The organism is Nonomuraea sp. MG754425 (assembly GCF_021699195.1).
In the GTDB taxonomy this organism is placed as follows: domain Bacteria; phylum Actinomycetota; class Actinomycetes; order Streptosporangiales; family Streptosporangiaceae; genus Nonomuraea.
Window position 1 is genome coordinate 1 of the sequence record NZ_SSXE01000129.1, and the last position, 49636, is coordinate 49636.

Consider the following 49636-nt stretch of genomic DNA (forward strand, 5'->3'; position numbering starts at 1 on the left):
GGCGCGTACCCACACCCGCAGCGTCTCGCGGCTGACCCCCAGATCCCGCGCGATCGACGTGATCGTCCGATCCGGCCTCGACAGCACCAGCGCCACCGCGTCGGCCTTGAACTCGGGCGGGTAGTTCTTCATCACCATCAGGGACATCTCTTCCCCTGGACCTCAAGATCCAGTCTCCAAGGTGTCTACGTTCAAGGGGAAAGACCCGATTCCATTGATCGGCAGTCCGGCCGGGCCGCAAGCCCGTGCAGCTCGGCATTGAGCACGGCGGCCAGGCGTGCGCCGAACTGCACCTGCGCCTGCTTCAGCTCGCGCGGCCGGGAGCCGGGCGGGCCACTTCGGCGTCTTACTCGGCCGGGCAGGCCGCCCCATCCCGTGCTGCATCTGCGGTGAGGGGATCCGGCCATAGACAGGTCCGGGCACCGTGACGATTACGCGGTGCCCGGCCGTCTCCCTTCCGGACCCGGGACGTTGACGGCGGCTTTCGACGCCCGCCACAACGGCCCCCGCGGCACCAGATCGCTCGGCCTGCACTACGTGGATGATCCGGCCTCGGGGGCGGACCACCCGTAGGGCGTCGGCGGTGGTGTTCATGCCGGCGAAGTCGATGACCACGTCCAGTTCGTGACGGGCGAAGCTGTCGAGGGTGGACGCGCAGGCGGCGACTCCTTGGGCGGCGGCGATCGGGTTGAGCTGCTGCTTGGGTTCGGCGGCGTAGACGGCGGCGCCGGTCGAGGCGGCCAGGACGAACGCTGTTTCATCGGAGATCGCCGCGGGTGCGAAGCGAAGGCAGGGCAGCGAGAGATGACAGGTTGTTTCCGCAAGGCTGCGTTGCGTAGCTGATACTTGGTGGGTGAGCACAGCAGAGAGCGCCTCCCTCGCTGCGGCGATCGGGGCTGCGGAGGAGGTCGGCTCCACCACCGAGCTGGGCATGGTGATCTTGCGGTGGATAGGGCGTGTGATACCGCACGAGGGATACATGCTCGCCGCGGTGGACCCGGTCACCGGCGCTGGCTGCTTCCTGGCAAGGCAGCACGGCTACAGCCGAGCAGCCGCCCGCCGGCTGACTCTGGGCGACCACCTGGATGGCGATCACCCCTTCGCCTTCGAGCAGTTGGTCGAGGGTCCAGGGCGGGTGGGTGTCCTCAACACCGACGCTCCCGGCCCGCGCCGCAACGCCGCGATGCGCGCGGTGATGGCCGGCCAGGGTGTCGGTAGCGAGCTGCGTGTCGCGGCCACCGCCAGCTCAACGCAGCGCTCTATCGCGTGGTCATCGTCCGCATGCGCTTCCACCAGCCCACCATCGACTATGTCGCTCGGCGCACCGCCGACGGCAAGACCAAACAAGAGATCATCCGCTGCCTCAAACGCTACCTGGCCCGCGAGATCTTCCAGGCCGTCAAGGCCCGTCCACGCCCAACTACGACGACTTGACGAACTATAGGAGCGTCAACGCGATGGCCGAGTCGTTCTTCTCCGCGCTCAAGAACGAATGGCTGCACCGCTTCGTCTTCACCACCCGAGCCAAGGCGAAACGGCAATCATCCGCTACATCGAAGGGTTCTCCAACCACCGGCGCCTGCACTCAGCGCTCGGCTACCGACCACTCCTGGAAGTACTCAACGAGTCCCTTTCAACCCAAACAGCCGCATAGGCTACGCCCACAAGACGGCTGTCCGGAATCACCGTGGCACCTCATTTCGAGCGGGACACGGCCTGCGCGGCGCTCTCGGCCGTCTCCTCCTCCTGGGCCCGTTCCCAGGCGAACAGACGGACCAGGTCGCGCAGCCCGTACCACGGCTGGCTCCCTGCGTCCTGGTCGAGCGGCTGAACGAGCTGCGCGTCCACCAACTGTTCGCACACCCGTGCTGCGGCCGGAAGCGGGGTGTCGGTCAGGGCGGCCACCGTCCAGGCGTCGAACCCGGCGGGCAGATCGAGCAGCCCCAGGCGGCGGAAGGCCAGCTTCGCCGACGGGGAGAGGCCACGGTAACTCAGGGCGAAGGTGCCGCGCACTCCCACCTCGTCCTGGGTCAGCTCGTCCAGCCGGCCCTGCTCACTCTCCAGCCGGCCGGCCATGCGCTCAACGGTCCAGGTGCTTCTCGACATCAGTTTGGCCGCCACGATACGCAGCGGCAGCGGCATCCTGTCGCACAGCGCGCCGATCCGGCGGGCGGCGAGTCGTTCCCGCTCGATGCGCTCGTGCCCCACCATGCACGCCAGCAGTTCCTCCGCCTCGGTAGTGCTGAGGACGCCCACGGCCATGGATGAGGCGCCGTCCAGCGCGACCAGCCCGCCGAGCGGTGAGCGGGAGGTCACTACGACACAGCACGAGCGCGCGCCGGGTAGCAGCGGACGTACCTGTGCCGTCGAGGCCGCGTTGTCCAGGACGATGAGCACGCGGCGGTCCTGAAGAAGGCTCCTGAACAGTGCCGTGCGCTCGTCGAGCCCTGGCGGGACCTGTTCGCCCGGCGCCCCCAGCGCTCTGAGGAACCTGGCCAGCACCGCCTCGGGACGCAACGGCGGAGCCTGCCCGTCGTGCCCCCGCAGGTTGACGAAGAGCTGCCCGTCGGGGAAACGGTGCGCTACCTGGTGCGCCCACCACACGGCCAGGCCGGACTTGCCAACTCCGGCTGTTCCATACAGGACGCACATCGGCACCTGCCGGTCCGCGTCGTCGCGGTCCAGCAGCGCGTCGAGCAGCTTCAGCTCCGCGCGCCGTCCGACGAATGAGGAGACCGGTGGAGGGAGCTGGGCCGGCCGGGTCCTTACGCCGGCCTGCCGCACCGTGGCATCGTCGCGCAGGATCGCGCGGTGCGTCTCGCGCAGCGCCTGTCCTGGCTCCAGGCCCAGTTCTTCCACCAGTACGGCCCGGCCCTGCTCATAGACCTCCAGTGCCGCCGCCTGCCGGCCCGACCGGTGCAGTGCCACCATGAAGAGCGCGCGGGCGCGCTCGCGCAGCGGGTGCTCCTCCACCAGCGGGCCCAGCTCTCTGGCCGCGTCCTGGTGCCTGCCGAGCTGGAGCTCGTTGTCGGCCCAGTCCTCCAGTGTCGTCAGCCGCAGTTCCTCCCAGTGCTCGGCGGCGGCCCGCAGCCCGGGGCCGTCGATGCCGGCCAGCACGCGGCCGCGCCACAGATCGAGCGCGCCGCGCATCAACGCGGCCGCCTGCTGAGGTGGTGCCTGGCGAGCCAGCGCCAGATCGGCCTCCACCTGCCGTGCGTCCAGGTGCGGCGCCCGCAACCGGTAACCGGCTCCGACCGTCTCGATGAGCCCGGGTTCGGCGCCCGCTGCGTGCAGCGCCCGGCGCAGCACCGACACCGCGATTATCACCTGGTTACGCACGGACGGCGGCGGATCCTGGCCCCACACCTGGTCCACGAGCCGCTCGGCCGGCACGATACGGCTCTCGGCCAGCAGTAGCGCCGCCAGCGTCCCGCGCGCCCGCGGACCGCCGAGATGTATCACGCGCCCGCCGACCGTCACCTCCAGTGGCCCCAGGATGCTGAAGCACACCTCTTGCGGTCCCGCCTGCCCGTGCGTGTCGTTCCCCGATGTCGTGCTCACCCGGACCACTTTCGGGACCGGGCAATTGTCTGCCAAGCCCGTTCCGCCCCTGCTGACAAATCGAGCAACCCAGTATCAGACAGGTACGATCTCTGCTCAGTCCTCGTGCACGCGCGGGTCGCCCTGGTCAGGAGGCCGGGCAGAAGTCAGGGAGCGGGATGGGACGGCGCGAACGACCGCTGGATCCGACGGCGGGACCTGTGGCGCGCTTCGCCCAGGAACTGCGCAAGCTACGCCAGGCGGCCGGCAGCCCCACCTACCGCGTCATGGCCGTACAGGCCCGCTACTCCGCCGCGACACTCGCGCAAGCCGCCGCCGGAGATCGGTTGCCCTCGCTGGCCGTCACCGTGGCCTACGTCCAGGCGTGCGGCGGCGATCTCGAGCGCTGGCGGCGCCGCTGGGACGAGATCAGTCGCGAGGCCCTTGAGCTCGCGGCCGCCGGCCGCGATGACGGTCAGGCCCCGTACCTGGGGTTGGCGCGCTTCGAGGAAGGCGACCATGACCGCTTCTTCGGCCGTGACGCGTTGGCCGGTCGGCTGGCCGCGCTTGTCCGCGCGCACCGCCTGGTCCTGCTGGCCGGTCCCTCGGGCAGCGGAAAATCCTCCCTGGTGCGCGCGGGTTTGATCCCCCGGTTGCGAACGCTGGAGGATCGGCCGGCCCGGTCGATCCGGGTGGTGACTCCGGGCGCGGAGCCGAACCGCGTCCGCCTCGATCCGGCCGACGATGTGATCATCATCGATCAGTTCGAGGAGCTGTTCACCCTGTGCGCCGATACGGCGGAGCGAGGTGCCTTCATCGAGGCGCTCCTGGCCGTTGCGCGGAGCGATGGCGGCACCCGGGTGGTGATCGCCGTGCGGGCCGACTTCTTCGGCCACTGCGCCGGGCACCGCGCTCTGGCCGAGGCCGTGCAGGAATCGACGCTGCTGGTCGGGCCGATGAGCGCGGCTGAACTACGCGAGGCGATCGTCAAACCCGCGGCCACCGCGGGTCTGATCGTCGAACGCGCGCTGACCGCTCGCATCATCGACGAGGTCGACGGCGAGCCCGGCGGATTGCCGCTGATGTCCCACGCACTGCTGGAGACGTGGCGCCGCCGCAGCGGCAAGGCCCTGACCATCGCGGCGTACGAGTCGACCGGCGGCATCCACGCCGCCATCGCCCGCACCTGCGAAGCCTGCTACGCCGAACTCACCCCGCAACAACGGGAGCAACTGCCCCACCTGCTGTTACGCCTGGTCGAGCCCGGCCATGACACGCCCGACACCCGCCGCCCGGTCGGCCGCACCGAACTGCCGGGCGATGGCGATACCCGGTTCCTGCTGGAAGGGCTGGCCGCAGCCAGACTGATCACTCTCGAAGAGGACACGGTCGAACTGGCCCACGAGGCGCTGCTCACCGCCTGGCCCCGGTTGCGCGACTGGATCGAGGCGGGCCGCGAGCGGATCCGGCTGCAGCGCCGCCTGACCGAGGCGGCCTCCGCCTGGCGGGACCACAACCGCGACCCGGGCGGCCTCTATCGCGGGGTGCGCCTCTCGGCTGCCTCGGAGCAGTTCGAGGTCCCGGACGAGCCCTCGAAGGGCTGGGGCCGGCTTTCCCGCGAGCAGCCGCGGACGCTTTCGACCGAGCTCAGCGCGCTGGAACGCGAATTCCTCGCCGCCAGCGTCGCCGCCAGGGAGGGGGAGCGGCGCTCCCGCACGCGACGGACGGCCGCGATCTCGGGGCTGCTGGTCCTGACGCTGGTGGCGGCTCTCCTGGCCTGGCAGCAGAACCTGACCGGCCAGACCCGCCAGCGCGAGGCCGATGCCCGCCGCGCCGCCGCTATCGCCGACAACCTGCGCGATACGGACCCGGTCACGGCGATGCGCCTCAGCCTGGCCGCCTGGCAGGTGGCCGACCTGCCCGAGACCCGCTCGGCCCTGCTCGCGGCCGGCGCACAGCGTCCCCAGGACGTCTTCACCGACCCTGACGGCGACCCCACGACCATGCGTTACCTCAGCACCGACGGCCGCACCATGGTCAGTGTCGGCGCGGGCCAGGTCTCTGCCTGGGACCTGGACACCCACCGCAGGACGGCGCTCCTTCCGGGCCTGGGCGCCGACCATAAAGAGGTGGGAGTGAGAAAGGGCGACGCGTGGACACTCCCCATGCTCACACAGGACGGAGCGGTGGCGTCGTGGGATCTGGCCGCCGGCCGCCGGGACGAGAGGGAGCTGGGCCGTGCGAACAGCGGGTTCGAGATGGGGATGAGCGGCCGCAGCGTCATCGGCTACAACGCCGACGACTCCACGTACCGGATCCTGGTGTGGGACCTCGCCCGGCGGCGCAAGCTCTATGAGGCGAGCATCCGCCGCAAGGCCCCCTCGGGGCCGTTGCAGGCGACGTGGGAGGCCGGGCCCGGCATGGTGCGCAGCAATGCCGACAGACGGGTGTTCAACGATCCGGGTTTTCCTGATGCGACGCTCAGTCCGGACGACCGGTACCTGGCGCTGTGCGTTCCAGGGCAGCGACCGCAGGTGTGGGACGTGCGGGCGGGCCGAAGACTGGACACCTCCTGGGCACCGGTCGTGACCCGGCGGCAGTGCCAGTACGAGTTGGTGCGCTTCACGCCCGACAGCCGGCGCCTGGCGATCGTCACCGACGAGGCGATCCGCTTGTGGGACCTCACCTCCGGAGCGGAGGTGGCCACCATTCCCCATGAGAACGTCAAAGAGATCGGGTTCAGCGCGGACGGGACCTTCCTGGCCGCCTCCGACGGGATCGACCTCCTGATGTGGCGGGTCTCATGGTCTGACGAGCCCGTGTTCCGCCATTCCCTCATGGGCGAGCAGGTCTCCGACCTCCGCGTCGATCCGCGGGGGAACCGGATCCGCTATCTGGGCGGCTCCGGCCGTACCTGGCCGGCCACCGTACGCACCCTCGATCTGGGTTCCGTCGTCGCCTCCGCGTGGCAGGACGCCGTCGTGCACAGGGCCGTGTTCAGTCCTGACGGTGCGATGCTGGCGCTCGCATACCCACAGCGGGACCCGGGGAACGTACTGTTCCGTCTGCACCGGCCACTGTCCGGCGGGCCGCCCGCTGACCTGCCGAAGGTTGCCTGCCCGCACCGCTCGGACGTGCCGAGCTGTTCAGTCCTGCTCGCCTTCGCCTCCGACGGTGGGACGCTGGCCTTCGGCAGCTCACAGGACCAACGGGAGGGGCCGACCCAGGTATCCCTGTGGGACGTGGCCGCCGGGCGCACGACAGACACGCTTCGGCTGAAAACGTGGCCGCAGGCCGGGGCGATCGCGTTCGCGCCGGATGACACGTCGTTGCTGGTCGCCCCGATCCCCGAGATCGGGACGGCCGAGGTATGGGATCTGCGCAGGCATGCCATCACCAAGACGCTGGCCGACGTCACCGGGCACCGAATCTCCGTCCATCCCGGCCGGCCGGTCGTGGTCACGTCGATGGGCGACGTGGTGGATCTGCGATCGGCCGCGAAGAACCCGTCCTCGACCGGTCCTGGCCCCACCCAGGCGGATGCCTTCAGCTCCGGCGGCGGCTATTTCGCCACGGGCGACAGCTCGGGTAAGACCGTCCTGTGGGACGGTGCCGTGCGGCGCCGCATCGGTGAGCTCGGCACCTTCGCCACGGGCGGCTTGAATCTGCGCAGGGCCGTCAGCGCGCTGGCGTTCTCCCGTGACGAGTCCGTGCTGGCGGTCGGCACCGCCGGCGGCGTACTCCAACTGTGGGACGTCGCCTCCCGCCAGCCGATCGGAGGGCCCCTGCCAACCCCCGGCGACGGCATCATCGCCCTGTCCTTCAGCGCCGACGGCAACACCCTGTACGCCGCCGGTCAGCACGTGCCCGTCCAGCGCTACGACCTCGCCCCGGCCACCACAGCGGCGACCGTGTGCCGTCGCGCCGGCGGCGCTCTGCCGGAGGCGGCGTGGCAGACCTACTTTCCGCGGCTTCCGTACCAGCAGACGTGCGGGCCGGGTTCCGGGCCCGCGTCGCGGTGAGAGCGCCCAAGAGCCGGGTGAGGAGTCAGGGCCGAGGGCGCCTCACCCGGCGCGGCGCCACATAGCCGTCTCATATCGAGGTCATAGAGCGGCTTCGTACTGTCCTTCCACGCGGCACGGCGGTTCGAGAGCCGTGCGGAGTTCGGAAGGCGGAACACCATGTTCGACGTGACGGTTTGGGATCTCTCAGTCGACGACCTCGATGAGGACGTCTTCTTCAGCCCGATGGCACATGCCGACCCCCCTGGGGGCGGCGGCGGTTACTGCGGCTCTGCCAGCGACAGTTGCTCCCACAGCTGCTGTTGAGGGTTATCCACTCATGACGGCCCCGGCGGGGTTGGAGATCGAATGACCAGGAATTCCATCAGCAGTCTCGTCTCACCCGCCGGGATTGTCTCGTCCATACAGAGCCGTCGGCACCCGAGGTGGCCGGAACGGCTGCAGGCGTCCATCGCCTCGGCCGGCATCCACCTGCCGGGGGCCGCGCACCCTCGCAACCAGGTCGTCACCAGCGGTGGAGCAGCGTGGGACGACGTGGCACACACCCATCTCCTGGCCACCGCCGAAGGCGCGGAACGTTACGCCGCGGCGGACCTCTTGGGCGAGGAGCGCATCTGGGCGACCGCACGCGAACTGGAGGGCGCGTGCCTTGAGCCCGAACGCTACCCGCGATGCTCCGCGAGAGAGTACGCGAGGCCGGAATGCCCTGTGGTGCCGTTTGATCCCGAAGCGAGGATCCGATGGGCGCGGGGCCTCGATCTCGTGTCACAGGAGGAGATCTGGCTGCCTGCCGTCATGGCCTGCTACGGCTTGGCCGACGTGCGACCGGAGGAGAGGTTCGTCTACCGGATCTCCACCGGGTTCGCGGTGCACACCGACCCCGTGGAGGCGACCGTCCGGGGCATCTTCGAGGTCATCGAACGGGACATGATCGCCACGACGTGGCTGCAGCAACTGCCGCTTCCGCTGCTGGACCCCGGCCTGCTCTCAGATGAGGACCGCCAGCTCATCGCATGGTGCCGGGACAGATTCATCGGTACACACCTGTTCGACGCGACCTCGGATCTCGGCGTGCCGACGGTGTACTGCCTGCTGACCGCCGACCACGACATGTCAGGCTGCCGCTCGCTGGGTGCGTCCACCGGTCGCACGCTCGGGCAGGCGGCCCAGGGCGCTCTGCTCGAAGGGTTCCTGGCGAAGGACATGCTTCGCTACGCGAAGAACGTGCCCGAGATCACCCGGTTCTCGGAGGTGACGGACGGAACGCGCTACATGGCGGTCGCCGAACGGGCACGCGCGTTCGACTTCCTGCTGGAGCGGCCCCGTACCGCTACCGCCCTGCACTCCTCGTTGCCGCAGGATCCCAGCCAGGCCCTCGCTCACCTGACAGGGATACTCGCCACCGCCGGTGCGCGCCCCGTCGTGGTCGATCGAACCCCTTCCGAACTGGCCGATGTCGGACTGTACGCAGTGAATGTCGTGATCCCCGATCTACAGCCGATGAGCTTGCAGCCGTTCGCCCAGTTCAAGGGCCATCCACGCCTCTACGAGGCGCCGCAGCGGATGGGATATCGAGTGCTCAGTGAAAGGGAACTGAATCCGTGGCCACAACCGTTCGGCTGATCCGGCCGGCCAGCGTCGGGGTCGGGCCCTTCGGAGAGCGCGTCGCCGACATCCTGTCGTCGCAGTTCGAGCACGGCCGCATGGCGCGGGACGTGGCAAGCGCCTTCTCCTCCAACGTGGACGCCGTGGTGCTGAGCCTCTGGCGGCCCTGGCCCGCCTTGTGTGAGACGGCAGACCGGAGCGCGTACGAGAGGGGGATCCCCTGGCTGCCCGTAGTGGTGGAGCATCCGTACGCGATCATCGGCCCGTGGATCGCCCCGCCTGCGGGGCCCTGTTTTGCGTGCTACAGCAGGCGTCGCGACCAGCACGACGAGGACTGGCAGGCCACCAGGGCGATGCGTGCCGCTTATGACGAGGATCCGGAGTGCGGACCCGCCGGATTCCTGCCGCAGCACGCGCGGCTGGTGGCGGGGATAGCCGCGCGCTCCGTCAGCCGGAAGCAGGCAGGCGTGGTGACCGCGATCTCCCTGCGCACGCACGTCATGACCACGTACCCCATCGTGCCCATTCACGGCTGTCCTCGTTGCGGGCGGGAGACCCGCCGGCCAGGCCTGCGGCAGTTGCTACGACTGGATGAGAAGGAGCGCGCCGATGCAGGCTGAGCACCCGCGGCTGTGTCAGGGGCTCGTGCTGGTTCCGGCCCCCGGCGGCTTTCTGATCGCCGGAGGGCCGCGGCGACATTTCTTCCGGGGTGAGGTGGCGGCGAAGGTGCTGCCCCGCTTGCTGTCGTCGCTGAACGGCACGCGCGATGAGGCGAGCATCGCCCGCGAGCTCGGCCTCGACCAGCGCCGCGTGGCGCAGGTCGTGGCGCTGCTGAGGGCCCGGGGGCTGCTGGAATCCGGCACTCCGGCGGCCTCGCAGAGCGAGCAGGTGGCACTCTACTCATCGCGGAACACTGGCGCCCACGCCTTGGCCACAGCTTCGGTCCATGTCGTGGGCGACGAGCCCGTAGCCCGACGAGTGGTAGAGGATTTGCGCACATGTGGCGTGGGTTCGGTCGCGACCAGCCGAGCAGCGCCAGAAGGCGCTGACGCGGACCGCCTGCTTCTGGCTGATCGCTCGCTGGTCGTCGTGCTGGACAGCGTGACGGACCCGGGATCGCTGGACAAGGTCGTCGGCTGGTGTTCCGCACGCGGCGTCACCGCTCTCCGCCTGGCCCTGACCAGCGGGCACATCGAGGTCGGGCCCTGCTTCCAGCCTTACGCGCTGGCTTGCGTGGATTGCCTTCGGCGCGGGCTGGAGGACGCGGCCTGGGATGCCGCGCCCGCCACAGGTGAAGACCAGGTGGAGATGCTGGCGGGACTCGCGGCAGCCGAGGCGTTCGCCATCGTCGCCGGGCTTCCTGACATGCGGGCGGCCCACCTACTGACGCGTATCGCGATCGACGGCTGGAGCGTCGAGGACGTTCTGGTGGCCCCGTACCCGGACTGTCCGGCCTGCTGGCCCGGGCAGGCCCCGCTGGATGAGGACACCTTCATGGCCGAGATCTACGAGTGGAGCGAGCGCCCTGGCCGGCTGTGGGAGGGGGTGGAAGGCCGGGCTCTGGAGGAGAAGAGGCTGGAGGAGCTGAAGGTGGCGCGATCCGACTTCTCCTCGCACCCTCGCGTACGACTCGCCAGCGTGACGGCTGTGGAGGGGCTCGGCACCCTGGCGGCCGTCGCGCGCCAGGTGGCGGGGCTGCGCGCAGACCCGGATGCGCTGGCCATGCAGCGGTGGGCTCCCACCGGGGGGAACCTGGCCTCGGTCGAGCTCTACCTGATCACCGAGGCCGGGATGCCCGGCCTGCCAGGTACGATCTTCTGGTACGCCGACCTCCAGGACGAGTTCGTCGCCGTCAGACCGGACCCTTATCCGTTGTCCGGACTGCTGGCCGGAACCGATCTGGACACCGACCGGCTGACCGCCGCCTTCGTACTCGTCGGGGCCGTGGGCCGCATCGCGGGGAAGTATCGGACCTTCAGTCTCCGCGTAAGCCATCTCGACGCGGGCTGCGCCACGACCCAGCTCACCACCGTGGCCCGCAGTCTGGGCCTTTCCGTCACGTTCGCGTCCACCTGGGACGCGAGCCTGCCCGAACTGCTGGGGCTGACCGAAGACGATGCCATGGTGACCGCTGTCGCCGGGATCACCCTGGCTGAGGGAGGTGCATGATGCCCCTGCTGCCCCTCAAGGGGCCGAGCAGCGCCGTCGCGGCCATGTCTCGACGTCGCGAGCCGCCGCGCGGAACGACTTCCACCGAACGGGCCGAGGGCCTGGCGGAGCAGTACCCGAGTGCCGTCCTGGCGGGCAGGCGTTCTGTGCGGCACTTCAGCGGCCGGGCAGTACCGGTGGAAGAGCTGGCCCGGGTGCTGGCCACGGCGCACGCGGCGCAGCACCGCCAGTGGCCGGCCGCCGACCACGGCGATCCCGGGCTCGCCCTCGTCGTGGCCGCACACCAGGTCGACGAACTGTCCAGCGCCCTCCAGCTCTGGCGCCCGGAGACGGCGGCATTCGATTCGTGCGGCACTCCCAAGTGGCTGTGGCGGATGCCCGCCTGGTACGCAGCCGCGCCGGCGCTGATCCTGATCTGCGGGTCGATCGGCCGCACCGATGGCATCTCCTACAGCCAACTCCTGGTCCAGGCCGGCGCCCTTGGACACGAGATCTGGTTGGCAGCCAGGTCACGTGGCCTGGAATGCTCCGTCTACGGTCAGGCGGTACACGAGCTGTCGGACGTCCTGACGCCCGGCAGCCGCCACCTCTTCACTGTCGCGCTGGGCTATGCGGTCGAAGGATGAGACAGGCCGCTCACCGCTCGATGGATACGTGGGCCACCATCCGGGTGATGACGCCGTACTTCCGGCCCTACCGGAAGCACGTCGTCTGCTCGCTGATGCTGGTCCTCCTCGAATGCGGCTTCGGGGTGGCCAACCCGCTGATCCTGCAGCGGATCATCGACCAGGCGCTGCCGACGCGGGACTTCGACTCCCTCGTGATCCTCTGCGGGTCGATGGTCATCATCGGGCTGGTCGGGAGCGCCATCGCCGTCGGGGAGGCGGCGCTGACCAACTGGATCGGCCAGCGCGTCGTCACCGACATGCGGGTGCAGGTGTACGACCGGGCACGAGCGCAGCCGCTGCCGTTCTATACCGAGCAGGGAGCCGCGGAAATCCAGACGCGGCTGGTCAGCGACATCGACGGTGTGGACCGGCTGCTCACCAATACAGCGCAGAGTGTCCTCGCCTCGATCGCGAGCCTCGCCGTCGCCGTTACGGCGATGCTGATCATCAGCTGGCCGCTGGCCCTCTCCTCGTTCGCCATCGCCTTGGCGCTGTCCTCGCTGAACAGGCGATTCGCGACGCAACGCAGGGCGCTGGCCAAGATGCGCCAGCAACACGTCACTACCTTGATGCGCCACGTCGGCGAGGACCTATCGCTGGCCGGGATCGTGTTGGGCCGTACGCTGGGACGTACGGGAAAGCAGCTCGAGCGATTCACCGCCATCAGCGAGCGCTTGCGGGACGTCACCGTCGAACAGCGGGTGGCGGGGGCGACCGCCAGGACATTCATCTTCGCCGCCTATGCCTGTGTGCCGCCGATCATCTACTTCCTGGCCGGGACCGTCATCCCTGGTCTGTCCGTCGGTGCGGTGGTGGTCCTGGTGATCCTGCAGATGCGGCTCGCCGGACCGGTCCAGAGCCTGTTGCTGCTCAGCGGCACCTTGCAGGCATCGGTCGCCATGTTCGAGAGAATCACGGACTACTTGGGGCTGGACAAGGAAGCCATCGAGTCCACTCCGGTCACGACCGAGGCAATGCCGCGGATTCACCTGCGCGGACTCTCCTACAGCTATCCCGGATCGAAATCGCCGGCACTGGCCGGGGTCGATCTGGACCTACCTGCCAGGTCCGTCACGGTCATGGTAGGAAGCAGCGGCTCGGGCAAGAGCACCCTGGGTCTCGTCCTCGCGGGCCTGCTCCGGCCGGATGATGGGACGATTCGTCTCTCGGGACGTAACGCCGACCCCGCCGAGTTGCGCGACGCCGTCACCCTCGTGCCGCAGCACACGCTCATGCTGCACGGCACCGTCGGCGACAATCTGCGGTTCGCCAGTGAGGACATCACGGACGAGCAGATGGAGCGGGCGCTTACCGCAGTGCACCTCGGCCACCTGGCAGCCCGGGTACGGCTTGGGCTTGACACGACCATTGGCGAGGACGGTCACCAGCTGTCCGGCGGCGAACGCCAGCGCCTCGCGCTCCTGCGCGCGCTCCTCGTGCCGGGCCACGTCGTCGTGCTCGACGAAGCCGCCAGCGCCCTCGACAACCTCACCGCGGAACACGTCCACGACCTGGTACGCCGTCACTGCCGTAACAGGATTCTGGTGATCATCGCGCACCGGATCCCCAAACTCGGCCCCTTCGACCGCGTCGTTGTGCTGGAGCACGGGCAGATCCGGGAGATGGGGACCCATGGCGAACTCGTCGCCAGAGGTGGGGCCTATACCAGGCTGCTGGCGGCCCAGTGATCACTCCCGCGCCCATGCCTGCAGTCCTCGCACGGCGTCCACGACAACGTGGGAGCACGAAGACCGCCTGATCGCTCTCGCTACAGCGAAGGCAGTGACGACGGCGGCAGGAGCCCATATCGAAGTCATAGGGAAGTCGTAGCGCCCAGCCCTACCGTGACGTCCAGCCAACACGAAAGGGCATTTCCATGAGCGCAGATGTACTCGCACTGCAGCGGCTGGGCGCGAGCCGGGCGGCGCTTCACGACGCCGACGGCAACAAGGACATCACCTACCTCAGCGGCTGGGAGACGAGAGGTAACTGCATGTCCAGCTCCGCAGCGTGCTGCAACGTCTCGGTCTCGAACTTCGTGTACGAGGGTGAGCACCACGAGCAGCGTTACGGCGCCCGGATCACCACGCTGACGGTCTGACCACAGAAGACGAACCGGGCGGCTGCTCGCTCCGGCGCCGCCCGGTCGGTATCCGCCACTCCCCCGTACACCCGGTAGGAACAGAGCAGGGAATGACCACGCAGATTGAGCCTCCGCCCGAGTTCTCGGCACCGGACATGTTCCCCACGACCGGCGAATACCGCGACCTCGTGGCCGGCATCGTGGGAACAGGCTGGCGGATAAGCCCTGAGGGGCCCTGGTACATGTGTCAGGAGCCCGCGGCTCCGATCATCGAACAGGGCTGGAAGATCCACGTCTCCAGCATCCCGCAGCACGCCACACAGGTCCTGGACGTCGTCGCCCGACACTGCGCCGAGCACGGCATCGCGTTCAAGTTCGCCCTGGACCCGATGATCCTCACGCTCATGAACGGGAAGCATTGGCCGCGCGGCGGCGCGGGCAAGTTCGTCACGATCTATCCTGCGGGCACCGACCAGTTCAAGCAGATCCTCGCCGACCTCTACTCCCGCACCTCGGGGGTTCGCGGCCCATACATCCTCTCCGACCGGCGCTATCGCGACAGCCGCTGCCTCTATTACCGCTACGGCGGAATCAGCCCCAACAAGAAGGCCGGTCGTGGGGGAACGGTGACCCACGTCCTGCGCGCGCCGGACGGCGGCGACTACGTCGACGAGCGCAATCCGTACTACGCCGCGCCGCCCTGGGTGAGCGACCCGTTCGGTGCCGAGGCCGGAGAGACCAGCACTCCCGGCGAGATCGCTCTCCATGGCGGCCGGTACGTGGTCACCCATGCACTGTCGCATTCCGCGCGCGGTGGCACGTACCTGGCGCGCGACTCGGGCACCGGCGAGCTTGTCGTGGTGAAGGAGGCGCGTCCCGACACCGAGTGGATCGACGGGGTGGGTGACGCGGTCGCCCAGCTCAAGGCCGAGGCTCGAGCGTTGCGCGCGATCAGCGCCAGCGGGAGGACTCCACGGTATCTTGCTGAGTTCTCCGAATGGGAGAACTACTACCTGGCCGAGACCTTCGCCGAGGGCCGCCCGCTGGCTTCGCTCGGCGCCTGGCACCTGGCGCCCTACCTCCTTCGCCGGCCCGGCCAGGCGGACCGGCAGGCGTACGCGCAGCAAACCGCGCGGCTGTGGCAGGCCACGCTCGACGCCATGGAACGCATCCATGACCTCGGCTACGTCGTCGGCGACGTGTCGCCATTCAACATCATCGCCAGTGAGGACCTCGACGTGGTCCACTTCATCGATCTGGAAGGTGCGGTGCCGATCGGTGCGCGGTCCTCCCCGCTCACGACCCCCGGGTTCGCGGTCGAGGACGGCAGAGGGAGCGGCCCCGCCGACGTCGCCGACGACTACTACGGCCTGGCGGCGACGTTGCTCAGCCGCCTGATGCCGACCGCCCAGCTCGTCAACTGGGCTCCCGAGACGTACAGGCGATTGGTCTCCTGCGCGGCCGGTCAAGCGGGGGTGCGGTCCTCGACGGAAGAGTTGATCTCGATCGTCACCGGACGGTCCCGCCCGAGCACGGGCCAGGTTGAGCGGATGAAGGCCGGCATCCGGGGTCTGCGCCCGGACGCCGGCGAGCCTGCGCGGTTCGCTCTGGATCAGCAGTTGGACCTGCGCGAGTTCCGGCAGAGGCTGGAGCAGGGCGTCGTCGCATCGCTGCGCTATCCGCAGCGCGGCAAGATCCCGGTCGCCCCCTCCGGACGCCAAGTGTTCAGCATGAACCGCTACTGCGCCGGCTACGGGGCGGCGGGCATCGCCCGAGCCTTACGTCAAGGCCCGGACGGCGAGCTCACCCAATGGCTGGGCGGGCAGCGCGTGGAGGAGCAGGTCTCCTCCCCCGGCCTCTACACCGGGCTGGCCGGAATCGCATGGACCCTCCGCGACGAGGGCCTGCCTGAAAGGGCCGCGGAGGTGATGGACGCGGCGCTCGCCCGAGCGGAAGACACGGCGGGTGACGTGAGCCTGTTCGCCGGCTCGGCCGGTCTCGGCCTGGCCTGCTTGCACTTCTTCGGAGCAAGCGGGGACGAGCGGTATCTCCGGCAGGCCCACGTATTCGGTGACGAGGTGCTTCGGGGAGTGAGGGCGCAGACTGTCGACAACGTGAACCCGGGCTTGGCCGGCGGCGTCGCCGGGCTTGCGCTGTTCCTGCTGTACCTGAGCCTGGCCACAGGCGAGCCCGGCTACGCGAAGGCGGGACGGGAAGGGCTGCTGAAGGCCCTCCGCCATGCGCGACCGCTCCGTGCCGGCGACGGACTGCAGATGCGGCTCGACCCGGCCGACGATCCCTTCACCAGGATCGGCCCACATTGGGACTCGGGGTCCGCCGGCGTGGGCACCGCCTGCCTGCGCTACGGCGCCGCGCTCGGGGATGCGGAGATGCTGGCGCATGCCAGAGAGCTGGCACACGGCTGCGAGGATCGCTGGGTCTCCTGGTCCACGCTTGCGACGGGCCTGACCGGCCTCGGAATGTACCTGATGGATTGTGCCCGGTTCATTCCCGCCGAGACCGAGCGGTGGCGAGGAGCAGCCGAGGAGGTGGCGGGCCGGTTGACCCTGTACCGCATCGATCACGGCGGTCACCTCTACATGCCCGGCGAAACCATGCGTACCGTCAGCGCCGATCTTCTGACGGGAGCCTCGGGGGCGCTGATGTTCACCACGGACCTGCTCGAAGGGTCCGAAAATCGGAATTTCCTTCTCGACCACCTCATTCCGGACGCGTCATGACGGTGCCGGAGGTCATACGGCTGGACAACGGCCTACGCGTGGTCCTCGACCCGCACGGTGATGTCGGTGCGGCCGGAGTGACCGTCCTCTACGGCACGGGCGGTCACGACGATCGGCCGGGCTCGCGGGGCCTGGCGCATCTGGTGGAGCACCTGATGTTTCAGGGCTCGGCCAGGTACGGCGCGTTGGCGCACTTCCATTTCGTCCAGGGTGTGGGCGGCGCGGTCAACGCCCAGACCCTGCCGGACTACACCGAGTATTACCAGCAGGTTCCCGCCGATTGCCTGGACGAGTTGCTCACCATGGAGGCCGACAGAATGGCGGGCCTCGCCGTGACCGAGCCCGCGTTCGGCCGCGAGATCGAGGTCATCAAGCAGGAGGTCAGCGCTGGACTCGCCGACTCCATGGCCCGCTTCCCCTGGCGGTGGCTGGCCCCCGTCATGTTCCCCGCGCTCGACGGGCGATCCGAACCGGCAGGGCTCCTGGAGGACTTGGACACCTTGACGCTGGCCCAGGCGCGGGCCTTCTTCACGAAGCATTACGTACCTGGCGCCGCGGTCCTGGCCGTAACCGGCGACTTCGACCCGTCCAGGACAGCGGACCTGATAGCCGGCCTGTTCGGCGTGATCCCCGCAGGCCCGCTGCCCGAGCGCGTCCCGCTGGTGCTCGACCCGCTGAGCCGGCGACATCACACCTTCGCCGAGTTCAGTTCGGTGACGTCCGCGTGCGCGGTCGCGTGGCCGACCCCACCCGAGTTGGGCGGCCGGATGCCGACGGCACTGGCGATCGCGTCCCGGCTGCTGGGGCTGCTGATACCCCAACGGCTCACCGCGGCCGAGATGTACGACGTGCGCTCCCAGGTGAGCCTGGGGGTTCACGGCTTGGGCCAGAACTGCCGCCCTCCGTCCGCGATCACCGCCGCGTTCCACGTCGGCGACCGCGCCGTCATCCCCACGGTCTTGGAACTGGCGGAAGACGCGCTCGCAGAGATGGCACGCGGCAGGGTCGAGCCCGAATCCGTGGAGCGGGCCCGCAGACACGAGCTGATCATGTTCCACCAGGGGCTGGATTCCTATCTGGGCCGCGCCCGCTGGCTGGCCAGTGGTGAGTATCTCAGAGGCGCCGCTGGCAGAGCGTCCTGGGCCGACGAACTGCTCGCGGTGACCCGCGAGGACCTCGCCGCGACAGCCGGCGTCCTACTCGCGGATCGGCCTGTCTCACTCGAACTCGTGCGGGAATGAGGATTCAGCGTTGTCCGATCTCCCGATCCAGCTACCCGGCCTGGCGACGGTCACCCTGGCGAACGGCATGGTGGTGAGGGCTGTTCAGCGCCGGCACTTCCCCCTCATCGAGCTCCGTATGGCTCTGCCCGCCTGGTACGCCGACCTGGCGGCCGGCACCTTGGTGGCGGCCACCCAGTTCGATGACGTCGAACGGTCCGGTTTCCACGCCTCCGCCGAGTGCGCGAGCGATGCGTTCACCGTGCGAGCGCAAGGACTCGCCGTCGACTTGGAGCCGGGGCTCACCGCGATCGCCCAGGCTCTGTCCACCCCCAGCCTCGACGCCGACCTGATCCGGCGGGCCCGCTTCCGGCTCGCGCACCAGGCGGAATCGACTGGCTCCGCGCCGACGCTCCTGGCCTGGAGGGAACTGCTTGCGACGATGTATGGGGATCACCCGCTCGCCGTCCTCTCCCCCGGGGCCGAGGAACTGCGGAAGGTCACCCTGCAGGATGTGGAGCGGTTCCGCCAGGAGCGAATGCAGGCGGCCGGAGCCGTTCTCACCCTCTCCGGTGGTGTGCCGCTGGAGCTCATGATCGATGCCGCGGCCGGCGCGTTCTCTGAACTTCCCTGCCACCCGCACGGCAGGACGCCACCACCCGCCGAGCCGGCCGAACAGGGGATCATCAGAAGACTTGCGGTGCCGGGCGCCACCCAGACGTCTGTCACCATCGGCTTCCCCGCCGTGATCCGGCGCGACCCTCGCTTCCCAGCGGCTGAGATCGCGAACCTGGTCATCGGTGGCTACTTCTCCTCCCGGCTGACACGCCGCCTGCGCCAGGAACGCGGCTACGCCTACTGGGTGAGATCGAGCCTGACCTGTGACCCTGGCGGGCCCGCTCTGGCGATCGCCACGAACGTACGTGACGACGTCGGGAGGTCGGCGCTTCAGGTCATCCGAGACGACCTCAGCGACCTGGCCGCCGCAGGTCCGCCGGCCGAAGAAGTGGATCACGCCAGGCGGCACCTGCTCGGCTCGACCCGGCTCGAGCTGGCTACCCAGTCCGGCGCCACCGATCTGGTATTCGCCCTGGCCCGCAGCGGTCTCACTCCGAAGTGGCTGCGGGATCACTGCGCCCACCTCGACAAGGTCACCCCTGACGACATCCGAGACTTCGCTGCGGCGTTCCTCCGGCCCGCGCAGGCCACCACAGTGGTCGCGAGCCGGGAGCAGAATGTCTAGGCGAGCGCGGATGGTCGCTTTCCTGCGGCCCTTCTGCGCCAAGGTCGCCGCTCTGACCGCTCTGACCGTCCTGCACTCCGCCCTGGCCGTGGTGCCGGCCATCGCCGGTCAGCGGCTCATCGATGACGGCGTGGTCCGAGGGGACGCGCGCACCGTGTGGCTGCTGGGCGCCGTCCTCGTCGCCGCGGGCGTCTGCCAGGGACTGCTGGCACTGGCCGCGATGCGGTTTTCGACCGCGCTCGGCGCCGACATGGTGTGCGCGCTGCGCGCGGAAATGTACGCGCACTTGTTGCGGCAATCGCCGGGGTTCTTCACCTGGGCCAGGACCGGTGCGGTCGTGTCCCGGCTTGACGGGGACGTGACCGGGATCGAGCGCGTCGTCACCACCACGCTCCCTTCTGCGGTCGGCGCTCTGGTCACGCTCACCACAGCACTGGCGGCCACCGTCGTCCTGGAGTGGCGGCTCGCACTGACCATCCTGATCCTCGCTCCCGCGATGTATCTGCTTGCGTCCTGGTTCGGGAAGGCGCTCAAGACGGTGGGCAGGCACCGCATGGAGGCACAGGCCGAACTCAACTCCCTGGTCGCAGAGCGGCTCACGCCAGGCGGGATCGAACTCGTGCAGCTCTTCTCCGAACCGGGCCGGGAGATCAGCGCGTTCGCCGCCCGAAGCGGTCGCGCGCGCAACCTTGCTGTCAGGCACAGCGCGCTGGAGGGCGGTGCGCACGCCTCCATGATCTGCCTGATGACAGGCACCACCGCCGCCGCCTATGTCGTCGCGGGCAATGGGGTGATGACGGGGAGCCTGAGCCTTGGCACCATGGTCGCGCTGCTGACACTGCTGGCGCGCCTGTACGGACCGCTCGCTTCGTTGCCGAGCCTCAAGGCCGACATCGTGGCCGGCCAACTCAGCATGGCCCGCGTGTGGGAGGTGCTGGACTTCCTTCCGCTGGTGACCGACCCGCTGCACCCACTGGATCTGCCCGCCCGGCGCGCCCAGGGTGCTCACGTGGCGATATCCGGCCTGAGTTTCGCCTACCCGCCCAAAAGGGCTGCGGTTCTGGAGTCCCTGGCCGACTCCTCAGAGCAAGACCAGGGCCCGCGCACCGTGCTGAAGGGCATCAGCATCGACATCCCTGCCGGGACGACCGTTGCCATCGTCGGCCCTTCAGGCTCGGGCAAGACAACTCTGTCGCGCCTGCTGCTCAGAACATGGGACCCGGGCGCGGGCTCCATCCGCATCGACGGCGTCGATCTGCGCGACCTTCGGCTGTCGGCCCTCCGCTCGGTCATCGGGGTCGTACCGCAGGAGCCGTACCTGCTCCAGGGCACGATCAGGGCCAACCTCCTGCTGGCCGATCCTGGGGCCGGCGAGCGGGAACTCCTGGCGGCCTGCCGTACGGCGCAGCTCCTGCCCCTGCTCGCCCGGCTTCCCGAAGGGCTGGACACCCTGGTGGGCGGCAGAGGCACACGGCTGTCGGGCGGAGAACGCCAGCGCCTGTCCATCGCCAGACTCCTGCTCCAGCAGCCCCGAGTGATCGTCATGGACGAGGCCACCTCTCACCTCGACCCGAGAACCGAACGCGAGCTGCGCCACGCACTCACGCATGTGTTGCATGGCCGCACGTGCATACTCATCGCCCACCGGCTGGAAACCGTGCGTGATGCCGATCTGATTCTGGTCATGGAAGAGGGGCGAGTGGTGGAAACAGGAACCCACGACATTTTGGCCAGGAGCCAAGGTGCCTATGCGAAACTGCTCGGGCAGGGGTCGCGTCCGAGATGCGGTGTACAAGGAAACGAGCGTAGGTTGCCGTGCTGAACCGTACCTCCGTCGCCGGAGCCGTCGAGGCGTTCCTCGACTCGCTCGGCACCACCACCCGCACCGAGGCATCCAACGGCCCAAGCCGAGCTGGAGACGGGCAGCTGATTGCTGGTGAAGGCGGTGTAGTTGGCCTCGGTGCCGCGTTACCGAAGACGAGTGGCTCGCCGCAAAGGCGGCAGCGCGAGAGTCCCGGAGCGCCCGACTGGTGGCTGAGCGCGAGAACTTCACAGCGGGGCTCGCGCCCAGGGCGGACACCGACCGCGTCACCCTTGAGCATGAGCTGGCCGAGTACGCCAGGTCTCAAACCGGTTCCCTGCCCGCCACTCACCACCGTGACCGCGCCCACAAGAACGCCGACCATGCTCTCGTGGAACATCGGATGGCGCACGTCCCGAACTGATAATCCCTCTCCCTCCGAAACCCTGAAGGTTGCGTAATCCGGCCATTTACCGCGTAAGGCGGATTGTGGGTCGTGTGGTGCCCGCTGTACCTTCACAACCGGACGGCGATCGGGCCTTTCATGGCCTTTCGCCGTCTTCGTGGCCGCCGAATCCACGGAACTCGGATGCACAGCCGGTGGCACCTCATGACGACGGGCACCAAGCGTGGTGTCGCGGGGGTAATCGCAGCGATGAAGATCCGCAATGCGCGCTCCGAGATACACCTGAACGAGCAGGCCGCCGCAGTCGAGGCCGCCCTTCTGCGCCCAAGCTCGCTATCGTGCGGCTGCCGTAGAGCTCGACGGGCTTCGACGACAGGGCTGGGGTGCTCAGGTGACGGGACAAGGCGCCCGACCGGGTCCAGGCGATCCCGGCCTGGGCGGCGTCAGCAAGAGCTCAGCCAGGACGGCCCGCGCACGCTGGCGGCAGGACACAATCTCGCCCACGCCATCGCCCTGCAAGGGCTCCTGGACGAAGCCTGGCCAGGCTGCGCGTGGTCCACGGCGACCAGCGGCGCGCGCTGGGCGAAGAACGCACCGACACGGTGGTCATCGACGACACCCTCACCCACCTGACCAGGCCGGAGAATGACTGATGAACGACGCGGAGCTGCTGTCGGCCTGTGATCGCGCCGTCCAGGAGACCGGCGAGGCCGCGAAGCGGGTGGCTTGCGCCGTACAGGAGGCGATCGACGACCTTGAGAAGATCCCATCGCGCGGGTCGGCTGAGGACGACGAGGACCGGGCCGCGACCGAGCGGGTGATGGCGGACTGGACCGACGCGGTGGCGCAGCGCCTGGCGAACATCGAGACCTTCAACATCACCCTCTTCGGGCGGACGGGGGCGGGCAAGAGCAGCCTGATGGAGGCACTCACGCACGGGGACGGTGGCTCCGTTTCCGATGGAAGCAGCGACTACACCACTGAAGTCCGGGACATCCGGTCGGGGGCGTTGCGGCTGACCGACACGCCCGGCACCGAGGGATGGGGCCGCTCCACCGACGCGGCCGAACTGCGTGCGACCGCGCTGACCGCGCTGCGCTCCAGCGATCTGGTGCTCCTGTGCTTCGACTCGCAGAACCAGCGGCAGGCCGAGTTCGACACGGTCGCCCAGTGGATCGCCGAGTACGACAAGCCGGTCATCGCCCTGCTCAACGTGCGCAACCGGGCTTGGCGCTTCCCGGCGCCCGAACACACGGAGGCGGGTCGCCGCAACGCCGCCACGGAGGTGGCAGAGCATGTCGGGGAGATCCGCAAGCGGTTCAGGGCCATCGGCCTGGAGGGGACTCCGGTCGTGGCGGTGAGTGCCAAGAACGCGGTTTTCGCCCGGGTCCCCGATGAATACCGGGGCAAGGACCCGAAGGGGTTCAAGGTCCGCAAGGAGACGGCGGGGTCGGCGGAGACGCTTCTGCGGTGGTCCAACCTGCTGGTTCTGGAGGAGTTGATCGCCGAGGCGATCCGCGGCGACGCCGTACAGCTGAGGTTGTCCGCCCTGCACGGCCAGGTCACCACCGCCGCCGCCACCGCGCTGGCGATCTTCCAGGCCCAGGCCTACAGCGTGGCAGCGGCCGCGAACGAGAACGAGTCCGGCATCGACCGGCTCCTGCGCCTGCTCGCCACCAAGCGCACCGCGGCCCATGTCGCCGACCGCGTCGAGCGGCTTCAGCAGTTAGGCGGGAGGCCGATTCACATCCCCAAGCGCGGGTCGGCGTTACGGCACGGGGACAATCTGATCACCAGCATGGTCGCGCGGCTGCGTGCCGAAGCGGTCGAACGAGCCGATCGGGTGATCGACACAGCTAGGGCCAGTCAGACGCAGGTCTCCGCCGAGCAGTTCGAGGCCGAGGTCCTGCATCCCGACGATGTCACAGCGGCGGCGGAGCAGTACGCAGCCAACTTCTCCGCCCACCTTCGATCAGACCTCGACCAACTCGCCGCCGACGTCGCTGCGGATGTCCGGGTAACGCTGGACAAGCGGGTAGTCGTCAAGGGAGCCCGAGGCAGGGTGCTGCGTTGGGCCGGCAACACCGCCACCGCCATCTCCGCAACAGCGTCCGTGGTGGTCGGTGCCGGCATAGCCAACGCGTGGAACCCCGGTGGATGGGTGCTGCTAGGCATCGGCGCGGCGATCTTCGCGGTCGGCTGGCTCGGTGGCTGGCTACGGACACTCAGCGCCCGGGCGCGGGATCGCGACCTGGCAAACACCCGTGCCGCGATGCTGGAGTCGGTCGACACCGCATTCGAGAACGTCCGCCAGGATCTGATCAAGCTCACGACCGGGACCCTCAACACGATCGTCAAGGAGAACGTCGTTCCCCTGCTCGACCACGCGATCGAGATCCGTGCGCGCGCCACCGACCACCTCGGGCGGGCCGAGATCCTCGCTCGCCTGGTCCAGGCCATCCCGCCGCCGGACAACCCGCCGCAGATTCTGCTGCGGGCGGCGCGCCGGTGCGTGTCCACGGCGGGCGTGAACACCGGCGACGAGTTGTGGCTCGGCCAGCCCCTGTCGGAACAGTCTGACCGCCCGCTCTCCCCGCCCGCCGCCCCCATGCGGGAGGACGTTGCTGTCAGGGTGCGCCAGGCTCTCGATCGCGGCCGGACGCGGCAGGGACGGGAGTGGCTGCGGACGTACGGCCCGCAGCTCAGGCGCACCCCTGAGGGGGAGGCGCTCGTCCGGGAACTCAAAGGGCTCCGCAGGAAGGAGCTGCCCGCCGTGGTGTTCTGCGGCGACTACAGCGCGGGGAAGACGACACTGATCGCCCGCATGTTCAGGCAGAGCGGCAAGCCCGTGCCCGACACCCTGCTCGCAGGCGCCGCGCCAACCACCTCCCGGGTCCAGGAGCACGAATGGTGCGGCTACCGACTGGTGGACACGCCCGGCTTCCAGAGCGGAGTCGCAGCTCACGACGCGCTGGCCGTACGGGAGACCAGGCGTGCCGCGGTGATCGTGTACGTCTTCACCCCGTCGGCGGTCAGCGGCGACCTGTCCCACCTTCGGGCTGTTCTGGGCCGCCACCGCGCCGCCCGGCTCCTCCTGGTGATCAGCAGGGCGGACGAGCTGGCCATCAGTCCCCACGACGACCTCGACGGATTCCTGCGGCAGTGCTGCGACCGAACCGGTGAGCTCGATGCGGCGCTTCGCCGTACCGTTGACGCCGACGTGGACTGGCCGCCGGCGGTCTGCGTCGCGCCTGCTCCGGACGGGGTGGAAACCGAGGCGGCCTGGGACGGCATGCACGAACTCGTCGCCGGGCTGAACCCCCAGCCTGCGCAGGTCCGCGCCGACGCCGCCGAGCGGGTCATCCTCGGCGTGGCAGGCCAGCGGCTCGAAGAGCTGATCGCCGCCGCGGCGGCTCGCATCAAGGAGGCACAGGCCGGGGTGGAATGGTTCAACGCCACCTTCAGGGCTCACCGGGCGGCCGTAGACGTGGCCGGGGCGCTGCTGCAGGAGCGCCGCGACACGATCACCGGGATCGTCGCCGACTATGTCAGGCGTCACGTCGATCGGATGCTCGGCGCGCAGGATCTGACCCGTGAGGTGATCATCGAGCGCCTACAGGCATTCCCCGACGCCGCTGATCTGAAGGTCGAGATCGAGCAGTGGAGGGACGAGACCCGTGCCCGTGTCGAAAGGCTCACCGAGGAGAACGACCGGGCGCGGGAGGACCTGCCGGGCACCGATCCGGACACCGCGGACGACATACGCCGTGACGCCCAAGGGCTACGAGGCCCCCGAAAGAGCATGGCCAGGCGGGTGTTCGACGTCGGCGGCCGGCTCATCGGGAATCTCAAGGCAGCGCCACTCCCCCAGCACCTGGCGGATCTGGTCAGGGTCGCCGCCCCCGCTGTCACCGCCTTTCAGGGCGTCTTGGCTGCTCACGACATCTACCGTCACTACCAGGACGAGGAGCACCACGACACGTTACGCAAAACGAGCATCGCAGCGCTGACATCCCACGCGGAAGAGCACGCGCGCAAGCAATGGGAGGAAAGTCCGGACCTGGCCCGCCTGCTGACCCACCAGCAGGCCCAGAAGGCGGCCGCGGATCGCGCCCATCGCGGCCTGGCGGGCGCCGAGCAGGAGATCGCCACCATCAGCGCGGCACTCGAGCTTTATCGAGCTGCCGCCGACGACGCCAACCAGAGGAGCAGGAGCTTGTGACCGACGAGTGGATCACCCAGATCGAGCAGCACATCGCCCGGATCATCGGCTATGAGCAGCGCGAAGAGCTCACGCGCGAGTGGACCGCGCACGCCAGGAAGTCCTCGCTCGTGGTCACCGTGCACGGCCCCTATGACGCGGGCAAGTCGTCGCTCATCAAACGCCTTCTCGTGGAGGAGGAGACCGGCGTGCCCGAGTGGCTGATCGTCAGCGGCCGGCGGGAGACACAATCTGTGCGAAGCGTCCAGTCGCGCGGGATCATCTACGTCGACACCCCGGGCACCCACGCAGGGACGGAGAAGCACGATGCGCTGGCCGCTGATGCCACCGTCGCCACCGACGTCGTCATGCTCGTGATCCCGCCGCAAATGCTCGCCGCCGATGCCGCCTGGATCAGGTCGTTCACCACAGGGACGCGCTACACGTCGCAGCCGAGCGCCTTGTTCGGCCAGGGGTCGCTGCTGATCGTGATCGCGCGGGCCGACCTCGCGGGCACCGATCCCCTCGACGACCTCGACGGCTTCCACGACCTCCGCGAGCGCAAGCGCGCCGAACTCGACGCGATGCTCCAGCTTGGCAGCGGCGACAGCCGGCCCCTGGTGCACTTCGTAGCCGCCGACGCCTACTCCGCCGTGGGCAACGCCCCGGAACCGGTGCTGGACGACTACCACCGTGCGGGCTGGGACGGGATCAGCGAGCTGCGCGACTCGCTGCGGCACGCGCTCGAGCGCCGCGCCGACCTGCGCACGGAGAGCGGCATCCGGTTCTGGTCCTTCCACGCGGGCGCCGCCATGGACACAGGCCGGCAGCAGATCGCCGACCTCACCGAGGTCCTCGAGGAGGCGCGCTCGCGAGCGCACCGCCGCCGCCAGCTCGCGGCAAAGCTCAAGACGATCGACGAGGCGGTGGTCAACGAGCTGCGCGCGGCGCTCGCCGAAGTCCTCGGCGGGCTCATCGACGTGCGGGCCGCCAGCGACGAGGCCCTGCTTGAGCAGGCGCATTCCCGACTGGAAGGGCGGCTACAGCCCTGGCTCAGGACCTCCGCCGAGCGGCTGCGCGAGTTCACCGAGGACGCAGCCGAGGAGTTCCGGCTGGAATACACCCGTCCCGCCTCCCAAGCCTTCGACGCCTGGATCAGTCAGCTGGCCGCTCCGCGATCCAAGCGCCCCTCCGCCTCCGGGAGACTGGCCAACGCCGTCAAGGACGCGGATGAAGCGGCCGAGAAGCTGTTCCAGCTCAAGTTCGGTATGACGGTCAACCAGGCGGGCGTTGAACTCGACTGGATCAGGCGGTATGAGCATGACCAGGAGGCTCTCCACGAGTACTTCTCGTCAGGTCGGGGATTCACCTACGGCGACGACCTCGGCAGCGCGCAGACGTGGGTCACCTCGATCAACACCGCCAGGCACGTCACGGTGGCCGTGTCCACGGTCGCCCCGATCGTCATGAACACCCTCCGCGAGCGGCGCGAAGAACGCGAGGAGCAGCAGCGGCGGGCGGCGCTGCGCGAGCAGCTCACCGCGCTGAAGCCGCGCCTGGAGGAGGAGATTCTCCGGGGCGGTGGCAACGGGTGGGCCGCCGCCGTCGCCGACATCCAGGAACGGCTGAAGGCCGATCCGATCCACGAACCGCTCGTACGGCGATCCGGGCAGCGGATCGAGGGGCTCAAGCAGGCGATCGCCGACCTGGAGCACTTCCTGCGCTAGGACAGTTCTTCGCATGGAGGTGGATGCTGTGCTGGCTCGTTTGTGGTCCGCAGCGCGAGCCATTGGGGCCGGGTGGGATCGACGTTGAGCAGGTTGAGAAGTCGGTGTTGGAGGGGGCCGAGGATCGCGAACTGGGGTGGGCCGGTGCTGGTGGCGGGGATGAGCTTGATCCGGCTCCGACGGGATCCGGCATAGGCGAAAGGGTATGTGGGCGGGCCACCGCGCGCGCATTGCGGGTGATGGCCAACCCAGTCACACACGATCAGGCACACCCGAGTCCGCAGTAGGTGCCTGCGACCGTACAGCCTCTCTGGCTAGGGGGAACACGCCGCTCAGGCGCGCTCAGGGACGCGTGCGTCTGAATATTGCCGTTATAGCGATCGGTTCTACCTGGGCGTTCGGCGGGTCGGGCCTGCGGTGGCTGCGTAGCGTGAAGGTGCTGGCGGTGCTGGAATCGTTGGAGGTTGTGGTGTCGCGTCGGGGAAGGCCGGGGGCCGGGGCGTCGGCACAAGCTGAATATCGCCGACGATGGCGTGCGGGGCGGAAGCAACGGTTGCTGGTACGGGTGGTGCTGTCGGTGGCCGTGTTCGCGGTGGTGACCTGGGCGTGGGACTGGCGAGCCGGTGTGCTGGCGGCGGTGGTGGTCGCTGTGGGCGACATGATCGAGCGGTGGCGGGTGCATTCGCCGGCGACGGCGTGGCGTAAGGGTGCGATCGGGGAACGCGCGACCGCTCGGCGTCTGCGGTCGCTGGAGTCGGCTGGGTACACGGTGCTGCATGATCGGGTGGTGCCGGGGTCGCGGGCGAATCTCGATCATCTGGTGATCGGGCGCTGTGGGGTGGTGCTGGTGGACTCCAAGAGGTGGCATCGCAACACGCGGATCTCGACAGGTAAAGGGCGGTTGTGGGTGGGACGGCGGCCGGCCGAGTCGGTGGTGAAGGCGACCGTGTTCGAGGCGCGCCGGGTCGGTGAGGTACTGCGGTCGGCCGGGTGGGCGGTGACGGTGGTGCCGGTGGTAGCTGTCCACGGGGCGAAACTGCCGCGGTGGGGCGCGTTGATGGTGACAGGAGTGACGCTGCTGCGGGCGGGGCGGTTGCGCGGGTGGATCCGGCGGCATCCCGCGCGTTTGGAGCCCGGTCAGGTTGCTCCCCTCAGCGTTGCCGCCGAACAGTTGTTTCCGCCGTACGTGCCGGTCGAACAGCCATGAAAAGAGACAGCGTGGCTCGTTCTCAGCGACCGTATTGATCAAGTGTGAGCTGATGTGCGACTCGTGACGTGGAACAGCGCGCCTTCACCTCGTTCAGCGACCGAGAGGATGAACGCGCGGAAATTCTCGAAGTCCTTGGCTCCGCACTCCACGGCTACCCGCAGCGCAGGCCAGAGCAGGGACAGTCCTCAGGCACTGAGATGCCAGGAGGTTCACGATCGCGCCGTTGCGCTGAGGGCGGTCGGCTCAGATGCCCAGGTGGATGTGGCTCGCCCAGGCCCGGGGCGCCTGGCGATAACGTTCCCGGGCCCGCCGTACCGCGTCGTGGAGAGCGAAGGCGGCCCGGTCCGGCCACAGCCCGTGGGCGTCGGAGCAAGAACCGTAGAAGTCCATGGCGATCTCGGCGGCGATGGTGTCGGCGACCGGCCACAACGTGCCCACCACCTGCGCATAACCCGCCACCTGAAAGGCGGCGGACAGATGGATGGCCTCGTCGGCGAGTCCGGTCCGCACCTTTGCCGTACTGCAGGCCGACAGGTAGGCGAAGCGCGCAGCTTCCATGCCGCGCAGCCGGGTGACATCGCGCAGGCTCAACGTCTGCCTACCGCCAAGGCTGATGCCGCTCGACGCGGGCAGGCCAGGGTGCGCGGTGGCATGGGCAGCAACGTGCACCGCGCCATAGCGCGGTAGCACCTCGTGCAGGGGGCGCTCCGCAACGGCCCGGTGAGCGTTGACGACGCGTTGGATGATCGCCTCGGCCTCGTCTCGCATCGCCGGCAACCCGTCCTCGTCAGCGTCCCGAGGCGTCACCACGAGCAGTTCGGCGGTGCCCGGCTTGGAACGGGCGGACGCAAGCGAGCGCAAGGTAGGCAGGTAGGACGAGACCAGCCGGTCGAGGAGGATGGCCTGGCCATGGTTGGAGCCGTCAGCGTCGTCGCCCACGCACGAGACGATGACCGTCGTTCCGCCCATGCGCTGCTGGAGCCGAGAAAGGGAGGGGTGCCGGAACGGGTTGCCCTCGTCGCCGTCGTCCTTCGCTAGGGCCATCAGTTGCTCGAAACGAGTGGCGGCTTCCTTGCGGTCCTCCACCGCCTTCACCAGTGTCCCGTGATCGGAGCCCTGAGGGAGTTGCTCGGTCAGCGTGTCCAGCACCTGCGCGAACTCGTCGGCGAGCCTCGGCGGGGTGCGCAGGCCGAGCAGATCCCCGAGGATCACGCCGCGGGTCTGCTCCAGGAGTTCGACGGCCTCACCGACACGTCCGGCGGTGGTTGCGAGCAGCACCGCCTCCGTGGCCAGCCCGAAGTGGTTCTCCAAGCGGCGGGCCCGCGCGTCGAGTGGGGCGGTCCGGGGTGCGGTCGCCGGAAGCAGGTCGACCGCAGCCCTGATCGCGTCGAGCGCGAGCTGATGCTCCCCGCTCCTGAAGTGGGCGTATGCCTGAAGGCGCCGGCACTCCAGCCGGGCGGCCGGGGGCGAGCCGGAAGCTGCGGCCCCTGAGGCGAGGATGCCCATGACCTCCTGGTGAGGAGCATCGCGCAGCAGGAGATAGGAGAAGATACGGGCGTGATCGGCGTACGCCGGGTGCTCCGGTGAGTGCGCCTCATACATCTGGCGCGCCAGCTCGAGCGCCTCGGCTCGAGCAGCCGCCCGCTCGTCCGCCGATGCGGCCACCTCGGCGTAGGAGGTCAGCGCGTGGCACAGCAGCCCGGGCAGCAGCGAGGAGCGAATCTCACGCGCTGCCAGGGTGCCTTCGGCAGGGGCGAGGGCGAACGCTCTGCGTCCCGCGTCGACGACCTCGCGAAGGACGTCCGCCCGGTTCGTCGTGTCGACGCGCAGGCGCAGCACGTGGGCGAGCCAGGCCAGCGCTTGCCCCTTCTCATACGGGTCGGGAGCCGCGTGGGCGACGGACTCCCCGGCCGCCTGCACACACTGATCGATGAGGCCGGGGTCGCGTTCTGCCACGTAGCGTCCGTAGAACACGCGTGAGCAGTAGTGCTGGGCGGCCGCGTAGAGGGGGCCGGTTGACGGCGCGTCCAGCAGCATGGCCTGCGCGGCGTGCGTCGCCTCCGCCAGAATCGCTTCGTCTTCGGTGTGCTCCAGCATCTGCAGGAGGGCCTCCAGATGAGCGACGTGGCAGCCGGATCGCGGCCCGAGGTAGGGCGCACCGGCCGTGACCGCGAGACCGTCCTGGGCGGCTTGCACCGCTCGGCGCAGCACCTGCGGATCCTGCTCGGCGCGCGCGAGAGCGCGCAGCGCGACCGAAAAGCCGCGCAGGAGTTCGCCAGGGGCCGGCTGGTGTTCCGGCACGCAGGCGATCGCCTCTTCGAGAAAACCGACGGCGGTTCTCAGGGCGTCGTCATGATGCCCTTCCGTGCCGCGGAGCATGTGGAGCTCGCCGAGCAGGTGCAGCGCCCTGACACGGATCATCCCCTCGGCGACCTGGAGCGCGTGGTCGGCGAGCCTGATCGCCTCCGCGCAGGCATCGAGCTGACGGCGAAACCGGAAACGCGTCATCTGGAGCTCGGCTTCCATCAGCCGCACCCGGGCGTCGTGCGGAGCGGCGAGCCGCAAGGCGGCCACGTGCCTGTCGGCCTGGGACAGCGGCTCCTCGTCCCCGGTGAAGGAGTGCAGGGCAAGGAGCCGTTTCGCCTGATCTTCGTGGGCGGCCATCCGGGCGGGCGGCGGCAGGAGTTCGATGAGCGTGTCGCCGAGAGCAAGGGCCTCCTCCAGCCAGGAGTGATTGAGCCGGGCATGCGCCATGACGGTCAGCGCGTAAGCGAGCTCACGCAGTGGCGCCACCTTGCCCTGCCCTCGGCTTGACTCAAGCGCGGCTTTGCCGTGGGCGACAGCTTCGTCGAGCAAATCGTCCGCGCCCTCCTGGCCGCCCGTTTCGGCCGCCGCCGCCAGCAGCGTGCACAGCGCCGTGCGAAGCTCAGGGGGCAGGCTCTCCGCTGATGTCCTGACGCTCCCGGCCAGCTCCATCGCCTCGGCGCGAGCGGCGGGGTGACCGCTTCTGACCAGTTGCTCAATTCGCGCGCCAAGCTCGACCAGGTTCATGGCTCTCCGTGGAGTTCTTGTCACGGCTCACGTACAGCAGCGACATGACGAGGGTGAGGGCGGACACGCCGGCTGAAACGGGAAGCGACACCCGCACTGGTGCCGCGCTCACGCCGGTCAGGTGCGCGACGACGGAGCAGACCAGCCACGCGAGCGCCGCGCCCACCGAGGCGGCGATCAGCGAGATCACCGCTCCGGCGGCCCGGCTACCATTCCGCTTCCAGAGCGTCAGCGTGGCGAAGAGCAGGGCCAGCGTGCCGAGCAGGGTGATCACCGGCGGCTGGATCGAACCGGCGAGTGGCACCTTGTAGGCGAACGCCTGCACGGCCGTCAGCGTCATGAGCATCGTACCGGTCATGGCCGTCTGCAGGAGAGTAAGCCGCTCCTCGCGCTCGCGCGCCTTCTCCTGCGTGACCTGGGTCAGTTCGGCCAGGCTGGTGGCGACGCGCTCGCGGACCGCCTCGGTGAAGTGACAGTCGTCGGCCAAGCGGGTGAGCAGATCGCTGGCCAGGCCAAGGTCAGCCTTCAGCAGTGCTTCGGTGACGGGTGCTCCGCCGTGCCGCTTGAGGTTGTCAGACGCGATCTCCACCGAGCGTTCCAGTTCGCGCAGTCGTACCGACGTCTGAAGCAGGTGGTGGGGTCCGGTGAGGAGTTGCGTCAGGCCCGCGCGAATGCCGATCAGCGCCTGATGATCGTCTCGGTGGCGGGTGCGTTCCGCGATCAGGGACTCCGCCCGGGAGAACAAGCCCACAATCCCCTGATCGGCCTCCTCCCTGAGCCGCAGCAGGTGCCGTACCTTCGCCGCCTGTAACAGGTAGAGGGCGAAAGGGGCGGGCACGCCGCCCTCGTTCCACACCCATGCCTCCAACCGCTTACGCCGGTTGGCGGTGGTAGCGCAGAGAATCGTGCGAGTCCGGCCGGTCGGGGGAACCGGCCGCTCCTTGAGGACGGTGTGCGGGCCGCGGCCCGGCCACCTCACCGACCTCACCCTCACGTGCAGGCGAGCCTCGCCCATCGCCCAGGGCGCGTCGCCGAGGACCTCCTCCCACATCGCCTCCAACTGATCGCCGGGCGCGAGCGCCACCGACAACAGGTAGGTGTCGTGATGCCGGTGCAGGACAGCTTCGGTGACACCCGCCACCGGGCGGGGGTCGCGCCGCGCGGCCACCACGCCTTCCGCGGTACCCGGCCCAAGGTCGCCGGGCAGATGAAAGGGGATCTTCCCGATCGGGGCGGTCATACCCAGCCCGGAGCAGCACCGCTCCCACAGACCCCGGAGGTGCGCTGCTGTCTGCTCAGCGTGGGCCAGCACGAACAGATGGACGACCAGCGAGTATTCAGCCATCGGCCCCGGCATGCGCGGGCGGCTCAAACCCCACGGGGAACTCGGTCATGATCCGGTTCAGCCGCTCCGTGATCAACGGCGGTGGCGGGACCTCCGGGACGTCGCCGACGCTGCGGCGGACCCTTACCGGCGACAGGAGCTTGAGCCTGGCCAGCAGGGTGGCCTGGTCATGTCCGCGTTGCAGGTCGTCGAGGATGACTTCGACCTCAGCCCATTGATCCGAGCTCAATTTCCACTGCCGCACGTAACCGAGTAAGCGCACGACGTCTTGATTCATCCACTCACCCCACAAGCGAGCCTGAATGAGATCCAATGTTGTGATCGTATACTCTCGTCTGCAATGAGCCGCAAGACCTTGTGTGAACGGGTTGGGCGGAGGTGGATTACATCTAATCGTCGGCGACGGGCTGCCCTGATTCGGTCCTCCACGGCCCGGCTGACCTCCTGGCGGTGCCTCGTCCCAGCCGCGCTTCCCTCTACTCGTCTAACGTGCCTGACAGGCATTTAGGCAACCGACCTGCTAGTTCTCCTGATAACCCAAGATAACCATCGTGGTCTGCCTGCTCAGCCCCATCATCATCTGCTCGGAGGGCTGGCGAGGTGGCCGCGTAACGTCCTTCCGGAACGGCTGCTCCGGTGTGCAGACCGCGATGCCGCCGCTTTCTCAGGACTGACGAGCTGGCGGTTCACCTGGATGCCCGCAGCGTGGCAGAAGGACGCACGCCGTACTTCCTACTGTATGCGGTGGCAAACCGGCCCAGATGTGCAAACCCCCACCGATGCGCCACCTCCGCCACGCTCGTACGGCTCGGCTCGGCCGCTGACAGTTCCGCATGCGCCCGTTCCAGGCGCAGCTCACGGAGGTAGGCCATCGGCGACAGATCGACGTGCGCTTGAAACGCCGCCTGGAGCGTACGGATGCTCACTCCCGCGATCTCAGCGAGGTCTGCCGCGCTGAAGACGGTCGCGGGTGAGGCGCGCATCGCGTCGATGACACGGTTGACCACCGGTGGTCGGCAAGGCCTGCCCGGGGTGAGGAGTTCCTCTCGGCGGCGGTGATCGGCCGCGGCGAGCAGGTGGGTGAGCAGGCTGTGCCACAGTGGCGCACCGATGATCTCTTGCCTCGCGAGCGGCTCCGCCTGCCCGATCTGCCCGGCGAGTAGGCACGCCAGATCCCTCAGGATCCGCCCGTAACCATGGGTCAGATCCAGAGAGGGGGCGAGGTCGATCGGCGAATGGACCGGTCGCTGCAGAAGACGCCGGAGTTCGGCTTCCAGCGCATCGCGCCTGATCTTGATGCACAGGATGCGGCTGGCGGCGCTCCACCGGGTCAGTCGGATATCCCCGCTCGGGCCGTACAGAACGGCGCGTTTCGGTGTCGCAGTTATCTCGTTCCGCAGGTTCGTGGAGTTGAGGGAACCCGACAGCGGAATGTTGAGGTGGTAGAACTTGTGCAGCTCGGCGAAATCCATCTTGATATCCGCGTCGAACCTGCAGTTTCCCATCAGGATCGGCCCTATCTGCATGGCATCGATCGACATGAGGAATCGTTCCGACCCGCTGAGAACGGTCATGCGCAGCGGGTAATAGGTCTGTGCACCCTGCTCGCTGGCCTGATCGACGTCAGGAGTGCGAGTGCTGAATCTCCACGGAAGTTCCGGAACCGCTGAGAGAACCGAAGGTTTCATGTCGCCGCCGTGACCCTAGGCCCCACTCCATTACGCCGATACGCTACTTATGTCGGTGCGAGTTTTCAAGACCGCGTGGGTGATCCGGCTATGAGCTCCGCAATAAGGTTTTCCATCCAACGGCTGCACACCGGACCAGGTGCCGGACCGGTGCGGGCCGTCAGAGTTGCCGCCGCCCCGCGGGGGCGCCGAACGTGGTGTCCGTCGTCTCGCGCGGGGTGGTGCCCGCCCGCGAAGGCGTCGCTCACCTTTCCGGCGAGCCAGCGCGGGAGACGGCCCGCTGCTCCGCAATTGCGTGACCCGCCGCCTCCCCTTATGGTCGGGAATCATGAAAATCGTCAAGATCGCCGTACTGGCATGCGTGCTCATGGCCCCCTTAGCCGGAACGGCCGCCGCAGCAACCGCGTATCCGGTGAAACATCCCAAGCTGATCGCCAATCCCCTTTACGACGCCGGGGTCCTCCCGACGACGACCTGTGAAGAACCCCCGGTCAAACGCAACAATCGCCAGCTCGGACGCGCCTACATCAACGCGATGCTCGCTTGCCTGGAAACGACCTGGGAACAACACCTCACCAGCGCGAACCTGCCCTACCGCCCGGTCAAGGTGCGGCAGGTAGACAAAATACCGAAGAAGTACTGCGGAGCCACCTTCGACCAGAAGGACGACTCAGAGGCCTACTACTGCGAAAAAACCGGCACGCTGACATTCGAAGTCGGCAAGGAATACTTGGAAGACCCCACAGACCTCTGGATGCTGTATCAGGTCGGCTACATGTACAGCTATCACGTCCAACACCTCATCGGCATCGCGGACGCCTACAGCGTGGTGCAGTACCGCAATAAGTCCGAGCTCCGAGAGCAGCAACGGCGCTACAGCTTGCAACGGGATTGCCTGGCCGCCGCGTTCATCAAAAGCGTCTGGCCACTGACCGGGCGTACTGGCAAGGACTGGAGCTATTTTCTGACGTTGCCCAGCGGTGACACCTCTGCGAAGGATCGCCGCTGGGGCAAGACGTCGAGCATCGTCTCCTGGCTCAAGCGAGGCTTCGCCACCGCCGACCCTGCCTCGTGCAACACCTGGACGGCCGCCTCGGCCAAGGTGGCGTAGCACCACGCGCCTGGTCTTACCTGCTCACTGGTGCACCATCCTTCACGGAGACCGGGACATCGATGCCCGCCTCGGTCTGCTTCGCCTGCATGACGGCCGCAGAAGCGAAGGCGCACAAGACGGAAACGAGCACCCAGGCCCGGCCTGGTGCCGGGGCGCGTGATGCCACATCGTGACCCGGCCAGGCCAGAGGTTCCCGCGAGCAGCCTGCGCAACGCGCTGGGCGATCGCCACGCATTGCCGAGGCGGTGACCGAGGCAAAGATCAGGTCGAGTGACGCGGATGCCTATCGGCCCCTCAGGGGGTGAAGGACGTGCCTGACAACCGCAGATACTTTGTCAGGCACGTTCCCGGGGTCGGGACTGGCAGGACAGCCATTACACCGTGTCTTGTTTGGTGATCGACCGTTGGATTGATCATGGATGCGTTCGTGGATCGGCTGGTTCCTGACAAGCTGTGGGAGCTGTTTCAGCGAGTGTTGCCACCGTCACCGATACGACCGCAGGGCGGTGGCCGGCGGCGGGCCGATGACCGCTTGATCTTGGCGGCGATCGTGTTCGTGGCCACCACGGGGTGCACCTGGCGGCAGCTCTCGCCGATCTTCGGTGTCTCCTGGCAAACGGTGCGCCGTCGCTTCGCCGGGTGGAGCGGCGCCCGGGTGTAGGCCAAGCTGTATCGCATCCTGCTCGATGAGCTCGGCTCGCGGGGGCAACTGGACTGGTCGCGATGCGCGATCGACTCCGTCAGCGTGCCGGCCGTCAAAGGGGGATCTGACAGGTCCGAATCCTGTCGATCGCGGCAAGAATGGGTCGAAGATCCGTCTCATCACCGAGCGGACCGGTCTGCCGATCTCTGTCGGGATCAGCGCGGCCAACACCCATGACCGCCTGGGGCTGGAGCCGCTGGTGCGCAGCAGTGCGCCGATCCGGTCCCGCGGCGGCCCGCGCCGTCGCCGACCGGGCAAGCTGCACGGTGACAAAGGCTACGACTACCCACGCCTGCGGACCTTCCTGCGCGGGCGCGGCATCATCCCGCGCATCGCCCGCCGTGGGATCGAATCCAGCCAACGCCTGGGCCGGCACCGCTGGGTAGCCGAACGGACGGTCTCCTGGCTGGCCGGCTGTCGCCGCTCACACCGCCGCTACGAACGCCGAGCCGACCACTTCATTTCCTTCGTCGCCATCGCCGCAGCACTCATTTGCTACCGCCGACTCACCAAATGAGACGACGTCTAAGGCGGCGGTGGCGGTCTCGACCTCCTGCATCGAGCAGGCCAGGTCGGTGAGCACGTTCGCCCCCGCCTGGAATTCCGCCTGTCCTCATATGGGACGCGGAGCAGTTCCCAGATCACCAGGGACGGCGCCGGCAGCGCGAACTCGGCAAGCAGGTCGGCCGGGACTCCGGCGGCTTCCATGGCGTCCAGCCGGTTGTGCAGGATCTCCGTCACGCGCGGCTTCAGCCACTCCATCCGGCGCATGGTGAACTGGCCGGTCAGCAGCCGCCGCAGCCCGGTGCGCTCCGGCGGGTCGTAGCCGAGCAGGTTGCCGGGGATGTGCGGACGGGTTTCGTCAGCGGTGTCGCGCAGGATGTCCACCGGGACATCCCCCACGCCGAACCCGTCCTTGTCCCCGAACACCTGCCTGACGTCCTCGTACCTGCTGATCAGGTAGGCTGAGTCGCCGCTGGGCAGATCGACCCGGAGGACGGGCTCCTGCGCGCGGAGCCGGGTGAATTCCGGGTCAGGGCGGAAGCGGCACACCTCGTCGCGGCGGATGGGCAGCGGTATCGCGGTCACAGTCGTCTCCGATCGGTGGGGCGATCAGCCGAGGCCGGTCATCTTGAGCGAGAGATTCCACAGCCGCTCGCGGGCGGCGAGGTCCTTCGCCAGCCGGTTGGCGCGCCTCGGGCGGGGCGGCAGCGGGTTGTACAGGTAACCGCCGAAGTACTCACCGGTGACGCCGGTGGGCCCTGTCGCCAGGTACAGCGGGGCCTTGGCCGTCCGCTCCGTGGCAGGGGTGAGCACCTTTATCAGCGGGTCGATCAGCTTGGACAGCAGGCCCAGGTCGCTGGGGTCGATGTCTCTGCCCAGGCTGGTGCGCGCCCCGCCCGGGTGGATGGCGTTGGCCGTGACTCCGGCGCCTTCGAGTCGCTTGGCCAGCTCGAAGCTGAACATCACCAGGGCCAGCTTCGACTGGGCGTACGCGCCCATCGGGGCGTAATCGCGGCGCTCGAACTGCAGGTCGTCGAAGTCGAGCTTGCCGAATCCCTGCACGGCGGAGGTCACGTTGACGATCCGCGCCGGCGCGCCCGCCTTGAGTAGATCGAGCAACCGGTTGGTCAGCAGGAACGGGGCCAGGTAGTTGACCGCCCAGGTCAGCTCGTAGCCGTCCCGGCTGACCGCCCGGCCGCTGCGGATCATGGCGGCGTTGTTGACGAGCACGTCCAGCCGGGTGTGGTTGCGGGTCATGTGGTCGGCGAGATCGCGCACCTCCGCCAGGTCCGCCAGGTCCGCCACCACGCTCTCCGCGCCCCCGGCCAGCCGGGCGGTCTCGGCGGTCCTTTCCGGGTGGCGGCCGGTGACCACGACCCGGAACCCCGCCTTGGCCATCTCCACGGCGATCACTCGCCCGATACCGCTGCTCGCACCGGTGACCAGGCACACCGGCGCCTCTTTGTCGATCATGTCTTCTCTTTCCGTCGGCATTTTCCAGGCACCCGCCGTGCGGCAAGCTCCGTGGCGAACATGCTAGTACCGCAACGGTACATCGATGTTCCATGAAGGGACACGGCAGCTAGGATTGCGGTGATGATGACAAGAAGCCCGATCCTGCGCGACCACGTCGCGGCGGCGATCCTCGACGCAGCGGCCATCGTGCTCGCCGAACGGGGCGACACAGCGAGCATGGCCGACGTCGCCGCCGCCGCCGGTGTCGGCCGCACCACGCTGTACCGCTACTTCCCCAACCGAGACAAGCTCCTGCACGCGCTGACCGAAGCCGCCCTGACCGAATTGGTCGACCGGCTCGTGGCGGCCAGGCTCGAATCGGCCTCGGTCCCCGACGGCATCGCCAGGGTCACCCGCGCGGTGCTCGGCGCGGCAGGCAAGTACCAGGCGCTCGCGCACACCGCCCGCAAGGCGGACATGCCACCGGAGTTCGCCGACCAGCTCGGCGAACCACTCGCGATGCTGTTCCGGCGCGGCGCCGCCGACGGGTCCCTACGCGCCGACCTCGGCACCGAGACCCTGCTCGGCCTCTACACCGCACTGCTTGAGGGAGTGCTGAGCCAGGGCCTGCACCACCACCTCGGCGCGGAACCGGCAGCCTCCGCGCTCACCTCGATCTTCTTGGACGGCGCGCGCCCCCGGTGAACCGACGGCTCAGCCGTCCTCGCGCGGGTTGCCCAGGCAGCAGCGGACGAAATCCCTGGATGCCCCCGCTCGCCGTCCGCCGCGACTGGCCAGTCGCGGCCGACCTCGGACCGCCAGGGCTGAGGGGCCAGGACCCGCAGCACCTTGCCGCGCCGGTCGGGCTGGACAAGACCAGCAGCGGCGGCGGGTCGCTCAAGCGGCGCCCGGACCGTCTGGGGGTCAAGGCCCCTGCCGGTCAGCAGCTCCGCCCGTCCGTCCAGGATCCGCAGCCGGCCGTGCAACCTCCCGGTCAGCCGTTCGGGCAGTCCACACCGCGAGCACCGCAGGAAGAACGCATGCACGCCTCATACGGTGGGAGGCCTGACCGGCAGGGCCCGCCACTCGATCCCGTACCGGGTCACGTAGCCGGTCGCGTCCAGCACCGCGCGCAGGTCATGCACCATCGGCCGGCCCGTGACCGCGACCAGCTCGGTGATCAGCGCCCGCACCTCGCCTTCCAGCGCCAACCACTCGGCATCGGCCAGATCCGATGGGGATGCCGGTTTCCGGCCGTGACATGCGCATCCCGGTGAGGCGCGTCCGCTGGCGGGTAGCCGGACAACCACGGTCTCCTGGCCGCTGAGCTGCTTGGACACCACCTCGGCTTATGGGGAGACGACTCCGATGGATCCGGGCGGACAGCTTGCGAGCCGTCCTGAGACGCGTGGATGTCGCCTGGCGCGTTGGGACGAGGGTCGAGACCGAAGCGGACGCCGGTCCATGCTGACGCGGTGGGCGCCGTCCATGGCCGACGCGCACGTTTGATCACAACTGAGGGGGTGGCGACCGCCAGTGCGTGCGATCCTGGCGCTTCCCTCCTCGGCGATCACCCCGATGGCGGCGTCGATGATGGTGCGCCGTCGCTCTCCGACCAGCGGGTTCATCATGGTCCCGGGTCAGCCGGTGATGAAGGAGCGCAACAGGGAGAAGAACCGTTCGCCCTCGGTGTCAGGGATGAAGTGGCCCGAGCGTTCGAACACCTCCAGTCGTGCCTCGGGCAGGCCGTCCACGATCTCCCGCGCCGCGGACAGCGGGGTGATGGGGTCGCGGGTACCGGCCGCGACGAGCGCCGGGCATCGGATGGAGGCCAGACGCGCGGTCAGGTCGAACCGTGCGGTGGACATGAAGCTCATGGTGAGCCCAGGGTTCGCGATGATGCGGGTCATGGCTTGGATGTCGGATTCCGCGGGGAAGTTCGGGTCGGGGCTGTAGGCGGGTGCGCAGAGCTGCCCGAAGGCGGCGAACGTCTCCGGGGTTCCCTCGGTGAGGAACGCCTTGGCGGCCGTGGCGGCCTCGTCGCCGGCCTCGGCGCGGAAGCCCTCGACGATCCGGTCCAGGTCCCAGCGGGCGACGGTGCTCTGCAGGATCAGCTTGCCCGGGTGGCCGGGGTGGCGAGAGGCGTAGCTCATGGCTACGGCGCCGCCCCAGGACCAGCCCAGGACGATCGGTTGGACGATGCCGAGCGTGTCGCACAGGGCGCGCACGTCGTCGCCCCACTGGTCGAGGCTCCAGGTGGCCGGGTCGGAGTTCTGGCTGCGGCCGTTGCCACGCTGGTCGACATAGACGACCTGAACCAGGTCGGTGAGCTGACCGTAGGCAGGCTTGAAGATCGAGTGATCGTGACCAGGGCCGCCGTGCAGCAGCAGGAGAGTTGGCTTCTCTCGCATCGTGTAGCCGTCAGGCTCCAGGGCGGCGCCTTCGACATCCACGTACAGCGACGTGCCGTTCACCTGAACACGCATGGGGATCCTCCAGTCGATCAGGCGCTTGGCCAACTTTCCTGCTGAGTCTGGCCGCGCCCGGCGGAGGACACCATGAAGGCTCCCCCCGGACGACGGTAGGGGCCGCCCCACCACCGTCGGGGGCCCGCGCAGCGGGTAGAACTCGGGCCGGTAGGTGTCGGGCAAGACCGGATTCGCGTGCACGGCCGGTGGGAAGATGTTCGACATCGCGTGGTGGAACTCGACCGTCCAGTTCACCCGTGGCGTGAGCCGCCCACCGGTAGGAGACGTTCGTGCTGTCCCACGTGTCGCTCCGGCCCAGGTCGCTGAGGACGCGCATGCCGAATGCCGGGGTGGTGCGCAGCCGTTCGCCCGGCGAACCGGGCATCCTGGGCGGCGGAGGAACGCCAGAGATCCGCGCCCACCTCTCACCTCTGCTGTTCGAGCACATCAACTTTCCACGGGTTCTACCCGTTCAATCGCCCTGAGCTGGGCGGCAGGCTGCGCGAGCTGCTTGACACCTCCTCTCGCAGGTCAGAGCACGATGATCTCGTCAGGCGCGTTGGCTGGTGTTGAAGGCTGGTGAGTCAGGCCGAGGTCGGCCGCCCGGGCTTGGACCAAGCGTTGGCGCTGGTTCAGCCCGGGCGGACTGAACGTCAGCAGCCCCAGCTGTCGTGATAGACGCCGTAGACATTCAGGTAGTAGCCGAGTTCTACCTTTTCCCGCGCCGGGACGCAAAAGTGCTGGTTGTGGGCGGAGATCCGGTAGGTAACCCAGATCTTTTCGCTCGTGTCCTTATTGCAGTTGCGGTAGTACTCCGTTCCGCTCATGGTGTAGTGGCCACACGGATCGTCCATGAGTGCGGCAGTGGGCCGCAGACCGGTTGACTGCGCGACGGCCGGCCCAGTGAGGGCGGCGAGACCGAGGGCGAGACCGAGAGCGGCCGTCTTCATCTGAGTACGCACGTTGATTCCCGTTCTGTGGAGGACTCCGGTCCGGATGACCTTGAGCCGTGTTTCGGGAGCCACCGGGATGTGTGGCGGCGTCCATGGCCTGATCGTGCTGTCGGCCGTGGGAGGGGCAGAAGGGGTTTCCCGTCGCCCTGTGGGCCCGGGGAGCAGGGAAACCCGGAGGTACCAGCACAAGCTTCGCCCACTTAATGCGTCCGACCCATCACCATCTGTAAAGTCTTGCGGGTGCGTGAGGGCATGGCGGATGGCCCGCCCGCTCCGACGGGCGACGGTGGTTCGGGGATGGCTCCCGGTGCCGCGTTGCGGCGGCTGCGGGCGGCGCGCGGGCTGTCGCTGAACGAGTTGTCCCGGCTGACTCACTACAGCAAGGGCTATCTGAGCAAGGTTGAGACCGGTGAGAAGGCGCTGTCTGTCGGGGTCGCGCGTCGGTGCGATGCGGTTCTGGAGACCGATGGAGAGCTGACCGAGCTGGCCGAGTTGATCACGGAAGTGCGGGAGGGCTGCCCTTATCGAGGTCTTCAGCCCTACGAGCCTGAGGATTCCCGCTGGTTCTTCGGCCGGGACCGGACGGTGGGCGTGCTGGTGGGGCGACTGACCGAGCGGATGCCGGGGCGCGGACCGCTGATCGTGGTGGGCCCATCGGGGGCGGGCAAGACGTCCTTGCTGCGGGCGGGACTGCTGCCGGCCCTGCGCCGAGGGGTGCTGCCGGCGCCCGGATCCCGCTCGTGGCCGGTCGTCGCGTTCACACCGGGCGAGCATCCGGTCGCCGGGCTGCTGGCCAGGATCGGCGCGCTTACCGGGTTCGACCCCGCACACCTGGCTGGCGTCCTCGCGAAAGATCCCGCTCTCTTCGCCGGGCAGGTAGCGGAGGCGGTGAACGGCGGGACACGCGGTGGCGATCCCGCCGCCCGGCGCCGTGTGGTGCTGGTCGTTGACCAGCTTGAGGAGATTTTCACGCTGTGCGGCGAGGAGGCCGAGCGCCGGGTCTTCCTGACTGCAGTGAACGCCCTGGCCGTCGCCGGCCCGACCGGCCATCCTGCGGCGCTGGTGGTGCTCGGCGTGCGCGCCGACTTCTACGGCCACTGCCTCCGTTTTCCCGCCCTGTTGGAGGCCCTGCGCGAGGGGCAGGTGCCGCTGGGCCCGATGAGCATCGCGGAGCTGCGCGAGGTCATCACCGGCCCCGCCCGCGCCGCTGGCCTGACCCTGGAGCCGGGCCTTGTGGAACTGCTGCTGCGCGACCTCGGCGTGTCACCGGACGCCCCCGAACACGGCCCAGGCCCTGAGCCTGGCGCTCTGCCGCTGCTGTCCCACGCGCTGCTCGTCACCTGGCAGCGCCGGCGCGGCGGCACCCTGACCGTCAAGGACTACCAGCTGACGGGCGGCATCGGCGGCGCCGTCGCCACCACTGCCGAGCGCGTCTACGGCGGGCTTGACCCGCACGGCCAGGAGATCGCGCGCCGGCTGTTCCTGCAGATGGTGTGCGTGGGTGCGGACAACACCGAGACCCGCCGCCCGGTCGACGTGCGCCGCCTGCCCGAGTCGCCCTTCCCGCCGGTGGCTACGGCCGCGGTGGTCGAGGCGTTCGCCGGGGCCCGGCTGCTGACCCTGGACGCCGAGGCGACGTGGCCGGCGCACGAGGTGCTGCTGCGAGCCTGGCCGACGCTGCGCGAGTGGATCCTCGCCAGCCGCGCCGACCTGCGGCTGCGCCGTCGGCTCCTGGAGGCGGCTGAGACGTGGGAGCGCGAGGGGTGCGACCCGTCCCTGCTTTACCGCGGCACTCTGCTGCAGGCGGCGCAGGACTGGGCGGTCGGCGCCGACACCGCGCTGAGCGCGCCGGAGCTGGAGTTTCTCGAGGCCGCTATTGCGCTGCGCGACGCGGAGGAGGCCGCGGCTCGTCGCCGCGCCAGCCGCCTGCGACACCTGGCCGTCACGCTCGCTGTCCTGCTGGTGCTGGCCTGTTCGGCCACCGGTTACGCGGTGCGCACCCGGGCGACGGCCACTGAACAGCGTGACCTCGCGCTGTCGCAAAAGGTCGCGGGCGAGGCCGCCGACCTGCGCGAGGCGGCGCCCTCGCTGGCGGCGCAGCTCAGCCTTGCCGCCTACCGGCTGTCGGCCACGCCCGAGTCGCGCAGCGGACTGCTCACCGCCTTCACCGCCCCGTACGCGGCGCGGCTGACGGCGGGCAAGGACATCAATCGGGCGTTGTTCAGCCGCGACGGTCGCACGCTCGTCGCGGCCGGTGACGACGGTGTCCGCCTCTGGGACGTGACCGACACCCGCCGACCGGCCCTGCTGTCGGAGTTTGCCGCGGGCGGCGCCGACGTCGAGGCCGCCGCGCTGAGTTCCGACGCGCGCCGGCTCGCGACCGCTGGGCTCGACGGCTCCGTACAGGTGTGGGATTTGAGCGACCCGCGGCGGCCGGTCCTGGTATCCGGGTTCGCCGCCCACAGGAGGGCGGCCTGGTCGGTGGCCCTGACCGCCGACGGCGCCGTGGCGGCCACTGCGGGCGACGACGGCACCGCCCGGCTGTGGGACCTCTCCGACCCCCGGAACCCGGGCCCGCTCGCCACGCTGACCGGCCACATCGGCGCCGTACGCGGCCTCGCACTCAGCCCCGACAACCGTACCCTCGCGACCACGGGCGACGACGACACCGGACGCCTTTGGGACATCTCCGACCGGCGTCACCCGCGCTTCCTCGGCACTCTCGCCGGGCACGGCGAGGACATCTGGGCCGTCACCTTCAGCTCCGATGGCACCAAGATCGCCACCGGGAGCGACGACCGCACGGGCGGGCTGTGGGACGTCTCCGATCCGCGCCGACCGCGCCGGCTCGTCACCCTGCCCGGCCACTCCGGGCCGGTCATCGCCGCCGCGTTCGGCCCCGGCGGGCAGACGGTGGCCACCGGCGGCTGGGACCACGAAATCAGAGTGTGGGACGTGGCCGATCCCGGCCGGCCCCGCCTGGTCACCGTGCTGACCGGACACAGCGACACCATCGGATCCGTGGCGTTCAGCCCCGACGGGCGCACCCTGGCCAGCGCGAGCTGGGACCACACCGTCCGGCTGTGGGCGACCGGCGAACCTGTCGCGCGCGGTCACGAGGGACCGGTGCGCGCCGTGGCCTTCCTCCCCGGCGGGAGCCTGCTGGCCTCGGGCGGCGACGGCCGCATGGTGCGGCTTTGGGAGGTCGCTGATCCCTACCATCCCATCATGCGCGGTGTGCTCGCCAACCCGTCCGGCACGACGTACGCGCTGGCGTTCGGCCGGGGTGGCACGGTGCTGGCGGCGGCGGGCGAGGACGAGACGGTACGGCTGTGGGACGTCTCGGACCCGGCCGAACCGGTCGAGCTGCCCGCCCTCACAGAACACACTGCCCGGGTCCGCACGGTCGCGTTCAGCCCGGACGGCCGAACGCTGGCTGCCGCCGGATTCGACAACACGGTGCGGCTGTGGGACCTCACCGACCCGCGCCGGCCCGCACCGCTCGCCGCGTTCGACGGCCGGGCCGGCTCTCTATACTCCGTAGCGTTCGCCCCGGACGGGCGGAGGCTGGCGAGCGCGGGAGTCGACGGCGCCGTGCGGTTGTGGGACGTCTCCGATCCGCGCCGACCGGCCCTGACGGCCACGTTGCGTGGACACCAGGGCACCATCCAGGCGATCGGCTTCAGCCCGGACGGGAGCCTGCTCGCCAGCGCGAGCTTCGACCGGACGGCACGCCTGTGGAACCTCACCCCTCCCGGCGCACCGGAACTGCTCGCCACCCTGGCCGGGCACCGCTCCGGGGTCAGCGCGATCGCGTTCGACCGCCGGGGAGGCATCCTCGCCACCACCGGCGACGACCGGACCGTGCGGCTGTGGGATCTCGCGGACCCTGCGGCCCCGCGCCCCCTGGCCGTGCTCACCGGCCACGGCGACTCGATCCGCGCGGCAGCGTTCGGCTCGAGCGGGCGCACGCTGGCCACGGCGAGCGCCGACGGGACGGTGCGGCTGTGGGATCCCGACCCCGAGCGCGTGGCCGCCCGTGCCTGCGCCCTGGCCTACCCCGTCGTCACCCCGGCCGAGTGGGAGGAGCACTTCCCTGGGCTCGCCTTCGCGCCCCCCTGCCCGACCGGCTCCTGAGCCGGAACCGCCCTGGTGGGGAGACTACCTGCGCTGTATGTCATCAGGCCCGGTTGTGGCCGTTTCACCTGACCCGGCCGTGAAACAGCGCCACGAGCGTGGCGTGGGTCTGCTCGATCGGCCGCACCTGACCTGCCCAACATGCCGTCCGGACCCCAGATACTGTGCGCCAAGTACGAGGCGGCACACTGGCAGAGGCCAATGATCGAGTGATCCGTGTTCCTGCCTGATCGCCTGGGAGATGTCACTGTTCGTGGTCGCCGGGGGCGTAGCGGCTCCATGGGCTTCCGGCCGCGGTGGCGAGTCATATCGCGTGGCCACGGTTGATCGCGCGTTCGACGACGTTGCGCGCTTGGTAGTACTCGGCGTCGAAGCCGTTGGGCCATCCCCCGGCCGAACCGCGCCGACGCCGGTTGGCACGTTGGTCGCATGGTTTTCGGGGATGGTGTGGCGGATCTTGCGGCGGTGCGGGGGCTCGATCGGACCTTCAGTCCAGTGCCCGGAAGCTGGCGTATCGGCCGTGAACGGACTCTCCCCGTGAGACCGGGATGAAGACCCAGGTCCGGCAGTTCGGGTCCGGGAAGACCAGGATCGTGCCCTCGGTACGGTTGAGGACGGTGGATTCCTCGGTGAAGCCCTGATAACGGACGCCGGGCTGCGGATCGTTGACCATCTTCACCTGGCCGGACGCCGCGAAGATCTGTCGGCGAGGGTGGGCAGGCCGGCTGAGGCTGCGGCGTACAGCGCGCCCAGCACGTGCAGGCGGGCGGCGGTCAGATCGTGGACCGAGCCCGGTTCGACCTCGGCGATCCACAGGGGAAGCCCGTTGGGGGCCGAGAGGGCCTGCAGGTTGCCGGTGTGCTGGTGGGCCTTGCCGGAGTACCAGGCGTCGATGGGCTCGCCCTTGACGCTGATGGTCTGCTCGGCGCAGCGATCGGTGGCGATCAGGGTGCCGTCGAGGATGACGTAGGCCGTCTCGCTCGTCACGGTCCTATGCTGCCGCGACTCGTGGCCGGAGAACTCCTTGACGGGGCGCCATCACTGGCGACTCGTGTAATCAGGTGTCGCCTATTCGATGCTTCTGATGCTGATAGCTGTTACTCAGCGTGATCGCTGTCTGGGGCGTAGCGGCTCCAAGGGCTCGCGGCGGCGGTGGCGATGCGGCTGGTCTGCTGGTCGGTGTAGCCCAGCATTCGAGCGACAACCAGTGCCGGTGCTTGCAGGACCAACTGCCGCAAGGCAGAGGTTCGGCTGTTGAGGGCAACAATGTGATGAGTGCGGAGTGGCGTAGGTCGTGCAGGGTCCACCCGGGCGCGGCGACGAGGTCTTCCAGGTCGGTGAGATCCGGGTGCGCGAGCGGTTTGGTCAGCTTGTTGAAGATCTCTTCAGCGCGCCGGTAGGACAGCCGGGCCCGACCGGTGACCGGGTCCAGGTCGCCGGCGGCGAGGGCGACGCGGGCGCGCCGCTCGGTGAGGAACACCAGCCCCTTACTGCGCCGGCGAGCAATTTCGGTAGAAGGCGCGCAGTGCGGGTCTGCCAGACGATGATGTCGACCGCGCTGCCCTTGCGGGTGACCCTGGCGCGTCGGTTGCGCCGGTCCAGGTGCTCGACGTCCAGGCCGAGTACCTCGCTGGCGCGCGCGGCGGTTTCCGGAGCGGAGCCTCCAGATCGAAACAGCGCCTCGATGTTGGCGACGGCCAGCGCGCGAGTCCGATCAGGGGCGCGGCCTCGCCGCCGGAGTCGGCGGGTCGGGTCGGTGCTCAGCCAGCCCTGGTCCATCCAGAAGGTCACCGCGGAACGGAGGGCGTCCCGGTGTCGGTTGAAGGTCGCGGCGGCGCGGCCGTTCCACTGGCGGGCGAACCAGACGGTGAGTCGCTCGGTGCCCTGTTCGTCGTCGAGTTCGGCGAGCAGGGCGTGGCTGCCGGACGGGGCGAACTCGGCGATCAAGGCGCGCAGGGTGGGAGCATGTCGACCCGACCCAGGTTCGACGGGGCGTTCTGCCTGCTCGATTTTGGCAGTATCGCAGATGACAGCTTTTGCACTCGCCGACTGGCCAGTCGAAGTGGACACGATCGAACGGGCTCGGCTGGACTCGACCGCCAGGAAGCCGGTCGGCAACTGTCGAACCCGACTCGAAAGTCGCGGAACCTGATCGCCGCATTGCAGCGTGATCGAGCCAACTCGCTGATCTCTGCGCCGGCCTTGAGCGGGCCGCAGCCGTCAATGACCCACGAGATGCATCCGCTCGGTCCAGCGCGAGGCGGTGGAGGCCAGGCGATCTTTGGCCGGGACCCTCCGGCCCGAGCCCGACCTCAGGTGAGGAGCACGCGGCCGGAACCTTCTGGACAAGCATTGACAGAAAATATTTTTACATACAAGATCTCTTTTGCAATGCATGATGTCCGATATCCAGATCGACGTGAGCGGGCGGAGGCCCTGCTCACGGACCGGTGCCCGCTCGTACCGGCTCTCGTCCCGTTTGAGCGGCGAGTACCGCCACCTGCTCGACAGCCCGCACCTGTTGCTCGTCGAGTTGCTCACCCACGACGGGGGCGTGAGGACGCGCCGTCACCGTTACCCGCCGGCTGCCCTGGCTGAAGGAGAAGACCATGATCCCTTTGACGATGAGCGCCCATGTCGGCGCACCTGCCGAACGCATCCGCGAGGCACTGACCGACCCTGTTCAGATGCGCACATGGCTGGCCGAACATGCCAAGGCCGACCTGCCGGGCAGTTACGCCTTCTGGGGACGCCACACCCCAGAGGGCGAGGCCCCTCACCAGCAGCCGATCCGGACCAGCGACCACGGCCTGAGCTTCACGTGGCGCCTGGCGGAACGGCAGACCAGCGTGGAGATCGCCTTGAGGGAAGAGCAGCCCGGCTCCACGATCATCACTGTGTTGCAGACCGACTTCGACTTCACCGACCTGGGCAGCCTCGGCATGCTGCAGACCTTCTGGGCGCTGTCGGTCGCGAATCTGGTGGACCACCTCGAAAACCGTCCTCTCACCCCCCGATGCGACTACACCTCTGCTCAACTGAGCGCCGAGATTCTCATCGACGCAGCGCCCGCCGCCGTGTACGAGTCGCTGATTGACGCTGACCAGGTGGGCCGCTGGTTCGGTTTTCCCGTTGAGATCGACCCACGGGTCGGCGGTCGGTATGGCCACGGTGGCAAGATCCTCAACCTGGACCGAGAACGGGTTCTCACCGTTGAGTGGGAAGGCACGGGAGTGTTCACCTGGGCTCTGGCCGACGTAGGCGGCCGGACCCACCTGACCCTGTCGCGAAGCGGCTTCGACCCCGCCCGGCCGCCGTACGCCGCTTGGGCAGGCGAGCTGTGTGGTGCCGCCGAACTGCGCCGCTACCACGAACTCACCGACTGGCAGCCGATCTGGCTGCACGACGCCCACGCCCAACACGACGACGAGGGCGACCAGGGAAGACGCCCCGGCGCGCCGAGCAAGCCACGCGTCCCGGTGACACCGTCGCTTGCGCCCTCGACGCCTGCACCTTTGGAGCAGCCCGGTCGAGTCGAGTCACCACACGACAGTCATAGGAGATCTCCCATGCCCCCCGACG

32 protein-coding genes and 4 pseudogenes are annotated in these 49636 nt (G+C 69.0%); 21 read left to right on the forward strand and 15 right to left on the reverse strand.

The genetic code is table 11. The annotated features are described in order from the left end of the window. Nucleotides 1-138, reverse strand: a 138-nt coding sequence (locus tag FAF44_RS35395; RefSeq protein WP_237107737.1) for a transposase, incomplete at its 3' end; no start/stop codon positions are given. Between the two features lie 1128 nt (nucleotides 139-1266). On the opposite strand from FAF44_RS35395, the gene FAF44_RS35400 reads away from it, so the two are divergent. Both FAF44_RS35400 and FAF44_RS35405 read left to right on the forward strand, forming a co-directional pair. Further along, nucleotides 1267-1434 carry a hypothetical protein gene (locus FAF44_RS35400; RefSeq protein ID WP_237107706.1) on the forward strand — a complete coding sequence of 56 codons (168 nt, stop codon included), beginning with the start codon at nucleotides 1267-1269 and terminating at the stop codon, nucleotides 1432-1434. Between the two features lie 17 nt (nucleotides 1435-1451). After that, nucleotides 1452-1654: pseudogene (locus FAF44_RS35405) on the forward strand (integrase core domain-containing protein); the annotation flags it as partial. Nucleotides 1655-1695: 41 nt separating this feature from the next. Here FAF44_RS35405 and FAF44_RS35410 read toward each other — a convergent pair. Beyond that, nucleotides 1696-3561, reverse strand: coding sequence for a BTAD domain-containing putative transcriptional regulator (locus tag FAF44_RS35410; protein ID WP_237107707.1), 1866 nt, complete (start codon nucleotides 3559-3561; stop codon nucleotides 1696-1698). Nucleotides 3562-3719: 158 nt separating this feature from the next. On the opposite strand from FAF44_RS35410, the gene FAF44_RS35415 reads away from it, so the two are divergent. The 14 genes from FAF44_RS35415 (at nucleotide 3720) to FAF44_RS35480 (ending at nucleotide 28633) form a co-directional block, all read left to right on the forward strand. Then, nucleotides 3720-7562: an NACHT and WD repeat domain-containing protein gene (locus tag FAF44_RS35415; protein WP_237107708.1), complete on the forward strand. Its 3843-nt coding sequence runs from the start codon at nucleotides 3720-3722 to the stop codon at nucleotides 7560-7562. Nucleotides 7563-7910: 348 nt separating this feature from the next. After that, complete coding sequence (locus FAF44_RS35420) at nucleotides 7911-9185, forward strand: YcaO-like family protein (RefSeq protein WP_237107709.1); 1275 nt, start codon at nucleotides 7911-7913, stop codon at nucleotides 9183-9185. Next, nucleotides 9164-9787 (forward strand): TOMM precursor leader peptide-binding protein, encoded by a 624-nt coding sequence (locus FAF44_RS35425; RefSeq protein ID WP_237107710.1) that lies wholly within the window; start codon nucleotides 9164-9166, stop codon nucleotides 9785-9787. The genes FAF44_RS35420 and FAF44_RS35425 overlap by 22 nt, the downstream gene beginning before the upstream one ends. Next, on the forward strand, nucleotides 9777-11336 hold the full coding sequence (locus FAF44_RS35430) for a nitroreductase family protein (RefSeq protein ID WP_237107711.1): 1560 nt from the start codon (nucleotides 9777-9779) through the stop codon (nucleotides 11334-11336). Before FAF44_RS35425 ends, FAF44_RS35430 begins: the two co-directional genes overlap by 11 nt. Continuing rightward, nucleotides 11333-11962, forward strand: a complete 630-nt coding sequence (locus FAF44_RS35435) for a nitroreductase family protein (protein ID WP_237107712.1) — start codon at nucleotides 11333-11335, stop codon at nucleotides 11960-11962. The genes FAF44_RS35430 and FAF44_RS35435 overlap by 4 nt, the downstream gene beginning before the upstream one ends. 47 nt (nucleotides 11963-12009) lie before the next feature. Next, nucleotides 12010-13692, forward strand: coding sequence for an ABC transporter ATP-binding protein (locus FAF44_RS35440; RefSeq protein WP_237107713.1), 1683 nt, complete (start codon nucleotides 12010-12012; stop codon nucleotides 13690-13692). Between the two features lie 188 nt (nucleotides 13693-13880). Next, nucleotides 13881-14105, forward strand: a complete 225-nt coding sequence (locus FAF44_RS35445; protein WP_237107714.1) for a hypothetical protein — start codon at nucleotides 13881-13883, stop codon at nucleotides 14103-14105. Between the two features lie 92 nt (nucleotides 14106-14197). Further along, nucleotides 14198-16828 (forward strand): class III lanthionine synthetase LanKC, encoded by a 2631-nt coding sequence (lanKC, locus tag FAF44_RS35450; RefSeq protein WP_237107715.1) that lies wholly within the window; start codon nucleotides 14198-14200, stop codon nucleotides 16826-16828. After that, on the forward strand, nucleotides 16825-18069 hold the full coding sequence (locus tag FAF44_RS35455; RefSeq protein WP_237107716.1) for a pitrilysin family protein: 1245 nt from the start codon (nucleotides 16825-16827) through the stop codon (nucleotides 18067-18069). The genes lanKC and FAF44_RS35455 overlap by 4 nt, the downstream gene beginning before the upstream one ends. Nucleotides 18070-18079: 10 nt before the next feature. Further along, the gene (locus tag FAF44_RS35460; RefSeq protein ID WP_237107717.1) at nucleotides 18080-19291 is read left to right on the forward strand and encodes a pitrilysin family protein; all 1212 of its coding nucleotides are present in this window, start codon (nucleotides 18080-18082) and stop codon (nucleotides 19289-19291) included. A gap of 10 nt (nucleotides 19292-19301) precedes the next feature. Then, nucleotides 19302-21113, forward strand: a complete 1812-nt coding sequence (locus FAF44_RS35465) for an ABC transporter ATP-binding protein (RefSeq protein ID WP_237107718.1) — start codon at nucleotides 19302-19304, stop codon at nucleotides 21111-21113. A 1037-nt stretch (nucleotides 21114-22150) separates the two neighbouring features. After that, the gene (locus tag FAF44_RS35470) at nucleotides 22151-25720 is read left to right on the forward strand and encodes a GTPase (RefSeq protein ID WP_237107719.1); all 3570 of its coding nucleotides are present in this window, start codon (nucleotides 22151-22153) and stop codon (nucleotides 25718-25720) included. Continuing rightward, a complete protein-coding gene (locus FAF44_RS35475; RefSeq protein ID WP_237107720.1) occupies nucleotides 25717-27426 on the forward strand; it encodes a GTPase domain-containing protein in 1710 nt (569 codons plus the stop codon). The genes FAF44_RS35470 and FAF44_RS35475 overlap by 4 nt, the downstream gene beginning before the upstream one ends. A 430-nt stretch (nucleotides 27427-27856) precedes the next feature. Then, nucleotides 27857-28633 (forward strand): nuclease-related domain-containing protein, encoded by a 777-nt coding sequence (locus FAF44_RS35480; protein WP_237107721.1) that lies wholly within the window; start codon nucleotides 27857-27859, stop codon nucleotides 28631-28633. 246 nt (nucleotides 28634-28879) lie between these two features. Here the strand turns inward: FAF44_RS35480 and FAF44_RS35485 are convergent, their stop codons facing one another. The 4 genes from FAF44_RS35485 to FAF44_RS35500 form a co-directional block, all read right to left on the reverse strand. Further along, on the reverse strand, nucleotides 28880-31687 hold the full coding sequence (locus tag FAF44_RS35485) for a CHAT domain-containing protein (protein ID WP_237107722.1): 2808 nt from the start codon (nucleotides 31685-31687) through the stop codon (nucleotides 28880-28882). Continuing rightward, complete coding sequence (locus FAF44_RS35490) at nucleotides 31656-33032, reverse strand: CATRA conflict system CASPASE/TPR repeat-associated protein (protein WP_237107723.1); 1377 nt, start codon at nucleotides 33030-33032, stop codon at nucleotides 31656-31658. Before FAF44_RS35490 ends, FAF44_RS35485 begins: the two co-directional genes overlap by 32 nt. Next, the gene (locus FAF44_RS35495; protein WP_237107724.1) at nucleotides 33025-33309 is read right to left on the reverse strand and encodes a CATRA system-associated protein; all 285 of its coding nucleotides are present in this window, start codon (nucleotides 33307-33309) and stop codon (nucleotides 33025-33027) included. The genes FAF44_RS35490 and FAF44_RS35495 overlap by 8 nt, the downstream gene beginning before the upstream one ends. A gap of 409 nt (nucleotides 33310-33718) precedes the next feature. Next, the gene (locus FAF44_RS35500) at nucleotides 33719-34720 is read right to left on the reverse strand and encodes an AraC family transcriptional regulator (RefSeq protein ID WP_272895446.1); all 1002 of its coding nucleotides are present in this window, start codon (nucleotides 34718-34720) and stop codon (nucleotides 33719-33721) included. Nucleotides 34721-35048: 328 nt separating this feature from the next. On the opposite strand from FAF44_RS35500, the gene FAF44_RS35505 reads away from it, so the two are divergent. Together FAF44_RS35505 and FAF44_RS35510 are read left to right on the forward strand one after the other, a co-directional pair. Next, nucleotides 35049-35831: a neutral zinc metallopeptidase gene (locus tag FAF44_RS35505; protein ID WP_237107726.1), complete on the forward strand. Its 783-nt coding sequence runs from the start codon at nucleotides 35049-35051 to the stop codon at nucleotides 35829-35831. Between the two features lie 418 nt (nucleotides 35832-36249). After that, a pseudogene (locus FAF44_RS35510) lies at nucleotides 36250-37054 on the forward strand (IS5 family transposase). Between the two features lie 8 nt (nucleotides 37055-37062). Here FAF44_RS35510 and FAF44_RS35515 read toward each other — a convergent pair. Together FAF44_RS35515 and FAF44_RS35520 are read right to left on the reverse strand one after the other, a co-directional pair. Further along, nucleotides 37063-37626 carry a hypothetical protein gene (locus FAF44_RS35515; protein WP_237107727.1) on the reverse strand — a complete coding sequence of 188 codons (564 nt, stop codon included), beginning with the start codon at nucleotides 37624-37626 and terminating at the stop codon, nucleotides 37063-37065. Between the two features lie 24 nt (nucleotides 37627-37650). After that, nucleotides 37651-38514 (reverse strand): SDR family NAD(P)-dependent oxidoreductase, encoded by an 864-nt coding sequence (locus tag FAF44_RS35520; RefSeq protein WP_237107728.1) that lies wholly within the window; start codon nucleotides 38512-38514, stop codon nucleotides 37651-37653. Nucleotides 38515-38637: 123 nt separating this feature from the next. On the opposite strand from FAF44_RS35520, the gene FAF44_RS35525 reads away from it, so the two are divergent. After that, complete coding sequence (locus tag FAF44_RS35525; protein WP_237107729.1) at nucleotides 38638-39201, forward strand: TetR/AcrR family transcriptional regulator; 564 nt, start codon at nucleotides 38638-38640, stop codon at nucleotides 39199-39201. 344 nt (nucleotides 39202-39545) lie between these two features. Here FAF44_RS35525 and FAF44_RS35530 read toward each other — a convergent pair whose 3' ends face one another. The 3 genes from FAF44_RS35530 to FAF44_RS35540 all read right to left on the reverse strand — a co-directional run bounded on the left by FAF44_RS35530 (nucleotide 39546) and on the right by FAF44_RS35540 (nucleotide 41914). After that, nucleotides 39546-39836, reverse strand: coding sequence for a transposase (locus FAF44_RS35530; RefSeq protein WP_237107730.1), 291 nt, complete (start codon nucleotides 39834-39836; stop codon nucleotides 39546-39548). A 300-nt stretch (nucleotides 39837-40136) separates the two neighbouring features. Further along, nucleotides 40137-40982, reverse strand: coding sequence for an alpha/beta fold hydrolase (locus FAF44_RS35535; protein ID WP_237107731.1), 846 nt, complete (start codon nucleotides 40980-40982; stop codon nucleotides 40137-40139). A 635-nt stretch (nucleotides 40983-41617) separates the two neighbouring features. Further along, nucleotides 41618-41914: a hypothetical protein gene (locus tag FAF44_RS35540; protein WP_237107732.1), complete on the reverse strand. Its 297-nt coding sequence runs from the start codon at nucleotides 41912-41914 to the stop codon at nucleotides 41618-41620. A 300-nt stretch (nucleotides 41915-42214) separates the two neighbouring features. Between FAF44_RS35540 and FAF44_RS35545 the strand changes: the two genes are divergently transcribed. Beyond that, nucleotides 42215-46054: a helix-turn-helix domain-containing protein gene (locus FAF44_RS35545; protein WP_237107733.1), complete on the forward strand. Its 3840-nt coding sequence runs from the start codon at nucleotides 42215-42217 to the stop codon at nucleotides 46052-46054. Nucleotides 46055-46373: 319 nt separating this feature from the next. Here FAF44_RS35545 and FAF44_RS35550 read toward each other — a convergent pair. The 4 genes and pseudogenes from FAF44_RS35550 to FAF44_RS35565 all read right to left on the reverse strand — a co-directional run. After that, a pseudogene (locus tag FAF44_RS35550) lies at nucleotides 46374-46519 on the reverse strand (IS5/IS1182 family transposase); the annotation flags it as partial. Nucleotides 46520-46541: 22 nt separating this feature from the next. Further along, entirely contained in the window at nucleotides 46542-46727 is a 186-nt protein-coding gene (locus FAF44_RS35555) for a hypothetical protein (RefSeq protein WP_237107734.1), read from the reverse strand. 26 nt (nucleotides 46728-46753) lie between these two features. Then, nucleotides 46754-47023 (reverse strand): annotated as a pseudogene (locus tag FAF44_RS35560) (transposase family protein); the annotation flags it as partial. 396 nt (nucleotides 47024-47419) lie between these two features. Further along, a complete protein-coding gene (locus FAF44_RS35565) occupies nucleotides 47420-48001 on the reverse strand; it encodes a hypothetical protein (RefSeq protein WP_237107735.1) in 582 nt (193 codons plus the stop codon). A 662-nt stretch (nucleotides 48002-48663) separates the two neighbouring features. Here FAF44_RS35565 and FAF44_RS35570 point away from each other — a divergent pair. Next, nucleotides 48664-49636, forward strand: a 973-nt coding sequence (locus FAF44_RS35570) for an SRPBCC family protein (protein ID WP_237107736.1), incomplete at its 3' end; no start/stop codon positions are given.

What these genes read in the sequence shown, in the direction of transcription:
- FAF44_RS35440 (WP_237107713.1), top strand. Translation starts at nt 12,010, where the DNA reads ATGACGCCGTACTTCCGGCCCTACCGGAAGCACGTCGTCTGCTCGCTG.
- FAF44_RS35545 (WP_237107733.1), top strand. Translation starts at nt 42,215, where the DNA reads ATGGCTCCCGGTGCCGCGTTGCGGCGGCTGCGGGCGGCGCGCGGGCTG.
- FAF44_RS35470 (WP_237107719.1), top strand. Translation starts at nt 22,151, where the DNA reads ATGAACGACGCGGAGCTGCTGTCGGCCTGTGATCGCGCCGTCCAGGAG.
- FAF44_RS35415 (WP_237107708.1), top strand. Translation starts at nt 3,720, where the DNA reads ATGGGACGGCGCGAACGACCGCTGGATCCGACGGCGGGACCTGTGGCG.
- FAF44_RS35535 (WP_237107731.1), bottom strand. Translation starts at nt 40,982, where the DNA reads ATGCGTGTTCAGGTGAACGGCACGTCGCTGTACGTGGATGTCGAAGGC.
- FAF44_RS35500 (WP_272895446.1), bottom strand. Translation starts at nt 34,720, where the DNA reads ATGAAACCTTCGGTTCTCTCAGCGGTTCCGGAACTTCCGTGGAGATTC.
- FAF44_RS35420 (WP_237107709.1), top strand. Translation starts at nt 7,911, where the DNA reads ATGACCAGGAATTCCATCAGCAGTCTCGTCTCACCCGCCGGGATTGTC.
- FAF44_RS35540 (WP_237107732.1), bottom strand. Translation starts at nt 41,914, where the DNA reads ATGAAGACGGCCGCTCTCGGTCTCGCCCTCGGTCTCGCCGCCCTCACT.
- FAF44_RS35505 (WP_237107726.1), top strand. Translation starts at nt 35,049, where the DNA reads ATGAAAATCGTCAAGATCGCCGTACTGGCATGCGTGCTCATGGCCCCC.
- lanKC (WP_237107715.1), top strand. Translation starts at nt 14,198, where the DNA reads ATGACCACGCAGATTGAGCCTCCGCCCGAGTTCTCGGCACCGGACATG.
- FAF44_RS35490 (WP_237107723.1), bottom strand. Translation starts at nt 33,032, where the DNA reads ATGGCTGAATACTCGCTGGTCGTCCATCTGTTCGTGCTGGCCCACGCT.
- FAF44_RS35445 (WP_237107714.1), top strand. Translation starts at nt 13,881, where the DNA reads ATGAGCGCAGATGTACTCGCACTGCAGCGGCTGGGCGCGAGCCGGGCG.
- FAF44_RS35465 (WP_237107718.1), top strand. Translation starts at nt 19,302, where the DNA reads ATGGTCGCTTTCCTGCGGCCCTTCTGCGCCAAGGTCGCCGCTCTGACC.
- FAF44_RS35495 (WP_237107724.1), bottom strand. Translation starts at nt 33,309, where the DNA reads ATGAATCAAGACGTCGTGCGCTTACTCGGTTACGTGCGGCAGTGGAAA.
- FAF44_RS35435 (WP_237107712.1), top strand. Translation starts at nt 11,333, where the DNA reads ATGATGCCCCTGCTGCCCCTCAAGGGGCCGAGCAGCGCCGTCGCGGCC.
- FAF44_RS35455 (WP_237107716.1), top strand. Translation starts at nt 16,825, where the DNA reads ATGACGGTGCCGGAGGTCATACGGCTGGACAACGGCCTACGCGTGGTC.
- FAF44_RS35520 (WP_237107728.1), bottom strand. Translation starts at nt 38,514, where the DNA reads ATGATCGACAAAGAGGCGCCGGTGTGCCTGGTCACCGGTGCGAGCAGC.
- FAF44_RS35555 (WP_237107734.1), bottom strand. Translation starts at nt 46,727, where the DNA reads ATGGTCAACGATCCGCAGCCCGGCGTCCGTTATCAGGGCTTCACCGAG.
- FAF44_RS35430 (WP_237107711.1), top strand. Translation starts at nt 9,777, where the DNA reads ATGCAGGCTGAGCACCCGCGGCTGTGTCAGGGGCTCGTGCTGGTTCCG.
- FAF44_RS35485 (WP_237107722.1), bottom strand. Translation starts at nt 31,687, where the DNA reads ATGAACCTGGTCGAGCTTGGCGCGCGAATTGAGCAACTGGTCAGAAGC.
- FAF44_RS35525 (WP_237107729.1), top strand. Translation starts at nt 38,638, where the DNA reads ATGATGACAAGAAGCCCGATCCTGCGCGACCACGTCGCGGCGGCGATC.